Raw genomic sequence first — 57,543 nt, 5'->3', positions numbered from 1 at the left:
GTGGTTGATGCGTCGGTGATGCCAACGCTGGTGTCGGGAAACACAAACGCGCCAACAATAATGATCGCGGAAAAAGCCTCGGACATGATTAAGGCAGCCGCGCAGTAAAGAACCTACCGGTCCTTCATTAGCGCCTCCAACCCCACCCGGTAGTTCGGGTAGATCAATTCGACACCCAACTCATCCTTGATCCGGTCATTTCGGACGCGTTTGTTCTCGTTATAAAAACTGCGCGCCATCGGTGTCAGATCGGCCTCATCAAATGAAACCGCCGGGGGCAGAGGAAGCCCCTGCAGTTCGGCGGCATACCCGATGACATCTTGTGGCGGGACAGGCTCATCGTCGCAGACATTGTAAACACTGCCCGGATTCGGCCTTGTCATCGAAGCTTGCAGAACCTGCGCAATGTCATCCACGTGGATACGCGAAAACACTTGCCCCGGCTTGATGATACGCCGCAGCCCACCGCGTGTGAGCTTAGAGAACGGCCCACGGCCCGGGCCGTAAATCCCTGCCAGACGGAAGATGTGAACAGGCAGGCCCGGCACAGCCGCCCATTGCTCTTCAGCCAGCATGCGCCACTTTCCACGCTTGGCGGTCGGTGTTGGAGGGGTGTCTTCGTCAACCCAGCCGCCCTGGTGATCGCCATAAACAGCTGTTGTCGATAAATAGCCCACCCAAGTGAACTGACTTGCTCGTTTTCGGATCTCGTCGCCAAGCGCCGCCAGTACCGGATCGCCCGCCTCGCCCGGTGCCGTTGAGATCAGCAAATGCGTCACCCCATCCAGATTTGGAACCTCGCCGGGCCAGATCAGCGGGTCCGCGCCAGAGGCACGTATCGCATCTGTGCCTTCGCCGTCTCGTGTGGTGCCAAAAATCTGCCAGCCTTTCGGGGCAAGAATTCGGGAAAGGGCCTGCGCAGAATAGCCGTGGCCAAATGAGAAGAGTGTCATGGTCATGCACCGTTGATGGGCTTCAGCGCATCGGGATGCAAGCGCCGCATGGACGCACTTGAATCGAATCTTCTGATGCGCCTTTCTGTGGATATGAGCAAAAAGAAACCAGACCTGCATTCTGCCTACGCGCTGAGCTCTCCGGACGAAAACAAACGCCTTTATGCGGAATGGGCCGGGGACTATGACGACAGCTTTGCCGCGCGTGAGGATTATCAGCTTCATATCCATACCGCGCGGGCGTTTGTGGGCGCGGGCGGTCAGGGGCCGGTTCTGGATGTCGGTGCGGGAACGGGCCTGTGCGGCGCGGTGTTGTCTGGGCTTGGTGTTGGGCCGATTGATGCCACTGATATCAGTTCAGAGATGCTGGAACAGGCTATGCGCAAGGATATCTACCGGGACGCGATCGAGGCTGACCTTACCCATGGCATCCCGGTTCCGCCAGACAGCTATTCCGGCATCGTGTCATCTGGCACGTTCACACACGGTCATCTGGGTCCCGAAGTGTTGCCTGCGCTGCTTCGCGTCGCACGGTCAGGCGCTACGTTCGCCCTGTCAATAAACGCCCGCCATTTCGAAAAGATGGGCTTCAAGGGCAAGCTGCACGAACTGGAACAGGACCAGATCCGCAACCTGACCCTGCCCGAGGTTCGCATCTATGGCGATCTTGCTGCAGGGCCCAATAAGGATGACACGGCCTTCATTGCATTGTTCGAACGAGTTTAGTCCCCGGACAGAACCAGCCACTTCAGGTGTACATCTGCTTTTTGTAGGCCCTCGTGCGTGTCGTCGCTTCGGCTGAGCCATCGTGATAGGTGCCAAACCACTTGTCGAACGGAATTTCGGATGTGCCGTAGTTGCACTCGAAATACCTGTGGTGGAGCTGGTGAAAAAAGTCGCCCGCCCGCGCGGCTTCGGTCTCACCGGCCTTTAGCTTCTCGAACCCAGAATGGGACAGTATCGGGCTGACCTGCTGGAACGAGCTGTGAAACAACACATGCAGCGGATGGGAAGGCACGATCAGGTGGATGAAATACGTCGTGAAATAAAGCATGTTTTCATACCAGTGATTCGAAATCCCTGACCATGGCCCGGTATTGACATTGCGGTGATGGACCGCGTGCACATGTTTATAAAGCCTGGGATGATGTTCCAGCCGGTGCACCCAGTAAAAATGCAGACCGGACCACATGGGAATAAACAACATCCAAACCACGAACCACACCGGCGAGCTGGCCCAGGTAATCGTCGGAACCCAGCCATTTGCCATCGCCCAGAAGATGACCCACTGGTAAATGGTCGCCACCGTCATGGCGCTGCCCAGCGTCCACCAGATGTTATCCCAGACCTGATTGCGGAATGTGAATGTTCCGTTGTCCCGTGTCAGGTCCCTGCGATCAAACTTTTTGTACATCCCCTGCCCTTTGCGCATGTACAGCCACCAGTGCAGGCTTCCTGCTACCAGAGTTTGCGGCACCATGTTCAGCAACCAGATCCGAAACATCCATCCGGGCGCAAAGCTTTTCATCGTCTCTAACGCAGGGAAAAAGAACGCATAGGCGATGACGGCCAAGGTCATGCACAGGGTCAGGGCGGTGATTTGCAACCACGCTCCGCTGTACCATTTTAGCACGGCCGCCGGACGTGGTGGCCAACTGAACAGTGGGTTGAGACCCACTGGCCCGTCGGGGTGGTAATGCCAGCGGGCAGCTTCGGGGTCCTGCGTGGAATCTCGCATGTCGGTCACTCTGTCTTGCATTCAGGTTGCGTAATCCGAGCCTTCTGCATCGAGTATTGCCTTGATCTCTCGCAGATGCGCTTCGGCTTGACCGGGGTAGTCGTCCAGTTCCTGTGCTGTTTTCTCGGCAATTTCATCCGACAGCACCCGCAGGGGCAGGCCTGTTTGCAGTGCCCGGATGTATGTTTCGGCAGCGCGCTCGAAATAGTAGAGCCTGTTAAAGGTATCTGCAGGGTCGCTGCCGGTGATCAGAACCCCGTGGTTGCCCATGATCATGACTTTCTTCTTCGGATCAGCCAACATCCCGGCGCACCGCTCGCCTTCGCTTTCAAAAGCCAATCCGCCAAATTCTTCGTCAACAACGTAGCGGTTGTAGAAGGTCGCGGTGTTCTGGTCGATTGGCGGAAGTGTACTGTCGGCCAGTGACGCCAGAACAGTTGCGAAAATCGAATGCACATGCATGACGCAACGCGCGTGCGGGCAGTGGCGATGGATCGAGCCGTGCAGGCCCCAGGCCGTGGGATCAGGTGCGCCGGGCTGTGACATCACATCCGGATCGTTGGCGTTCAACAGCAACAGATCAGACGCGCGAATACGCGAGAAATGCGCCTGATTGGGGTTCATCAGGAACTGCGTCCCGTCTTCGTTCACAGCAAGGCTGAAGTGGTTGGCGACGGCTTCGTGCATGTTCAGCCGGGCCGTCCAGCGAAAGGTTGCGGCCATGTCCACACGTTCTGACCAATGATCGATATTGGGACGAAGGTTGGTGAGACTCATGTGACGCGTCCTTTGGTATCTGCGAATGACCAAAGCCTGCATTTGGTCCGGCAATTTGACCAACGAAAAAAACGGAACTATCCCATTAGCTGAACTTATGCCGGAGTTATGTAGATGCAAAACAGGCTTCCCCCGCTTGGCTGGCTGCGCACTTTCGAAGCCGCAGCCCGCCATCTGTCATTCACCGGTGCGGCGCGGGATCTGAACATGACGCAAAGTGCGGTCAGTCAGCAGATCAAATCGCTGGAAGGTCATCTGGGTCAGCCACTGTTCCTGCGACGCCCGAAGGCGCTTGAGCTGACAGAGGCCGGAATCACCTATTTGCCGGTGGTGCGCGAGGCGTTTCGGACACTGATACGGGGCACTCAGGCGGTAACTGGCGCGCAACAGAATGCGGTCCAGGTGCAGTGCAACATCAGTTTCGCCGTGAACTGGCTGGCCCCGCGTCTGCCATTATTTCAGGCTGAACACCCGGATGTTCAGCTGAACATCTTCACCGAGTTGTGGGAACCGCGCGAGATGGCTGAAGGCGCGGCAGTCGAGATCCGGTTTTCCCTTCGACCCTCAGATACAACCCGGACAGAGATGCTGCGCTCTGAATATTACTATCCCGTCTGCGCGCCGGGATATCAGGTGTGCCTGCAAGACCTTCAGGAAAAACCTCTGTTCGACTGTTCCAACCTGTTGACCAACTGGGCGACGTGGGCTGAAGATCAGGCTCTGAATTGGCAGAATCCGCCTATTACCTACGCGACAACCTATCTGGTTTGTTTGTCAGCTGCGATGGCCGGAAGTGGCCTGTGCCTGGCCCATGACACCATCGCAGGTCATTTGATCGATCAGGGACGACTAGCCGCACCATTTGAGCATCGCGCCCCGATGCCCGAAGCGTATTATCTGCTGCTCTCCCCTCAGGCCGAGGACACGCCCGGAGCGGTTACCTTTGCGAACTGGATACGACGAGAATTCGGGTCCGAAACGTAAACCCGGACGGGTTCCTGCGCGCTGTCGGCGCCTATGTCAGCTTTCGATGACCGGGTCGGGCAGATTTGCAGAATTGTGATCCGTCGGCAGTAGTAAAGAACCGGGGTTGCACCCGCGCGCGCATTCGTGAAAGTTGAGCCATGGAAAACACACCCTTCCCAACTTGGCCCGATGTCGCCCCCCGATTGATCGCAGTTGCTGCCGGACGTGAGGCAGCAGATATGGTAATAAAGGGTGGGACTTGGGTAAATGTGCACAGCCGCGAACTGCTGCCGAACCATTCAGTTGCAATCGCTGCAGGCCGTATTGCATTTGTCGGTCCCGACGCCTCGCATTGTACCGGACCAGAGACACAGGTTATCGACGCGCAAGGCCGCTTTATCCTGCCCGGCTTATGCGACGCGCATATGCACATCGAATCGGGGATGCTGACCCCTGCCGAGTTTGCCCGCGCAGTTATCCCCCATGGCACAACCAGTATGTTCACCGACCCGCACGAGATCGCCAATGTGTTGGGGCTGGACGGTGTGCGCATGATGCATGACGAAGCAATGATGCAGCCGGTCAACATCTTCACTCAGATGCCGTCCTGCGCGCCCTCTGCACCGGGGTTAGAGACGACAGGCTATGAAATCACCCCCGAAGACGTGGCCGAGGCGATGAATTGGCCCGGGATCATCGGCTTGGGGGAAATGATGAACTTCCCCGGCGTGATTCACGGAGATCCCAAAATGCTGGCCGAGATTGCGGCCACGCAGCGGGCAGGCAAGGTCGTCGGCGGACATTACGCATCCCCTGATTTAGGGCCTGATTTCGCGGCTTATGTGGCTGGTGGACCTGCCGATGACCACGAAGGCACCTGCGAAGCGGATGCCATCGCACGGGTCCGTCAGGGAATGCGGTCGATGATGCGGTTGGGTTCGGCCTGGTATGACATTGAAAGCCAGATTACCGCGGTCACCAAAAAAGGTCTGGATGCGCGCAATTTCATCCTGTGCACGGATGACTGCCACTCTGCCACACTAGTCAATGATGGGCATATGAACCGCGTCGTGCGCCACGCGATTGCCTGCGGCTGTGACCCGCTTGTGGCCGTGCAGATGGCGACGATCAACACCGCCACGCATTTCGGTTTGGAACGCGAGATCGGATCGGTCACGCCGGGACGACGGGCGGACATCATCCTCAGCTCTGACCTGACCGAATTGCCGGTCGAACTGGTCATAGCGCACGGGAAGGTTGTTGCGGAAAACGGGGTGATCAAGGTTGATTGCCCCCATCTGAACTGGCCCGACAAGGCACGTCGCACCGTTCATCTGAAGCAGGAACTGGCCGCGTCCGATTTTGAGATCGCGGCGCCGAAGGGTGCAAACAAGGTAAGGGCCAACGTCATTGGCGTGGTAGAAAACCAGGCCCCCACTAAAGCCCTGAAAGCCGAATTGCCGATAATCGGCGGGCTTGTTGAAGGTGAGGGTGACGTATGCCAGATATCACTGGTCGAACGACACCGGGCGACAGGGGGCGTCACCAACGCCTTTGTCTCGGGGTTTGGATATCAGGGAAAAATGGCCATGGCCTCGACCGTGGCGCATGACAGTCATCACATGATCGTCGTCGGCACCGACCGTGAACAGATGGCGCTGGCCGCGAATCGACTGGCCGAAGTGGGTGGCGGCATCACGATCTTCCGGGACAGCCAGGAACTGGCGATGGTCGAACTTCCCATTGCCGGTCTGATGTCCGACAGCCCGGCCGCTGAAGTTGCGGCCAAGGCGGACAGGATGGTTCAGGCTATGCAGGAATGTGGCTGCAATCTGAACAACGCGTATATGCAACATTCGCTACTGGCGTTGGTCGTCATACCGGAACTCAGGATCTCTGATCTCGGGCTGGTTGACGTGCGCACATTCGAAAAAATTGATCTTCTGGAACCCTTGGCATGACGACACTCCTGACACCTGAAGCCCTTTCGCCAGAACAGTTCACCGATCCCGCAGCCGCAGTTGCGCGACTGGAGGAGCTTTACACTCAAGCAACGGAATTTCTGTGCGACAGCTTCTCGAAGGTACTGCAAGGTGGTGCGCCAACCGCCAGATACAGAGCCTATTACCCGGAGATTCGCATAAAGACATCGACCTATGCACAAGTCGACAGCCGCCTGAGTTTTGGGCATGTGTCGGAGCCCGGCGTTCACGCTACAACCGTGACGCGCCCGGATTTGTTCCGATCCTACCTGACCCAGCAGATTGCCCTTTTGATCAAGAATCACGACCAACCGGTGACGATTGCAGCGTCGGACACACCGATTCCGGTCCATTTTGCCGTGGCAAATACGTCGGATCTGGTTGTGCCGCATCAGGGTGCGGCTGCTTTCACCCTGCGTGACGTGTTTGACGTGCCGGATCTGACCACCACGAATGACGACATCGTCAACGGTGTCCATGAAAATGAAGACGCCGTCGGGCCTTTGTCATTGTTTACTGCCCAGCGGGTCGATTATTCACTTGCGCGACTGGCACATTACACAGCGACAGATGCCCAGCATTTTCAGAATCACGTTCTGTTCACGAATTATCAGTTCTATGTCTCGGAATTCGAAAACTACGCCCGCGAACAGTTGGCTGATCCCAGCAGCGGGTACACCAGCTTTGTCTCGACCGGGAATGTCGAGATCACGGAGCCAAATGCAGAAATCGAGCAGCCGCTGAAACTGCCGCAAATGCCAACCTATCATCTGAAGCGTGAAGACGGTTCGGGTCTTACTTTGGTGAACATCGGTGTCGGCCCGTCGAATGCCAAAACAGCAACCGACCATATCGCGGTTCTGCGCCCGCACGCGTGGCTGATGGTTGGCCATTGCGCCGGGTTGCGCAACACGCAGGCATTGGGTGATTTCGTTCTGGCCCATGCATATCTACGTGATGACAAGGTTCTGGATGATGACCTGCCGGTCTGGGTGCCCATCCCGCCCCTGGCCGAGGTTCAGGTCGCGCTGGAACGCGCCGTGGCCGAAGTGACCGAGCTGGAAGGGTATGAACTGAAGCGGATCATGCGGACGGGAACAGTTGCATCGGTCGACAATCGCAACTGGGAACTGCGCGATCAATCCGGACCGGTTCAGCGCCTCAGCCAGTCGCGGGCCATCGCGTTGGATATGGAAAGCGCCACAATCGCCGCGAACGGCTATCGCTTCCGCGTTCCTTACGGCACTTTGCTGTGCGTGTCGGACAAGCCCCTGCACGGCGAACTGAAGCTACCGGGCATGGCCTCGTCCTTTTATACCACTCAGGTCGGGCGTCATTTGATGATCGGGATACGCGCTATGGAGCACCTGCGCGGCATGCCGTTGGAGCGTCTGCACAGCCGGAAATTGCGTTCCTTCGACGAAACTGCCTTCCTCTGACGCAAAAAAGCAACGTTTTCCCCATATTTTTAGGGGTTTCTGCGCTACTATTCGTTGTGTTTGGCCACAATATCCCGTTACAGTTACGCGGTGAGGCCCTATAGATCGGGCACGTTAAGGAGACCAAGAAATGGCAAAACCTATGACAAAGACTCAGCTGGTTGCTGCTCTCGCTGAGGAAATGGGAACCGATAAGAAATCCGCGAACTCTGCGCTTGAGGCCATCACCGGCTTGATCACGCGCGAAGTTTCCGCAGGTGGTGCAGTGACCCTGCCCGGTGTCGGCAAAATCTACTGCCGCGAACGCCCCGAGCGTCAGGTCCGCAACCCGGCAACCGGTGAAACCTTCACCAAAGAAGCCGACAAGGTTGTGAAAATGACCATCGCGAAAGCACTGAAAGACAGCGTGAACGGCTGATCTCAAGCGCTTGGAACCATGTAAAGGGGTGGCGGTTACGCGGCCCCTTTTTTTGTGTCTAAACTTTACATCCTACGGCCCGCGCAATTATGTGATAAGGCATCAGGCTGTAACTAAAGGCTACAATCCAACACTGGATGTTCTTGGAACGTTTTTTACGGACAACCCTTTGATTTCCTGCTTGGCCCGCTAAATCCCAGTTCTATGGAACAGGATATAACCTTCACGCGACTGCCCCTCGTCTCAGCACCTGAGATACTGGCGCATATGAGAAATCCAATTCTTGCCGAACACATGCCTCTCCTGACGCAGGATTGGGATGAGGAAACAGTCGCCGGTTTCATTCACGCGAAAGAGTCGTGTTGGGCGCGGGACGGCCTAGGTCATTGGGCAATTCTGCACCGCGGGCAATATGTGGGATGGGGTGGTTTTCAAAAAGAAGGTGAAGAGTGGGATTTCGGGTTGGTCTTGAAGCCCGGTGCATTTGGACTGGGTGCCAAAATAGCACGTCGGGCCATCACATTCGCAAAGCAGGACAATCGTATTCCGTTCGTGACATTCTTGCTGCCGCCTTCACGCACGAAACTGCGCGCAATGACCAAACTCGGCGCTTATTTTGTTGGGCAAGTAGACTACGCTGGCCACAGTTTCCTCAAATATCGTCTCGACACGAACTGAAGTGAACGACAAGGAATGAGGGCCGGATCGGGCATTGTCCAAAAACGGCTGCGGGCCCCAATGTCGAGGCCCGCTTTTGGTTTGGTAGGTTCGAAACAATCAGTGAATCGTCTCAACCTTGTGGAAGTCCAGATCGCGATCTTCCGGCATGGCGTCGATACTCATCACCTCTTTGCGCTTGGTGACCAGGATATAGACCACGCAAGCCAGGTAGAGAGCGACTACGACGGCTCCGATCCACTGGATTTGCAACCACTGACTCTGGAACAGCAGCGTCAACACAAACAGCAGCGCGACGTTGCCAGCGACATAGGTCGCCTTGCCAAACCGCTCGGCGGTCATGTTCAGGTTGTCCGTATAGAGCCTAATCAGCGAGTCCAGCGAGTTGATAACAAAGGTCACGCCCACGATTACCATCGCGATATTGGTGATGCCTGCGGTGCTGATGCCGTTCAGGTGATAGTAGTAGAGAACGGTGAACCAAATCCCCAGCGGGATCGACGGGAAGATCAACAACGCCGCCAGCAGCTGCCAGGTCTTCAAACCGCCCACAAAGCGCGAAGTAAACTGGCCAATCATGATTGACCACGCAAACCACCAGAACAAGTAGAAGGCATGATAATCGGTCAGCGGCAGGACAAATTTGTGCACATTGGCGAAATAGGCACCAATGTTACTGCCGGTTTCGATAAACCCGGTCATTCCCATGCCAGCGGCCGCCCACATACCCAGAATCAGTGCAAGGAACAGAAAGGTCGAACCGACCGACAGGATGCGCACATATTTCAAATCGGTCGACGAGTATGCCGCCGCCAGAATGACCACAAACACGATGACGTAGAAGGTGGTAACGACAGATTCTCCATCTCCGACCTCTGGCAGGTAGCCAGGCAGGTAGATCAGGAACAGGCTGGCGGTAAAGGCGCAGGTACCGATGATGACGACGTTGTTGATCAGCTTGACCAGCGGAATCTCAAAGAAGTTCACGCGGGGTTCGATCACGCAGAAATAGAAGGCTGTCAGGAAGTAAAACGCCCAGATCAGAAATCCCCAGAAACCGAACTCGATCGCCAGTGGATTGGCAAAGGCATAGGCCGGATCTTCGGCATAGCCACCAAATTCTGTCAGCGGGAACATGATCAGGCCAACATCCAGACCGGACGTAAACAGGATCGCGATGAACGTGAAAAGGTGGACAGGTGTAACGCCAACGCAGCGCAGGTTCCACCACTTCACTACGAAGAACGCGACCAGGCCCAACGCCAGCAGAACGCCAAAAGATAGAATGTACTCCAGAAGCACCGACAACCCTCCCTTGATATGTCAGATCCCGGAGCCGATAACTTTAATTGTTCAGTCAATCAATAAAAACATCCTTGTGACTTTCGTTGCATCACGGATGTGTCTTTTTTGACGCGCAGCGCTTGCGACCCATCGGAAAATCGGGGACAGTCCGCGCAAAGTGACAGGGGGTCTCCATGGATCTGCGCGCCATAGCCATGGGGCTTACTTTTGCCCTGATCTGGTCGTCTGCCTTTACCTCGGCGCGGATCATCGTGGCAGACGCCTCTCCCTTGTTTTCGCTGGCTCTGCGGTTTTTGATCTCAGGGGGTCTGGGGGTTCTGATTGCCCGGGCGATGGGGCAAAGCTGGCACCTGACCCGGAACCAATGGCGGGCGACAATTCTGTTCGGTATCTGCCAAAATGCCCTGTATTTGGGTCTGAACTTTTACGCGATGCAAACGGTCGAGGCTTCGGTTGCGGCGATTATCGCGTCCACAATGCCCTTGTTGGTGGCGCTGGCAGGGTGGCTGATTTTTGGCGAGAAACTGCGTCCTCTCGGGATTTTGGGATTGTTTGCCGGATTCACTGGCGTCGCCCTGATCATGAGCAGCCGGATCAGTTCTGGTGTCGACATGTTCGGCATCGCGTTGTGCGGCATCGGAGCTTTGGCGCTGACCTTTGCCACCCTCGCGGTCCGCGGTGCGACTTCGGGCGGTAATTTCATGATGGTCGTCGGTCTACAGATGCTTGTAGGTTCAGCCATGTTGTTCGTGGCTGCTCCGATCTTTGAGGCCATCTACATCCACCCGACGCTGCCATTGGCATTGGCGTTCACTTACACAACCCTGTTTCCTGGGCTGCTGGCCACTCTGATCTGGTTCCTTCTTCTGGATCGCATCGGCGCGATCCGCGCAGCCACGTTCCACTTTTTGAATCCGGTATTCGGTGTCACGATTGCGGCCATATTGTTGGGCGAAAAACTGGGCGCGATGGACGCAATTGGCGTTTCAATCACGACATTGGGTATTCTTGCTGTACAGCTTTCACGCCAACCTGCCAGCAAAACGACTTCGGCCTAACACAAGGACCTCAGTGTATGCGTCTGACCGACCGCACGACTGTGAGAGCGCTTTGAAATATCGCTTTGCTTTCTGTACGGCAGCCCCCAGATAATGGCACAAACGTCAAATCAGCCGGAGGATCCATGACACGCTACACCAAAGACCCCACGGTTATTGCGGCGCTTTCGCCCGAAGAATTTCACGTCACCCAACGCAACGGCACCGAACGGCCGGGGACAGGCAAGTATTTGCGGAACAAGGAACCGGGTATCTACGTGGACATCGTGTCAGGCGAACCACTGTTTGCTTCGACCCACAAATACGAATCCGGATGTGGCTGGCCCAGCTTTACCAAGCCGATCATCCATGAGCATGTGGAAGAATTTCGCGATACGACATATGGTATGATCCGGACCGAGGTTCGATCGAAACACGGCGACAGCCATCTGGGACATGTCTTCCCCGACGGCCCGCGAGAACATGGCGGCCTGCGATATTGCATCAACTCGGCCTCGCTCAGGTTCATCCATCGGGATGAGATGGAGGCTGAAGGTTACGCCGAATTCCTGATCCACGTGGAGGAAATCCAATGACTGAACACCGTGCTGTACTGGCCGGAGGCTGCTTTTGGGGTATGCAGGACCTGATCCGCAAGCTGCCAGGCGTCTTGCGAACTCGGGTGGGCTATACCGGAGGCGATGTGCCCAACGCCACCTATCGCAACCACGGCACCCACGCCGAAGGGATCGAGATCTGGTTTGACCCATCGCAGATCAGTTTCCGCGACCTGCTGGAATTCTTCTTCCAGATTCACGACCCGACCACGGTGAATCGACAAGGCAACGACCGAGGCATGAGCTATCGTTCCGCGATTTACCACGTCGATGAAGCCCAAAGAGCAACCGCCCTGGATACAATCGCAGACGTGAATGCCAGCGGCTTGTGGCCAGGAAAAGTCGTAACCGAAGTCGAACCCGTCGGCGATTTCTGGGAGGCCGAACCCGAGCATCAGGATTATCTTGAGCGTATCCCGAACGGATATACCTGCCACTTCCCGCGCCAGGATTGGGTTCTTCCCAAACGTGCCAGCGCCGCAGAATAATGCACCACCTGCCCGGCCCCTCTGAACGAGTCAGAGGGGCTAGCCCGCCGCAACCCGCGGTCGCCCGCTAGCCTCGACCGTGATCATTGCTTCGACAAACACATCATTGGCCTCGACCCGCGCGGTTTTGATGTCGCGTTCCACGATCACCCGGATATCTTCTGCGCCGGCTTCGCGCACCGCGCCTTCAGCTTCCGACCTCAGAACATTTTCCAGCAAAGCCAGCGCATCTTCTGATGCGGAAAAATCCTTGGGCCCGCCCTTGAGATGTACACGATACCGCCCTTCGGCAGGACTTGTCACCGTGCCCGTTCGCCGTAAGGTCAACCGCCCGACGACAGCGCCAATCGCATTGGCTACGCCCGCATGTTCCGGCAGTATCATCCGGCAGCGAAGCCGTTCACCAACCGCCGGGTAATAGCTGGGGGCAGATGCCCCAAGTCCCACAACATCAACGTTCAGGGCTGCGGTCAGCGACAACAAACCGCGATGCTGCGCCAATCCGCGCTGTGTCAGGATATGCCGCGCCAGCTCCTGTGGCGAAAGCCCGAAACTGTCTGGCTCCTCATCAAAAGCAGCCTCTAACAAGGTCAAACTGGTCTGTTCTGTCAACTGGTCCACGATCATCTTCGCCAGCGCTTCGGCGGAATTTGCCAACATATCTCCGGACCCGACCCGTTTGCGCGCGACCAGTTCAAGTGCCTTACGGGCGGCGTCCGCATCCCAGGCATCCACCCGCCCCAGTACATGGCTGGCATCCGACGGAGTCACGCCCGAGATCTGAATGATCCCGCGGTCCACCAACCGGGTCAATGCGCCGCTCTCCATTCGGGACCGAAGCAAGGAACCGATCGGCAGAACCTGATCACCCAACCGCTCCAACAGGGCTTCTTCTCGCACATCTATACCGTCGTCACGTATTCCCGGCACGCGACGGGCAAAGCGCGTATCGTGCTCACCCACCGTCGTGGCCCGCAATTGATCGTCCAGAACGGCATGGACGATCTCGGGCGCTTCCGAGGCGATCAGGGACACCGGAAGAACGCGGCGCGGCCCCAGAAACACACCGCCCTGCAATCCCTCGGTCACGACATGCACCTGACTGTCACCTCCAAGGCCATGGGTGCGCATCGCCACCGCTTCGACCATGGTGCGGAACCCGCCAACCTGTGCCCCTGCCGAGTCTATCGCGGGCTTACCGTCTCGGATCAACGCCACGTCGGTTGTCGTACCGCCAATATCAGACACCAACGCATTCTCTGTGCCGGTCAACCAGCGCGCGCCTACAATTGACGCGGCTGGTCCGCTCAGGATCGTTTCAATGGGGCGTTCACGCGCCTGTTCAGCACTCATCAACGCCCCATCACCGCGCACGACCATCATCGGGGCCATTATCCCCAACTCGCGCAGCTGGTCCTGCGCCCGCCCGATCAAACGGTCGATCATCCCGATCAGCCGCGCATTCAACACGGCCGTCACGGCGCGTTTCGGCCCGTTCAGCTTTGCCGACAAGTGATGCGAACATGTGACCGGAGCCCCGGTTCTTTCCGAAACGATCCGTGCGGCTTCCAACTCGTGCGCGGGATTTCGTGTGGCAAACTGAGCGGCTATGGCAAAGCCTGATATGCCCTTATGAGAGCCTAAAAATTGCTCCAGCGCGGCAATATCCAATGGCGCAGCTTCGCTGCCTGAATGGGAATGCCCACCAGACATAACCAGGGCCGGGTCCCCTTTTAACGCGTCCTTCAAACCGTGCTTTTCAAGGTCGCTGTCTTTGAATCCGATATAGATCAACGCAACGCGCCCGCCCTGCCCTTCGACCAAGGCATTAGTCGCCAATGTTGTGGACAAAGACGCCATTGAAATCTGATCCGGCGCAACTTTTGCCTGCTCCAGAACGGTAGAAATCGCCTTGCCCACACCAATTGCCAAATCCGCGCGTGTGGTCAGGGACTTGGCCGAGGCTATCACCTCTTTTTCATCCCGGACCAGTACCGCATCGGTATAGGTTCCACCCGTATCCACCCCCAAAGCCAGCGCCATCGGGTTCTCCTTACTGTTCGCTGCAGATTGGTGTAGCGATTGGGGCCGACACGTCCAGCCTGTTTGCGGCAATTATGAAAGTTGTTCCACCGCCCAGCGCGCTGCGTCTGCCACGGTTTCATCCGGGTCATCTGTCAAACTCTGGGCCGCAGCCTTCAAATTCGGGCGCCCCGAGTTTCCAATGGCATAAAGCACGTTGCGCACAAACCGGTCGCGCCCAATCCGTTTGATGGGTGAGCCAGAGAACTTCGCTCGAAACGAAGTATCATCAAGCGCCACCAGCTCTTCCAGCGCAGGCGCTGCCAGATCTTCACGCGCGGCATAGCGTATGTCACTTGCAGCAACCGCAAACTTGTTCCACGGGCATGCTGCCAGGCAATCATCACAGCCGTAGATTCGATTGCCCAGCTTTCCGCGAAGTTCAGGCTCCACAGGGCCTTTATGTTCGATAGTCAGATAGGAAATGCACCGCCGTGCATCCAATTGATACGGGCCTGGAAAGGCGTCCGTGGGGCAGCTGTCCAAACAGGCCCGACAAGACCCGCAGCGATCAATCTCAGAAGAATCAGTGGGTATGTCCAATGTTGAAAAAACAGACCCTATAAAGGCCCAATTACCCCATTCCCGACTGACAAGATTTGTGTGTTTCCCCTGCCAGCCCAACCCGGCGGCCTGCCCCAAGGCTTTCTCTGGCACGGGTGCAGTGTCAACAAACACCTTAACCTCGCCGCCCGCCTCGGCAATCAGCCACCGCGCCAGACGCTTCAGTCGCTTTTTGACCAGATCATGATAGTCTTTGTTCTGCGCATAGACAGAAATCGCCCCGTGGCCGCGTTGCTTCAAGACGTCTGTCGGGTCATGTTCCGGCGTGTAACTCTCGGCCAGCATGATCACTGATCGCGCCTCGGGCCAAAGGGCCGCAGGATCACCGCGCCAATGCGTTCGTTCGGCCATCCATCCCATCTGCCCATGATACCCGGCGCCCAGGTACGCGGCCAGACGCTCGGGAACTTCTGGAACATCCCACGGGCGGCAGACACGGCACGCAACAAACCCTTCGTCAAGGGCCTGCTGTACCAGCTTTTCCTTCAAATCAGATCCGCTCTTCATCTGGCTAAAAATATCCTCGGGGGAAATCGCGCAGATGCGCGATGGGGGGGCAGACAGCCCCCCGGGCGCACCCTATCAGAAATCCAGATCCGCGTAATGGGGCGGCGGCCGGAAACCCGGCACCTGATCCGCCAGAATAGAGCGAAACGCAGGGCGTGATTTGATTTTCGCATACCAGTCCTTGACCACCTGACTGCGGTTCCAATCCACGTCCGAGATATAGTCCAGCGAAGACAGGTGCGCCGCTGCCGCGAAGTCAGCCAGTGTCATCTGGTCACCGGCCAACCACCGGCGGTGATCCAGCAGCCATGCCATATAATCCAGGTGGTACTTGATGGCCTTGGCACCCTGTTTGACGTTCTTGCTGTCCGGATAGCCCTGACCCGTCACTTTTTTATTTACCCGTTCGTACAGCAGCTTCGACGTCACCTCATGGTGGAATTTGTCGTCAAACCAACCAACAAGGCGCCGCACTTCGTATCGGGCTTCGGGGCTTTTTGGCATCAATGGCGGTTCGGGGCGGGTTTCTTCGATGTATTCACAGATCGCTGCGCTTTCCGACATCATTTGTCCGTCCAGACGCAATACTGGTACTTTACCCGCGGGGTTACGCCGCAAAAAGTCGGGGTCCTGTTCCCAGTATCGCTCTTCGACAAGCTCAACCTCGATCTTCTTTTCCGCCAGAGACAGCCGAACCTTGCGGCAATACGGAGAGAGGGGAACATGAAACAGACGCGCCATGGGCTTCCAATCGAACCAGTGAGTACCCGACAGATTTAGCCTTTGCAGGCGACGGGTTTCAATCCTCGAAACAATCAGCGCGACCATCTGCGCGGATGGTGGCCGCCCCATCTAGAATAGATGCCGCCCGCCTGCGCGTTTGCGCCGTCGGGTCAGTGACCGATCTGTTGCGCGGTGACGGCAGAATGGCGGCAATCCGCGCCGCCTGAACCGAGTTAAGCTTTGAGGCGCTGGTGTTGAAATACCGTTGCGCGGCAGCCTCGACCCCAAAAACGCCATTCCCGGTTTCAGCAACGTTCAGATAGACCTCGAGAATTCGCTGCTTGCTCCAGAAAATCTCGACCACAGGTGTGATCGAAGTTTCCAACGCCTTGCGTATCCAACTGCGCCCTTGCCAAAGAAATACGTTCTTCACAACTTGCTGTGTAATCGTCGAGGCGCCGCGATTCCCGCCATCCTCAAGCGCATCGCGAATGGCCTGTACGTCAAATCCCCAGTGCAGGCAGAAATTTGCATCCTCTGCTGCCACGACCGAACGCGCCATGATCGGAGCCATGTCCTCGATCGGCACCCATTCGCGCTCAATCTTTCCCAAACGGCGCCACTCCGACCAGATCGTATGGGTTACGGGTGGGTTCACAACCGAATACAACAGGATTATCGCAAGCAAAGCTCCGGCAATTGCCGCAACCGCACGAGTCAGCCAACGGCGAATGTAGCGCACCGTAGGTGTTTTTCTGCTGGATGCCTTGTTTTTCTTACCGCTTGATTTGCGGGCTGCTTTCTTCGCCATGCCTCAGCTATACGACGCACCGTCCAGGTTTGAAACGGCCTAAATCGCGAAAGTGCGTGCTTCCCGTGGGTGAACAACCGGGCGCGCGGTTTCTACCGACATCGGATCATGACCTGCCAGTTCAGGGAACAAATGCAAGACCTCGCTCTGCGTCTCGCGGTCCGAGGCCGACAACGCATGCCCCGGATAATAGCTTTCACTTTTGGCGCCATTGGCGATGACGATCTCGTGCTGCTTGAACAAAAGGTGGAAATACTCCACTTCACCGCCTTCCACCCGGGCCACCGTTTTTCCATTGACCAGAGCATGTGCCGGAATCAGCGCTTCAGCGTGCCCGGACAGGTACGAGGCCCGCCAGTCTTCAACCAGCATCCGATGCTGAGGCGAAACAAGCAGCGGACGATCCAGGTCGAACACTCCGGCCTCAAACCGGATCGGGGCCAGCTTTCCTTCGGCGGCCACCACTGTACGCCCAACCCAGATCAAAGGCTGGGGGCCATGATCCACGGTCGTGACCAGATCGCCGACTTTAAGATCTTCTACTGCACGTTCGCCTTCTGGGGTCGCTATCATGGTGCCCGGCGTGAAACAGGGCGGACCCAGATTGCCGACATTCAGCGGCCCCTGTGTGTTGACGAAGGTGGCTGAAACAAATGTTCCCGGCTGCAGGACCTGACCGTCTGTCGGTGTGAAAACCCGAGATCCGTCAGCCAGATAGAACGTGGTGCCGGTATAGGTTACGTTCCCGACGCCCGCGACGTTGATCGTGACTGTGTCTCCCGGCCAGGAATTCGTGACGTCCTGACCGTTGACGGTATCGCCGCTCGGTGCATCAATTTCGTTGTCATCATCTGCATCGATCAAAGTGAAGCTGCTAACAGTGACTGCCGTTCCCGCAGGTGGCGGGTTTGCTGGATCGAAAGTATAAAACTGATCCTGATACGGTGTTGGCATCCAGTTGCCCCTGTTTGCTTATCATCTGGTGCCTAGATCGGCCCATGATTGTCGCCTGAGTGTGAAAAAAGATTGGCGATTTTCGGATAAACGGGCAAGACCTGCACTGAAACGTCGTTAACATACGAACCCCGCGTGCTGCAAATGACACGCGGGGCTTTTAGAGACAATAGATTTCGGCTTATTCCGCCGGAACTGCTTTGGCTTCAACACTCAGCGGGTGGCTGAGCTTGTTCAGCATCTCCTTCGGGCAAACCTGCAGGAAGTTGCCTTTTTCCACTTCCCAGTGCTGAAGAATGTCAGTGGCCTTGCGGCTTTGCGATTCAGCTGCGTGGCGCATGATGAGCGATTTCAACTGCTCTTCCCAGTGATCCACGGTGACCGGGCAAGTGACCAGCGTTTCCCTATTCATCAGCGCCTCAGCCTTGCCTTCGGGATCATACAGATAGGCCATGCCGCCTGTCATGCCCGCGCCAAAGTTGGCTCCGATCGTTCCAAGGATAACGGCGACACCGCCGGTCATGTATTCACACCCGTTGGAACCGCATCCCTCGACAACAACCTTGACACCAGAGTTCCGGACCGCGAAGCGTTCACCGGCGCGACCGGCCGCGAACAGATACCCGTCGGTGGCGCCATAGAGCACCGTATTGCCAATGATCGTGTTGTCATCTGCTTTCAGCGGGCTGACCTGTGGTGGGCGCACGACGATCATGCCGCCGGACAGGCCCTTACCGACATAGTCATTGGCATCGCCCGACACTTCCAGCTTCAGACCAGGGGCCGCAAAAGCTCCCAGCGATTGCCCGGCCGAGCCTTGCAGTTTCACATGCAGATGGTCGTCCTGAAAGGTGTTCCGCATCCCGAAATTCCGCACAATATGGCTGGACACTCGGGTTCCAACGGTCCGGTGTGTGTTCTGCACTGCATAAGACAGCTGCATCTTTTCACCATCCTTCAGGAACCGGGCCGCATCACGAACGATTTCGGCGTCCAGCGTATCCGGCACCGCGTTGCGCTCTTTGTCGCGGTTGTAGACGATGTTATGTGCCCCATCGACAGTGATCAGCAGCGGGTTGAGGTCCAGATCATCCAGATGAGCCGATCCCCGGCTGACCTGAGCCAACAGGTCGGCTCGGCCGATGATCTCGTCGATTGATCGCGCACCGAGGCTGGCCAGCAACTCACGCACTTCCTGCGCATAAAAGGTGATCAGGTTTACCACCTTGTCCGCATTACCGGTGAACTTGGCGCGCAGGGATTCATCCTGCGTACACACGCCCACCGGACAGGTGTTCGACTGACACTGACGCACCATGATACAGCCCATGGCGATCAGCGCGGCGGTACCGATGCCGTATTCCTCGGCCCCCATCATCGCGGCCATGACAATGTCGCGCCCCGTGCGCAGGCCACCGTCGGTCCGCAGGGTGACGCGGTCGCGCAGGTTGTTCATTGCCAGAACCTGATGCGCCTCGGTCAGGCCCATCTCCCACGGCAGACCGGCATATTTGATCGAGGTCGCAGGCGACGCGCCTGTACCGCCATTGTGACCCGAAATAAGGATAATATCCGCTTTCGCCTTGGCCACACCGGCAGCAATTGTGCCAACGCCCGACGACGCAACAAGCTTCACCGTCACCTTGCAGCGCGGGTTGATCTGCTTCAGGTCGTAGATCAGCTGCGCCAGGTCCTCGATCGAATAGATATCGTGGTGCGGCGGCGGTGAGATCAGCGTCACGCCCTTGGTCGAATGGCGCAGGCGCGCGATCAGGTCGGTAACCTTCATACCCGGCAACTGACCACCTTCGCCGGGTTTTGCACCCTGAGCGACCTTGATCTCAAGCTCCTCACACTGGTTGAGGTATTCCGCAGTCACACCAAACCGACCTGAAGCCACCTGTTTGATCTTGGCCGAAGGGTTGTCGCCATTGGGCTCAGGCACGAAATGAGCCGGATCTTCGCCACCTTCGCCGCTATCGGATTTCGCGCCGATTCGGTTCATCGCCACGTTCAGTGTCTTATGCGCTTCTGGCGACAATGCGCCCAGCGACATACCTGGTGTGACAAAGCGTTTGCGGATCGAGGTGATCGATTCCACCTCTTCGATCGGCACCGGTTTGCCCAATGGTTTGAAATCCATCAGGTCGCGTAGATGAATTGGCGGGTTCGACTGCATCTTGGCCGAATACTGCTTCCACAACTCATACGAGGCCTTGTTGCAGGCCATCTGCATCATGTGCATCGAGGTCGCTTCCCACGCGTGGGTCTCGCCCGATTTACGCGCCTTGTAGAAACCACCGATGGGCAGCACATCCAGACCGCTGCTCCAGCCCTTGGCATGGATTTCCTCGGCCTTGGCCTGAATACCTTTGATGCCTATGCCCGAGATACGGCTGGTCATACCGGGGAAATACTCGGCCACCATGGCACGGCTGAGGCCAACGGCCTCAAAGTTCAGACCACCGCGATAAGACGAAATGACCGAGATGCCCATCTTGGCCATGATCTTCAGCAAGCCCTGATCGATCGCCTCGCGATAGCGCGCGACGTTTTCGGTCAGGCTTCCGTCCAGCAAACCGCGGTCGATACGGTCAGCCAAAGAATCCTCGGCCAGATAGGCGTTCACCACAGTCGCGCCACAGCCGATCAGAACGGCAAAGTAATGCGGGTCTACACATTCAGCCGAACGGACGTTCAACGAACAGAAGGTCCGCAAACCCTGACGCGTCAAATGGGAATGCACAGCGCTGGTCGCGAGGATCATTGGTATCGCAATCCGATCCTCGCCCGACCGCATATCAGACAAGACGATATGCCCGGCACCGGATCGCACCGCCTCTTCGGATTCGGCTCTGATACGGGTCAAAGCCGCGCTTAATGCGCCTTGACCAGCCTCGAAGGTACAGTCGATTTCCGCCAGCGGCGCATCAAAGTTCTCAACCAGCTTGTCCCATTGCGCGTTACCGACAAAGGGGCTTTCCAGAACCACGATCTCGGTCTGGCTGCTGTCTTCATCCAGCACGTTCTTGAGGTTGGCAAACCGGGTTTTCAGCGACATCACGCGGTATTCACGCAAGCTGTCGATCGGCGGGTTGGTCACTTGGCTGAAGTTCTGACGGAAAAAATGGCTGAGCGGGCGGTATTGTTTTGACAAAACAGCCGAGGGCGTATCATCACCCATCGATGCCAAGGCTTCCTTGCCGTCTTCCGCCATCGGAGCAAGGATTTGTTCCAGCTCTTCCACCGAGTATCCCGCAGCAATCTGGCGCTTTCGCAACTCGCCACCCGCAAAGATCGGCGCTTCGGCCACACCCGCAAGCGTTTCGTCCAGATCGTTTATCTTGCCAACCCATTCGCCAAATGGCAGCGCGCGGGCCAGTTTGTTCTTGATTTGGGTATCGCGGTACAGCTTGCCCTTTTTCATGTCGACCGCCAGCATCTGACCCGGCCCCAACGCGCCTTTTTCGGTCACGGTAGCTTCGTTGATCGGCACCATTCCGGCCTCGGATCCTGCGATGACAAGGCCATCGCCAGTCACAACGTACCGCATGGGGCGCAGCCCATTCCGGTCCAGGCCGGCGCAAACCCAGCGCCCATCCGTCATCGCCAGCGCGGCCGGGCCATCCCATGGCTCCATCACCGAGTTGCAGTAGGAATACATGTCGCGCCACGCTTGCGGAAGTTCGACCGCCTGCTTGGACCAGCTTTCCGGAACCAGCATGGTTTTCGCCATCGGGGCCGACCGTCCTGCGCGAACCAGAACCTCGAAAACCGAGTCTAATGCGGCAGAATCTGACGAACCACCTGCGATTATTGGCTTGATATCTTCAGCATAGTCACCAAAGGTTCCGCTGGCCATCCGGATCTCATGGCTTTTCATCCAGTTGACGTTGCCCTTGAGGGTGTTGATCTCGCCGTTGTGGGCCAGCATGCGGAATGGCTGCGCCAGCCACCATTGCGGAAACGTGTTGGTCGAATAACGCTGGTGGTAAATCGCGAATGCCGATTCAAAGCGTTCGTCCATGAGATCGGGATAGAATACAGCGACCTGTTCGGCCAACATCATACCCTTGTAGATGATCGACCGGCAGGACAGCGACGCAAGATAAAGACCCGAGATACCCGACACCAAAGCCGCTTTTTCGATGCGGCGACGGATGACATAGAGCTCGCGCTCGAAAGTTTCTTCGTCCACACCCTTGGAGTTCGAGATTAGGATCTGCTCAATCTCGGGGCGGGTTGCGTTGGCCTTTTCTCCCAGGCAAGTCACATCGACCGGCACGTGTCGCCAGCCATAGATGTAGTAACCCATACGCAGAACTTCGCTTTCGACGATGGTCCGGCACCGCTCCTGCGCGCCGAAATCGGTGCGGGGCAGGAAAACCTGACCAACAGCAATCAATTCATTCAGCTTGGGTTCATGACCCGTGCGGCGGACCTGATCATAGAAGAAGGGAACCGGAATCTGCACATGGATGCCCGCGCCATCGCCGGTCTTGCCATCCGCGTCAACGGCCCCGCGATGCCAGATCGCTTTCAAGGCGTCGATTCCGGCATCAACCACCTTGCGCGACCGTTTGCCATCCACGGACACAACAAGGCCCACACCGCACGAAGAATGCTCTTCTGCTTCGGAATAGAGACCATTTTCGGCCATCCACTTGCGTTTTGCTTCTTCTGCCCGCACCCAATCGGCATCATATTTGGTCATTGGCTGTCTCCTTCGTCAGAGGGGGAATACATGGCTTCGACCTCGGCTTTGGTCATTTGCCGACGTTCACCTGCGAACGCGTATCCCTCGGGCTTTTTGTCGATATAAAGTTCAAGTTTCAGCGGGTTACCTGCTGCATTTTCAAACAGGCCAGCCGCCATTTGTGTCTGTCCGTGCATCTCACCCGGCAGCGTGATCCGATACCAGAGTGAGGATCCGCAATCGCCGCAAAAAGCACGTTCTGCCCAGTCGGACGAGGTAAATGTCTTGACAGGGCCCAACGCGGCATAGCCTTCTTTCGCCTGAAAGGTCACCAGCATCGAACTGGTCCACCGACGGCATTGATCACAGTGACACGCCCCCAGAGCATCCCGCACAGGGGTGGCGGTGACTGTGACCGCACCACACATGCATTGGCCTTGAAGTTCCGACATTTCGAACCCTCCTGAAAACTGGGGTTATTCCGCCGCCACGGCAGTTTTGGCGTTGAACCGGTCGATGATCGCGTTAGCGCAGTCGCGCCCGTCGCGGATCGCCCATACGACCAGTGAGGCACCGCGCACGATGTCCCCGATCGCGTACACACCATCCATTTCGGTTTCCCCGGTCTGGAATGCTGCCCTGACCGTTCCCCATCGGGTGACGGGCAAGTCGGGCTGCCCGAACAAGGTGGGCAGGTCTTCAGGCTCAAAACCCAATGCCTTGATCACCAGATCGGCGTCCTCGACATAATCCGCGCCTTCGATCACTTCGGGGGCCTGGCGACCAGATGCATCGGGCTGACCCAGACGCATCTTCTGCACCATCACGCCGGAAACCTTGTCGTCGCCCGTGAATCCCTTCGGTGCACTGAGCCATTCGAATACCACGCCTTCTTCCTCGGCGTTCTGTGTTTCGCGCTGCGAACCCGGCATGTTTGCCCGGTCACGACGGTACAGGCATTTGACCGATGTCGCGCCCTGACGGATCGACGTACGCACACAATCCATCGCGGTGTCACCACCACCGATCACGACAACCTTCTTGCCCTCGGCATTCAGCCGTCCGTTGTCGAAATCCTCAACAGTGTCACCAAAGCTTTTACGGTTTGATGCAGTCAGGAAATCGATTGCCTTCTCGATCCCGGCAAGACCACTGCCCGGCATGGACAGATCCCTCGACTTGTAAACGCCCGTTGCGATGATGATCGCGTCATGCTTGGCGTGAATTTCAGCGAATTTTGCGGCGTCCACGTCGCAGTTCAATACGAACTCGACACCGCCGTCCGCCAACAGGTCGTTGCGCCGCTGGACGATTTCTTTTTCCAGCTTGAAGCCCGGAATGCCATACATCAGCAGACCACCCGCACGGTCGTAGCGGTCATAGACCGTGACCTGAATACCGGCCCGACGCAGCATGTCTGCCGCGGCAAGACCACCCGGCCCGCCACCGATAATGCCGACGCTTTCACGGCGCTCTGTCGCAGGGACCACTGGCTTGACCCAGCCTTTGTCCCACGCCGTGTCGGTAATGTACTTTTCGATCGTGCCGATGGTGACCGTTCCGTGGCCGGATTGTTCGATCACGCAATTTCCTTCACACAAACGGTCCTGCGGACAGATTCGGCCACAAATCTCGGGGAAGGTGTTTGTCGCCTGGCTGGTTTCGTAAGCCTCTTCCAGCCGTCCGGTTGCAGTCAGCCGCAACCAGTCGGGAATGTTGTTATGCAGCGGGCAGTGCGATTGGCAGTAGGGCACACCGCATTGACTGCACCGGCTGGCCTGTTCTGCTGCTTTCTCGGCGGCGAATTCGGCATAGATCTCGTTAAAGTCTTCTCTGCGGTCATTGGCGGCACGCTTTTCCGGCATGACGCGGTCGATCTGCACAAATTTCAGCATCGGTTGCTTGGCCACGGGTCAGACTCCATGAATTGGCTTGGTTGGATTTCTTTATGCGATGCGCAAACGGATGAAAAGTCATATATACTGACCTTTTGTGAGAATTTTTCACCCTCCCACTCGAAATCTGCAATTCTTAAAGGAAATTTTAGGTACGATTCGGACCTATATGAAGACTTTCCTTTTCCCCACCACCCTTATAGCCATACACCACATAAAAAACGTGGCGGCAGCACGGCAGGGCAGATGAGTCTTTTCCACCTGATTCTCGTGGCAATCATTCAGGGAATAACTGAGTTTTTGCCCATTTCGTCTTCGGGTCACCTGATCCTGCTGCCGAACTTGTCGGGCCTTCAGGATCAGGGTCAGGCCATAGACATCGCGGTGCACGTGGGAACTCTTGGTGCGGTCGTTCTGTATTTCTGGGCGGATGTGAAGCAGGCTCTTGCCGGGGTGCCGCGCGCCCTGACCGGCCGGACAGATACACCGCAGGCCCGTTTGGCTCTGGGCCTCATCATTGCGACACTTCCAACCGTGATTGCAGGTCTGATTCTGCATCTGACCGGGTTAAGCGAGGCCATGCGTTCGATCGCTGTAATCGGGTGGACGATGCTGGGCTTTGGCCTGCTGCTTTATTGGATTGACCAGAAAGGCCCCCAAAAGAAAGAGGCGTCTGATTGGGGTATTCGCGATGCTTTCGTCATGGGGCTGTGGCAGGTTCTTGCGCTGATCCCCGGAACATCGCGGTCCGGGATCACCATTACAGGGGCACGTCAATTGGGCTATACCAGAGAAGACGGCGCGCGGATTGCCATGCTGATGTCAATCCCAACCATTCTGGCCTCTGGCACACTGCTTGCACTGGATGTGATACGCGACGCTGATGCGCAACTGGCTCGGGATGGGGCCATTGCCGCGGCATTTGCTTTTGTCTCAGCACTATTGGCGCTTAGCCTTATGATGCGACTGCTGCGCAGTGTCAGCTTTACGCCCTATGTGATCTACCGCGTCATTCTGGGCGCGGCATTGTTGTTCATGGCCTACAGCTGATCAGATACGCAGGTTTTTCGCCGAGTTCTGAATGTCATCATACTGCCCCGATGGGCGGAATTTCCAAAGATATTCCGGCAGCACCGATTCCAGAGTGGTCGGCGCAATGCCAAGGTCCGCAAAGGACTTGGCGCCGTCAGATACCACGTTGTCATGACGCAGATTCCTGACCTGATCGCGGGTCAGAATGTTGTTCGGGAACAGCTGGAAGCTGACGAATTTCGCGATATCCAGCACACCCGCCATAATCCGGGCAGCAAAAAACGGCAGGCCGACAATGATGCGCCGCCGGTGGATCACTTCAAGCATCTGCTGCATCAGGGCGCGGAAGGTTTTCACTTCCGGCCCGCCAAGCTCGTACACGCCCGGCTCTGCCTGCCCCAGAATACCTTTGACCGCTGCCTGGGCCACGTCGTCCACGTAAACCGGCTGGAATTTGGTCTCGGCACCAACCACTGGCAGGAACGGACCCATGCGGGTCATCCCAGCAAATCGGTTAAAGAACTGATCCTCGGTACCGAAGATCACAGATGGGCGAAGGATCACCGCATCCGGTATGTGCTTCAGCACACCTGCCTCGCCCAGCGCTTTGGTCCGGGCATAATCGCTGGCCGCGTTTGCATCCGTACCGATGGCCGAAATATGCACCATTCGACCAATGCCCTGCTGTGCGGCCAGGCGTGCAATACGCTCGGCCCCTTCGGCCTGAACGACATCAAACGCGTTCTTGCCCAGTTCATTCAGCACACCTACGCAGTTCACCACGACATCGGCGCTCTGCATCGCCAGCGCGACCGAGGCGTCATCGCGGATATTGCACAGCACAGGCTCAACCTGTCCCACGACGCCATAGGGTTTCACGAACATGGCTTCGTTCGGGCGTCGTACAGCCACCCGCACACGCCACCCCTCACTCGCCATGCGCCGCGCGATGTAGCGACCGACAAATCCCGATCCGCCATAAATCGTCACCAGTTTCGACATGAGAGGGCTCCTGCTGAGAAATTGCGCTCTAGAACTAACGCTCGCAGGCCAGCCAAACAAGGCACTAATTCGCCGCGCCGGTCATGAAATACTCAGGCCAAAATCTCAGTTCGAAAACCGAATTCAAAAAACTTTCAAAATTCATTCAGAATCCGGTTGACGCCCCCCGCCAGTCAGCTTAAACGCCGCTCCACGACACCTGCCCAGGTGGCGGAATTGGTAGACGCGCTAGCTTCAGGTGCTAGTGTCCGTATGGACGTGGAGGTTCGAGTCCTCTCCTGGGCACCACATATTTGAAGAATCAGATTGATTTTTATATAAAATCCAGATTTCTAGAGTAGTTTGTCCACCTAAATATCCACCCAATCGGCTCTTGTGTTTGCAATTCCTAATTCGGTTTCGCAGCCACTTCCTTGCTGGGCAGCCCCTCGGCGCACAACAGGATCATCCGACAGCGATCCGACAAAGACCGTGGCGTCTTGTGCCGCCGAACCTGACCTTCGAGAAAGCGGCGCTCTTCATCGCTCAGCGCCACCGTATCCGCCACCCGTCCAACCATCGCATCATCTCCTGAAGCTCGGTTCACAGAATGATTCGAATTACAGTTCCGGGTGACTAGCAACTGTATTTCTCAGGCGGTCTGAGCCGACCAGTTTTGCCGAGATTTTAGGAGTGCGTTCGCGATTGTAATGTCAATCCCGGCGCAAAAAGGGTCAGTTTCCCGGTGTAAAATTGGTCAGTTTTATTTGGAGTTAGCTGCGCCTTGGCACGTGTGCTTGTCATATAGCTGACGCGTGCCAGGGCGCGCTGGCCACAGGCCAGCACTTCTCCTTTTCCATCTGGATTTCAGCTTCGGGCTTTGCGGCTCTGGCGCAGGCGGAAGCTTTCTCCGTTCATTTCCAGGATATGCACATGGTGGGTCAGTCGGTCCAGAATGGCCCCGGTCAGGCGTTCTGATCCGAAGATCTCGGTCCATTCGTCGAATGGCAGGTTGGACGTAATGATGATGGACCCGCGCTCGTAGCGCTGAGAGATGATCTCGAAGAGCAACTCGGCACCGGATTTGCTGAGAGGAACGAAGCCGAGCTCATCAATGATCAACAGGTCCTGGCTGACCAGTTGTTTTTGCAGGCGTTGCAAGCGCCGCTCGTCAACCGCCTCGATCAGTTCATGGACCAGAGCGGCGGCGGTCGTGAAGCGGACCTTGAGGCCCTTTTGGCAGGCCGCCAGTCCCAGCCCCAGTGCGACATGAGTCTTGCCGGTTCCGCTCGGCCCAAGGGCGATGACATTCTGACGGTGATCCACGAACTCGCAACGCGCCAGTTGCATGGTCAGAACCTTGTTCAGCGACGGGATAACCTTGAAGTCGAAGCTGTCCAGGCTTTTGGTCGCCGGGAACTTTGCGGCCTTGATCCGGCGTTCGATCATCCGGCGTTCACGTTCGATCAACTCCAGTTCGCACAGCCGCAGAAGATATTGGGTGTGATCCTTGTTCTCGGTCGCACACTGCCGGGCCAGCCTGTCATACTCACTGTGGAAGGTCGGCAGGCGGAGCTTTTTGAGATGATGCTGCAACAGCACCTGCGGCGTGTCGCTCATGTCGCCGTTCCAGGCATCAGCACCTTATAGCTGGCCGGGTTGGTCGTTTCGACCAACGCCTTGGGCAGATAGGGATAGATGTCGAGGTCCAATCGCGGTGGACGCTTTTCGATCCGGCAAAGGATCAGATGCTTGACGGCATCATAGCCAATGGCGCCGAGGCTTAGGGCCTGTTTGACCGCCGCCTGGACATGGCCGATCTCGAAGGTCTCCAGCAAGCGCAGGATCTGCACATACTCTCGTTTACCGTTCTTGCCCATTCGCGCTTCCAGCAACCGATGCAGGGTGGCAAACTCGTCTGGCAAACCCCAGCCCTTGAGCGGTGCTGCCTGATCCAGGGCCCCAACCTTTTGCTCCAGCAGTGGCAGGTAGTGCATCGGATCAAACACCATATCAGCCTTCTCGTAGGATCGCCGGTGGCAAGCGATCACTTCTGCACCACAGCCAATCACGACATCATGGACATAGGCTCGGACCTGAACTTCATGATGAGCGTAAGCGACGGGCACCGAGTAATCGTTGTTGCGATAGCGGACCATGGAGATCGAGGTCGCCCGCGTGCTGACCTTCTCGCAGGCATCGTAGGGCGTGGGCGGCATCACCATCAGCGCATCCAGGTCGCGCATCAGGCGGTCGCCGATGGCCTCGACATGACCACGCACGGTGTCGTCCTGACGCTTCAGGCATTGTTCTTCGAGAGACAGGTTCAGGGCATCAAAGCTGTCGAACCGGGGCGCGGGAACAAGAAAGTTGCGTCGCCCATAGCCGATCACACCTTCAACGGCGCCCTTGTCATTCCCCTTTCCTGGTCGGCCAAACTTGTCATCAAACAGGTAATGCGACTGCAACTCGGCAAAGGTTCTGGTCCGTTCCCGCTTCCCGTCGCCACAGATCTTCGCAACGGCGATTGTGGTGTTGTCATAGAGGATCGACTGAGGCACGCCGCCGAAGAAAGCAAAAGCCGCATTGTGCCCGTCACAGAAGGCCTCGGTCGTCTCAGCCGGGTACGCCTTGATAAAGAACGCATCTGAGTGCGGCAGGGCCATCGCAAAGTAATGCAGCTTGCATTCAACACCGCCGATCACACCAAGTGTCTCACCAAAATCCACCTGGGCATGGCCAGGCGCATGTGACAGCGGCACAAACACCTCTCGGGTCCGACGCTTCTTCTCCCGCACATAATCCGTGACAATCGTGATCCCGCCCGTGAAGCCATGTTCATCCCGCAAGCGCTCATGGATACGCCTCGCCGTGTGGCGCTGCTTCTTGATCCGGCTCATATCGTCCGCGAGGATCTGGTCGATAATCGCCACGAACGGATCAAGCTTGGGGCGAACTGGCGGCCCTTCACGCCGGTAACCCGGCGGAACCGAGTGCTTCAGGATCTTCGCAACGGTCTTACGATCAATGCCAAACAGACGCGCCGCAGCGCTATTACTCATCCCGTCAACATGGCATGCCCGCCGCACCCGGCTATAAAGTTCCACTGAATACATCTCCCCACCCTCAGCTCGTTCGCCTCAGGTGTCAGACTGCGGAATTTTGCTCCGCGACGGTCAGATCATCCAACCGTTTCAGTGGCCATTTTGTCTCCGGGATTCACACTTCTGTCAGGTCTCGTCAATATGCATCCGAGAGGTAGTTTTTTTGGGTGTATGGCCACCAAGCAGACCTTCGCCGCATAAGCGAAAAAACCGCCGCATGAGCAAAGCAACCCGCCGGGAGGGCGGACAGCTGACTTTCGCTGCATATGCGAGAGCAACTCTACCAATCTGCGAAAGCGGTCATTTACAGTCAGATATGCGATACCCGCCCGATCCAGGTACGGATGAAGTCCTTTGTGGCGCGGGGTCAGAGCGGCCTGGCAAGGTCGCCAATATCCCAAAAAAGCCCGGCCATTGCGCGCAATGCGTCAAGCGAAACTGACTTTAACACGTGCTCGTTTGGCGCGTGCTGCGAACAGCCGCGATAGGAATGCGGCACCCAAACCGTTGGGAGGCCGAGCACATCGGAAAAGACCTCGTTGGGCAAGGAACCGGCGAGATTTGGCAGGATATGGGGCGGCTTCCCACACGTTTTTTCAAGCGAACGCGCGACAAAAGACACCCACGGATGGTTGGGTGAGGTTCGCGTTGCATCGAAGAAGCTGCGGTCGTGAGGCTTGATCTGAACGTTCTCAAATCCTCTCGCGTCAAGATGGCGACGAAGGGCGGGCAGGATATCGGATTGATCAGTACCCACAACAAAGCGGAGCTGGCAGGCGGCCTTGGCATACCCCGAGATCGCATTGACGGGTGCCTCGGGAGCACCACTTTTCATCGCTAGGATCGTAAAACTGTTCCAGCCGAAGACCCGTTCGGCCGGTGTCAGACCTTCTTCTCCCCAATTTTCGTCTATCTTCGGGCCGCCATCCCCGCCAACCGGCAAGTTGCACAGGGCGTCCTGGATGTCTTTGGTCAGGCTGGTCGGCCGCCACTCCGGTATCTGGATTTGACCCCGCACATCGGTGATAGTCGACAGAGCTTGCGCGAGGATCATCGCGGGGTCGGCAAGTAAGCCGCCCCAATTGCCGGAATGATGCGCGCCGTCTCTCAGATCGACGATGAGGTCGAACGAATTGCCACCCCGCGCGCCCAGAAACATCGTAGGCGTGTCTGACTGAAGACGCGGACCGTCCGATGCGATCAGGACGTCCGCAGCAAGGTCATCTTTGTGTGTGGCGCAGAACTCGGACAGCCCGGGCGATCCCATCTCCTCGCCCATTTCGATGAGGATGCGCATGTTGAAGCCGAGTGATCCGCGGGCCTCAATGACAGCGCTCAGCGCCGCCAAATTGATGAGATGCTGCGCTTTGTTGTCGGCGGTTCCGCGTCCGTAGAGGCGTTCGCCCTCATCAACCAAACGAAATGGGTGAAGCCCATCGCGCCACTGGTCCGTTTGAGCCCGGATTACGTCGCCATGCCCATAGGACAGGATCGTCGGGCATGTGCCATCCTCGATGCGCTCAGCAACAAGGATCGGGCCTGCATTCTGCACTGGATTTGGGTGGATTTCGCAAGAGAACCCGAGACTGCTCAGGCGCGGAACGAGAGCTTCTTCCAGGTAACGCGGCAGTTCTGCGGCTTTCCCTGGTGTTTGGCTTTCCGTCTCGTGGGCGACCAATTCGCTAAGCTCGATCGCAAATCGACCACTGTCAAAGTACTGTGCGGCGTTGTCGATGGCGGCGGCGCGGGTCATGGTCGCATTCTCTCAGACCGGTGGGCGCACGTCGTCGGGGATCGGACAGGTGTAAGGCGTTTCGCCCAGTTGGCCCTTATGCGTTGAGCGCGCAGCATCTATGCGTGACGGGTCCTCAACCAGTCGACAAGCCGTCGCAGCCATCGCCTTTGCCGCGTAGATCATGCCTTTGTGTGCCGCTGGCGCCTTGCCTTGTGCCACTGTTTGCCACGTGTGAAACGGCGTTCCTATGGCGCAGGTGGCGACCCGCGCCTGAACCGTTGGAACAACCCAGCTCACGTCGCCGACATCTGTAGAGCCCTCGCCGCCATCGCTGTGGCGATCAAGAGGCGCGATGAAGTCGCAGAGCGCGAGATCCTTTTTGGGCTTGGCGCCGATCCGCTTGAAGGTCGTGTTGATGTCAGCAGCGGTCAATGTCGTCTGAATTTCGCGGGCAAAGCTGAGGTCTGCCTCGTCAAAGGCAACAGGTCCGAGCTTCTCAAGCTCGTGTTGCATGGTTTCTTCCAAAGGACGGTTGCCAAGGAGGTTCGAAACGCCGGAAAAGACCTGGCTTGAGACTTGCGTTCCGGTCATCAGCGCTGCGCCGTCAGCGATCTTTCTGACGCGCGTAACCAAATCGGCAAGGTCCGGTAGCGAGCTGGCACGGACGAGCTGGCGCACCGTGGCCTTGGCCTGCACCACGTTCGGTGCAACACCGCCCGCGTCAAGATAGGCGTAGTGCACCCGGGCGCTGTCGGGCATGTGCTCGCGCAGGTAATTGACGCCGATGTTCATCAGTTCAACCGCATCAAGCGCGGACCGGCCCAATTCGGGTGCACCGGCTGCATGGGCGGCCTTGCCATGAAACGTGAAGTCGATCCGGGTGTTCGCCAGCGATCTGGCCTCATTCACACCGGTAAAGGTCGCCGGATGCCAGGAGATCGCCGCGTCGACATCATCGAACAGCCCCTCGCGCACCATGTAGGTTTTGGCCGCGCCCCCTTCTTCAGCCGGGCAGCCATAGTACCGCACGCGCCCCTTGATGCCATTTTCGGCCAGCCAGTCTTTCACCGCCGTCGCGGCCAAGAGTGCGGCGGCCCCCAACAGATTGTGACCACACCCATGCCCGTTGCCGCCCTCTTCAAGCGGCTGATGTTCAGCCACACCTGGCGCCTGGCTCAGATATGGCAGCGCATCGAACTCGCCGAGGATGGCGATCACCGGACCCTCATCTCCCGCTTCGCCAATCACGGCCGTAGGAATGCCAGCAGCATTCTCTGTTACCTTGAACCCCTGAGCGCGCAACATCTGCACATGTTCAGCGACAGACTTGTACTCGGCGTAAAGCGTCTCGGGCGTGTCAAAGACGCGGTCAGACAATGCGATAAAATCATCACGATGGCGGTCAACGTGGTCCCAGATCGGATCGGCGTTTTTCAAGGGGCTCTCCAGCTTCTCGTTCAAACGGTTTCGGCGTGTTCCAGCAGGCAGGCTGTTTCGCGCCCGCCGCTCCCGGCTTTCAGTTCAGGAACGGTGGTGCGGCACTCGGCTGTCGCCACCGGGCAACGCGGATGAAAGGTACATCCCGGCGGCGGGTTGAGCGGTGACGGAATTTCCCCGTCAATCGGGGCAAACTCACGCCGGCGCTGATCAAGGCGCGGCGCCTCTGCAAGCAGCGCTTTGGTGTAGGGATGGCGTGGGTCCGAAAAAATTTCCTCAGTCGATGCGCACTCGACAATGCGGCCCAGATACATGATCGCCACGCGGTCGGCGATGTGTTCGACGACGCTCAGGTCATGGCTGATGAACAGATAGGTCAGGCCCAGCTCTTCGCGCAGATCCATGAACAAGTTGATAACTTGCGCCTGGATGGACACGTCCAGCGCAGCGATGGCTTCGTCGCAGACAAGGAACTTCGGCTTCACGGCGAGCGCACGGGCGATCCCGATCCGTTGCCTTTGCCCGCCGGAAAACTGATGCGCATAACGCCGTTTGAGCGATGGGTCGAGGCCGACCTTACGCATCACGTCGTCCACGTAGTCCGCACTCTCTGCCTTGCTGACAATCCCATGCATACGCGGTGCCTCGCCGATGATATCTTCGACGCGCATACGCGGATTGAGGCTGGCAAAGGGGTCCTGAAAGATCATTTGAATTGCGAGGGTCGCCGCGCGTTTATCGGCGCCGCTCAATGCTTCGACGTCTTTGCCTTCATAGAACATCTGCCCGTCACTAGCGGCGTGAATGCCGGCCACAACACGTCCCAGCGTGGACTTGCCGCAGCCTGACTCGCCGACCAACCCCAAAACCTCACCCTTTTGAATCGACAGGTTCACGTTATCGACAGCATGGACGGTTTCTTCCCGGATGCTCGCGCCAAGTCGCTGCGCGATTTTCCCGGCGACGTCCAAACGCTTGGTAAAGCGCTTGGAAACGCCTCGGATTTCGACGAGCGGTTCTGTCATGATGCCTTTTCCTCCGCGCGTTGCGGGTTGAAACAGCGAAGGCGGCGACCGTCTACGTCCTCAATCGGGGGTCGCTCGGAACACGCTGCCGTTCGGGCCTGACAACGCGGTCCAAAGGCGCATCCTGCAGGCAGGGCGAGCATGTTTGGCGTCATCCCTTCGATCTGGAACAAGCGTTGCCCGCGACGGTTCGCCGTCGGAACCGATCCGAGAAGCCCTACCGTATAGGGATGCAATGGACGGTCGATCACATCGTCGATATCGCCTTGCTCAACGATCCGTCCGGCATACATGACCGAAATCCGGTCCGCGAGCCCTGCAACAACGGCAAGGTCATGCGTGATCCAGATCATCGCGGTTCCTGTGCGTTTCGTCAGCTTCTGCGCCTCATGGATGATCTGCGCCTGAATTGTCACGTCAAGTGCGGTTGTCGGCTCGTCGGCAATGATGAGGTCCGGCTGGTTCAGGAAGGCTGTCGCAATCGCCACGCGCTGCCGCATCCCACCGGAAAGCTGATGCGGATAGGCATGCAAACGTTCTTCCGGCGATGGGATGCCGACCAAGCCAAGCGCATCGCGGCTTCTTTCCCAGGCGGTTTTGCGGCTGACGTTTTCATGGGCGAGAATGGCCTCGATCATCTGTGTGTCGATGCGCAGGACCGGGTTCAGCGTCATCATCGGATCCTGAAAGATCATCGAGATCCGGTTGCCACGCAAGGTCTTTAGTCGCTCTTCCGGCGCGTTCGCGATCTCTTCACCATTGAAGCGTATTGACCCTTTGACGATGCGCCCGGGGGGATCGATCAGCCCGAGGATGGAAAACCCGGTGATCGACTTGCCTGACCCGGACTCACCTACCAGCCCCATGACCTCGCCCTTGGAAACGGTGAAATCCACACCGTCCACGGCCTTGACCGCACCCGCGTGCGTAAAGAAATGGGTCTTCAACCCGCTGACTTCGAGTACTGCCGTCATTTCTTCAACCTCGGGTTCAAAACATCGCGCAAATGGTCGCCCACAAGGTTGATGGACACGACCGTCAGTAACAGAGCGACGCCGGGAAAAACGGATATCCAGTAGCGCCCGGACAGCATGTACTCGAAGCCATTTGCGATCAGCACCCCAATCGACGGTTCAGTCTGTGGAAGGCCTACGCCAAGAAACGAAAGCGTCGCTTCCAATGAGATCGCGCTGGCGGTTTGCACCGTGCCAACGACGATCAGAGGCGCCATGCAATTCGGAAGGATATGGCGAAAGACGATCCGGGGTCGCGATATTCCAAGGCATTGCGCGGCTTCGACATATTCCTTGCCACGCTCGACAAGCGCGGTCGCGCGAACCGTGCGGGCGTAGTAGGCCCATTGCGCGATCACGAGGGCGAGGATGATCTTGTCGACACCCTTACCAAGTGCTGCAACCATCATCAGCGCAACAAGCGATGCCGGGAACGACAGTTGAAGGTCCACGATGCGCATGATGAACGCTTCGGTCCGGCCTCCGGTGTAGGCCGCGACCAGACCGATCGCCATTCCGATCAGAAGGGCAATCACTCCAGATGCAAGCCCAACGGTCAGAGAAATACGTAATCCATAGAGAATTGCCGAGTAGAGATCGCGTCCAGACCCGTCCGAGCCGAGCCACATCGTGTATCCATCGAATGCTTCGGAACCCGGCGGCAAGCGCCCATCCATGACGCTGACCTGACCAAGATCGTAGGGGTTCTGCGGCGTGATCCAGGGTGCCAGGATGGCCAGCAGAACGATGATCAGGAATATGCCAAGCGCCGCTGTCGCGATCCTGCTTTCGAAGAACTCGGCCCGAAAACGTTGGAACGGCGTCTCGATTTTAGGGGACTTGGCGGGGGTCAGCGAATGATCTGTGACGGTGTCGGTCATGCGCCCTGATCCTGCAAACGAACCCTCGGATCGAGGATCGAGTAGAGTATGTCGACGATCAGATTGATCAGCACGAAGAACAGTACGATGATCATCAGATAGGCGACGACGACAGGCCGATCCAATTGAAGTATTGCGTCGATCAACAGTTTGCCCATTCCAGGCCATGCGAAGATTGATTCAGTCACCACAGAGAACCCGATCAAACTGCCGAATTCGAGGCCCATGACGGTAACTACCGGGATCATAATGTTCTTCATTACATGCACCAGAATGATGCGTCGGGTCGAAAGTCCTTTGGCCCGGGCATATTTAACGTAATCCTGTCCCATCGCTTCCCGGACACCCGCTCGGGTGAGACGGATTGCCAGTGAAATTTTTAGAAGTGCCAGGTTGAGAGCTGGCAGAAAGATGTGACTCAACCCGTCGAGCGTGAAAAGGCTGCTGTGAATCCCGAGAAACGAGCCGATGTCACCTCGCCCTGTCGCAGGGACCCACCTGAGTTCAACGGCAAACAACATGATGAGCATCAGTCCCACCCAAAAAGTCGGCAGCGAAAACCCGAGGATTGAGCCAGCCATGATGCCCTTGGACAGCGGGCTATCGGGATAAAGCCCGGCATAAAGCCCCAATGGAATACCGAGCACGATGGCAAGAAAGAGTGCACTGAACGCCAGTTCCATCGTAGCTGGCATATGGTGCAGGATCAGTTTGAGCGCGGGCTCACCGAAGACGAAACTGTCGCCGAGGTCACCCTGTGCCGCACCTTTGAGGAACAACCAGTACTGTTCCCATATAGGCCTATCCAATCCAAGCCGTCGAATGGCAGCTTCGATGTCGGCCTGATCCGCGTCGGGACTGACCAGCATGTAGACCGGGTCACCAACGATGTTGACGCCAAAAAAGACAATCACCGACATCAGGAAGACAACAAGCATTGCTTGTAGCAATCGGCGAATGACGAAAACGGTCATGAGGACATTCCCTGGGCAAAGGCTCCGGGCCGCTGCGAAGGCGGCCCGGATGCATTGCGGTTACTCTTTCACGACGCCTGTCGCGAGAGTGTACTCGTCGGTCCGAGGGATGTAGCTCAGACCTTTTTTGGCCGCCCAGGTGTTGACCTGGAAGTGTGTCGGAATGATCGCCACATTCTCGATCGCGCGCTCTGTCGCCGCGGCGAGTAGTTCCTGTCGCTTGGCGTCATCGACTGTTCGCAGGGCTTCTTCGATCAGCGCGTCGGTTTCAGCATCCGAGTGTCGGCCACGGTTCGATGACCCAAAGCCCGCATCCTTGTCATGGGTGTGGATCAGCGATTTGAGAGGCGAGGACGCTTCGCCGGACCCTGCGCCCCATCCGACGAGGATAAAGCTGAATTCCGGCAGACCCTCCGGGCTGCCTTTGGAAGCGCGTCCAAAGTATACCGAACGCGGCATGGTTTCGACGGCTGTCTTGATGCCAACACGGGTCAACATTTGCGCAATTGCCTCGGCAATTTTGGCGTCGTTGATGTAGCGGTCATTCGGCCCATGGATTGTTAATTCAAATCCATCGGGATAACCGGCTTCAGCCAGAAGCGCTTTGGCACCGTCCGGATCATAGGCCACTACGTCCAGATTGTCGGACACGCCAAAGAACCCCTCGGGCAGAAGTTGGCCGGCGGGCAGCGCTACCCCCTCCATAACACGCTCGACGATTGCATCGCGGTTGATTGCCATGCTGATCGCCTTCCGGACTCGGACGTCCATGAGCGGGTTCTTGATATCGCCGCCACCGTTGGCCTTCACAAAGGGTGAATCCTCACGGAATTGGTCCATGTGAAGATAGATCACTCGGTTGGACACGCCCTGGCTCAGCTGGATACCATCGTTGCCCTTAAGTGTTGTGATATCGGTCGTCGGAACGCCCGATATCATGTCGACGTCACCGGCAAGAAGCGATGCAACACGGCTCGGACCGGACGTGATTGGGCGGAATTCCACCTCGGACCAGATCGGTGCATCACCCCAGTATTCGTCGTTCCGTACCAGCACGATGCTTTCACCCGGCGTGTAACTTTGGAACTTGAACGGCCCTGTGCCGATGGCGGCCGTACCCGCGTTGAAGTCTTCCGTCGTTGCTTCGCAGCCCACTTCTGAGATCACTGGGATCGTGGAAATGTCGTTGCCCATCAACGGATAAGGTGCGGCCGTTTTGAAATGCACCGTGTAGTCATCGATCTTGACGACTTCCTTACCCTTAAGATAGGTGCCGTATCCCGATGGAGAGTTCGGTACGTCCGGCGCGCGCGCCATGGTGCAGACGACGTCGTCCGCCGTAAAGTCACTTCCGTCGTGAAACTTTACGCCGTCACGCAGCTTGAACTCCCAAGTCAATTCATCAATCGGCTCCCACGACACGGCAAGACCCGGTGCCAGGCGCTGATTTTCATCCTGCGCGATCAGACGGTCAAAGATGTGTACGGACATCGCGTTGTTCGGACCGAGGTTGTGAAAATGCGGATCGAGTGACGTCGGCTCCGAAGCGAGGCCGATCGTCAATTTTTCGGCTGAAACAGCACCGACGCCGAAAGCCAAAATGCCGACAGCGACAGCTGTCGCAGATGTGAGTTTCCTCATCAAAAAGACTCCCTGTTTGTTTGGCGCTTGTGAATAGGCGAATCCTTGGCCGACCCCGCGCCCTATTGAAAAAGGCTAGCTACCGCAAAAATCATTGCCAATACTCAATGCAATGCGATTCTGCATAGACCAATCCAAGAGTTTGGATGTCAGCAGCTCATACCGGGGGAGAATTTTAGCATGACGGAACACCGACACAGACTGCGCGAGTTCGAGTCGCTAAGAGCCGTGATCACGACTGGGACAACCATCGGCGCCGCGCGGCGACTGGGGATTTCGCAGTCTGCCGTAAGCCGGTCCTTGTCGCAACTCGAGGCCCGAGTTGGACGGTCGCTGTTTCTCCGGCGGTCCGGACGCATTGACCCAACCGACGAAGCGTTGCGCCTCAACGAAAAACTGGACCCAATCTTCGAGACGCTTGCCGACATCGAGGGCGCAGAATGGGCGACTCCGGATAACGAGCCGTTGCGCCTGATCGTCCCGCCGACTCTGGCACATCACTTTGTCATCTCAAGGGTCGCCAGTTTTCTCAAGAAGAATGAAGGAAAACAGCTTCAATTGGATATTCAGGCCACCGACGTGCTGGTCGCCGGCATCCTCGACCTCCGCTATGATCTCGGTTTGACGAGTGCGATGATCCAACGAACAGGTGTTCACCTAATACCGTGGCGCCGCAGTCAAGTCGTCTGCGCCATGCCGAGCAACCATCCACTGTCGGAAAAACGAGTGGTGACGCCGCAGGATCTGGAGGGGGTCGCGCTGATTGAGTTTCTGCGAAGGCTGGGTACGCGTGCGATCACCGAAAAGATTTTTGCGCGCGCCGGAATTCGTCCAAAACAAGTCGCCGAAACGGCAACGAACATGGCCGCTCTGGAGCTTGTCCGCGAGGGTTTGGGTGTGACGCTGATCAATCCCTTCCCGTTGTTGTCGTCAGGGATGGAAGGTGTCGTCGTCAGGCCATTTGACGCCGCCATTTTTTATGACACGAGCTTTGTTCTTCCATCAGGCAGGCCACCATCTCAGCTTGCCCGCCAGTTCATGCAATTTGTCAAATTGACGACGCCGCATGACAAATATTCAGAGCTCGTCTAGCGCAGCATCTTAGCCGACCACGAGGTGTCGACGTCCATCGGAAAGTTCGGTCGTGGCAAATTCGCAAACGGCCAGCGGTCGTGAACTGGCGACGTAAGCCCACCCGTGTCGATCTCAAATACCTGGTTTGGGGCAAACCAGTTGGAGAAACCGGCCCGAAAGTGGCCTCGGGATTTCACAATAACGGTCCGGGCCGACGCGATATCCAGCCCGAACATGTGAAAGAATACCGGGTCGGCGGTCTGCGTGCGATCAGTTATCACCACCACGGTGATGCCGCCAATAAGTAGCGCGGCGGATGGCCCAAGGGCCAATCTCCGACCAGCCGTCACGCCCAGTTCACCGACGACATCGCCATTGTGGAGACCCAAGACCTTTGCATCCGCCTCAAAAGGCACATCCCATTGCGCCCAGGAAGCGTGCGGATCGCAAGACCGGTTGAATTGTGCCCTGAATTTGCCACCGACACCGATACGGTGGGCTTCGTTCGAAAGTTCCGGATCGCAAAAGGAACCGAACAGACATTCCTCGGCTTTTGCCGCGTGAAGAGCAGCTAACAGTTCTGTCGTCCTGCCGCTGCCGCCGCCGCCAGGGTTATCACCGGCATCGGAGAATATTACAGGAGCACGTGCTAGCTCGGAGGATATCGAGATCGCTTCCGAGACAGATGTCAGTTGCCGGACAAAATCCGTTCTCAAAGACCAGGCCATGTCCGCCAGTTCCGCCGCCAATGCCTTGGCCGCGTTCTTATCTATGCGCGCGGTTACAACAATGCTCAGGCCGTTATCAGGCGTGTCGGAGAAAAGGAAATTGCCGAAGATTGATACGTTGAGGATCTCTCCTCGACTCTCGGCTTGCCTGCGCTGACCGTGGTCGATCAGCGTGCCATACGGGTGCTCGGCGCTTAGTAGAGTTACGGATGCCGGAACAAGAGGCAGTTTGACATGCGCGGTTTGGGGTCGGACGCCCGATGCCAATACCCGGCGCAGCGAAAAGGCGGCTTCCTCGCCGCGCTCTATCTGATCGACGTGAGGATTGGTACGGTAACCGACGATCAGGTCACAGGCATCGACCATCCGTTGTGAGATATTTGCATGCAGATCGAGTGTCGCAACGACCGGTACGTCCGGCCCGACAACTCCCCGAATGCGTGACATCAGCAAACCGTCGGGGTCGTGATCGTGCTCGGCAACCATCGCGCCGTGATTGCAAATGTAGACCGCGTCAACTGGGCCAGCCGAGCGTAGCATATTCTCCGACGTCGTTATGACCTCTTCGATCACGGCTTTTCGTACTGGACCCGCCGGGTGGCTGGCTGCCAGGATACAGGGTACCGGCGTCCAGTCGCCCGTAGCATCCATCGCCCTGACAAAGGCTGCAAATTCTGTTGCCAGCGTTGGTGTCGCGGATCTGGCTTCGGACATCAAAGCATCGCCTGAAAGCCATGTCAGTGACTTAAAGTCTGACAAATCAGCCGGGGGTGCAAAACGATTTGACTCGAGAATTGCGCCAAGAAGGGCGATCTTTGGAGCCGTCATGCGAGAGGCCTTTGGAAATGCAACACAGTGCGAGGAAACATGAGCATGTGATTTCAATCAAGATATCAAGCGTCTTCTCATTACTAGGAAAATGCCTGTCGCCTTCCGTCTCACCCATTGCGCGACGCGCGAACGATCAGTGCCACCCATTATGCTGACAGAAGTTTCCGGGGAATTCGTAAAGATTGTTTGGGCCGATGACCCTGACGTTCACCTCATGCGCGGCGCACCAGATCGCCCGCCCGCTCGGTTCAATCGCCGCGGGCAGGACGCTTTGTATCTGAGCCCTGATGTCGAAAGCGCAAGGGTCGCCATAGGGCAAGACGTTAGGGAGGATGATCGCTCGCGGGTTGTGCTGACCTTCGAGGTGGAACGATGTGCGTTGTTCGATCTGCGCAGCCCCGAAGCCGAAGATATCTATACACTCGCCAGTCAACCCTGGCGCAAACTCGTAGCGGCCGGTGGGGATCCGTCCTCATGGCTCGCAGCTGATCGGATCAGAGCAGACGGGCATATCGGATTGATTGACCCTTCGCGAAGGCGCCCGGGCCTTTGGCACATCACACTTTTTCGATGGAACGAGCCGGGCGCACCTGGCGTGTTTCGGCGTAGTGAAGTGAAGCCGGTTTCCGTCCTGCCGGACTATCGGTGACGTTTAAGGTGCGACCCAACAATCATTTCGCAATTATGGCCATCGCGAGAAATGGTTGTGTGGAGGACTTTGTCATGAGTTCGCTTCTGGCACACCAATGACATATTTTTGCATGTTGTTTAAGCGCTCGTGACAGTCTGCTTTCAGTGCCTCAATGTAGCTTCGCTTGGGGTAACGAAAGGCAAGTATGGGCCGGAACCTTCGTGACGCCGGTCAGGGGTCCGGTGCCCTCTGTTGCATCGCCGCATGACGGCTTCGAGCCCAATGCGGACATCCGCGCCGTGCCAAATATCGTTTGACCCATCACGCCCCTTAAGTGGCGCTCTTGTGTTATAGTCGCTTCGATCAGTTCGCAGTTTGGAGGGCGATAAGTTGGAACGCAGACTAGCGGCAATTATGGCTGTAGACGTGGTGGGTTTCGCAGGACTCACATCGCGCGATGAGGATGGAACCTTGGCCAAAGTCGCCAAACTTAAAGACGAAGTCATTGGCATGCAAGTCGAGGCAAACAGGGGACGATTGTTCAAGTCTCTGGGTGATGGTTTCTTGGCTGAGTTTTCCAGCACTATTGAAGCCGTGAACTGTGCTGTCGGTATTCAACGTTTGGCGATGCTTCAGGCGAAGCGCTCATCAGATGATGACCCGCTCATGCTGCGCATCGGAGTTTCATTGGGCGACGTGGTGGTACAAGACGGTGATCTGCTGGGAAACGGTGTCAACACGGCTGCACGACTTGAGGCCCTTTCTGAACCAGGCGGGATTGCAGTGTCCGCGGAAGTCATGTCCCAAATACGTGGCAAGATAGATGTGCCCCTGGAAGACTGCGGGCACAAGCGGGTCAAAGATACAGACGTGCCCCTGCATGTTTACATGACCAAAAGTCGAGCAGGACTGACGGGCGGGTTCATGGATTTGGACGAAGACGCTTTGCAAGACTCGCTGATAACAGGCGGGTGTTTATGTGGATCGATACGCTTCGAAATCAGTGCTCCGCCAATCAGCACTGGGTATTGTCATTGCAGTATCTGCCAGAAATTTACTGGGTCTTCCATGAGCACCTGGACCGCGTTTCCGGCATCAACTGTGCAGTTTTTGGAGAAAGAGCCAACTTACTTTGCGTCTTCACCAATCGCAGAACGGGGGTTTTGCCCAACGTGTGGTTCAAGCATGACGTACAGGCTGATCCAGCCAAAACGAGCGGCCTATCTGGTTATATTCACTGCAAATCTTGATGAACCAAAAAGGCATGCACCAGCGGCCCACTCTGGTATGGAAAGCAAGATGCCTTGGATTGAAATCCTCGATGATCTGCCGCGAACGCGCACGGCGGAATCCCGGGTGCTTCAGGAAGCATGGTCCAGCGTGGGTCTGCCCGATCCTATGAGTTGGGGACCTTTGGCGAAACCCCCGGAGGTGTTCTGAGAGCTAGTAACTCTTTGTCCGAAGAACCTGCTGCGGCCGCGGATTGCACAGCGTGAACGGCCTCGATCATCGTGCTGGCCCGCCAGCTTCGTTCGCAATTCCCACAAATTTCGAGTAAGTTGGTGATTTTATATAAATGGACAATCCGATGAATAGGCAAAGCAGGGGGGAAACGGAATGAAGTACTACGTCCTGTCAGTCGCGGCTGTTGCGGCCTCAATTGTATCAAATGCAGCCGAAGCCGCCGATCCAATTGAACTCACGATCGTTTCCTGGGGCGGCGCCTATCAGGAGAGTCAACAAAACGCATACACGGAACCCTACGCGGCGGCGAACCCAGGTGTAAGCTTTAACTGGGACGAAAGTTCAGCCTCAGCCGTTGCTAAGGTTCGAGCTATGGCCGAAGCGGGCAATACAACCTGGGATCTGGTGGATGTAGTTGCATCTGACGCGATAAGGCTTTGCGATGAGGGCCTTGCGATGGAGATCGACCATGATGCAATGCTAGCCCCTGCGCCCGACGGAACGCCAGCCTCGGACGATTTCGGTGACCTTCTCGTATCTGACTGTTTCATCCCCCAAGTGGTCTATTCTACCGCGTTTGGCTACCGCTCCGATGTCGCCGCATGGAATGGTTCGCAGCCAGACGACGTTTGCGACCTGTTCGATCTGGAGGCTTTTCCGGGAAAGCGTACCCTTGAGAGGCGCCCTATCAACAATCTCGAATGGGCGCTGATTTGTTCAGGCGTTCCGAAGGACGAAGTCTATGATGTTCTTGAAACAAAAGAAGGGCAGGACAGGGCATTCGCTAAGCTTGGGGAGATTAAGGATCAAGTCATTTGGTGGACAGCAGGGGCTGAGCCACCGCAGCTTCTGGCCGATGCCGAGGTTGTCTTTGGCTCTGGCTACAATGGGCGGCTCTTCTCAGTCATCGAAGAGCAAGGCCAACCGATTTCGATGCTTTGGGATGCGCAAGTGTTCGATCTGGACGGATGGATAATCCCGGCTGATTTGCCAGAAGAGCGAAAGGAAGCCGTTCTAGCGTTCGTGCGCTTTGCCACAGATACCCAGCGGCTTGCCGATCAGGCAAAATACATTCCCTACGGACCAGCAAGGAGCTCATCGGCACCCTTGGTCGGAAAACATGCCGATTTGGGGATAGACATGGCGCGGCACATGCCAACCGATCCGGGAAATGCAGAAAATACCTTCATCTACAATTACGAATGGTGGGCGGACTACCGCGATGACCTTGATGCAAGGTTCCAATCGTGGCTGGCCCAATAGCACAGATCAAAGTCTGCTCAGTCCGCATTCCGTGAGTTCGACCAAGCCGATAGCTCGCGCTCGCGGCGAAGGTCAGCAATGCGGGCTGCGACCGCAGCATTCAGGACCAAGGTCGAGTGACCGCAATGGGCCGACCTTCTTGCCGCGACTGCAAGCGTGTGAAGCCGCAGCAATGGCGGCAAAGGGCTCTTTTGACCAGTCGGTGCGAGCCGCAGAGAATGGCGGCAGCGAGCCCAAACTGTAAATTCGGGTTTCTAGCTGCGAGCGCACGCAGCGAGGAACATGCCGCGGGTGCGCAAACTTTGCTGATGCATCGTAGCAGGAAAACCGGTCGTTAGTCTTCGCCCGCACTAAAGCTTGGCCCGTTTGGGCCCGAAACAAACGCACGGGTGCCATCGGAGACTGCAATGCACAAGCCACTGGTATGATGCCGGCGTCAGCGCGGTGCTGATGCCTGGGGTTGGGGGGAGGACTGGTGGGCATACCCATGCCAAGAGTTCAACTTCCCGCTGTCACCCCGAAACACCGAGCTTGGAACAAGGGCAAGATTGTTGGTCAGAAGCGGCCTCTCTTGCCCAAACAGGTCTGGGGTATCCGTGCGCAGCTGGAGCTTGCAGGCAACCTTCGCGACCTCGCATTGTTCAATGTTGCCGTCGACAGTAAATTGCATGGCTGGGACCTAGTCACACTAACGATTGCCGATCTGGTTCGAGACGAGAGTGTTCGCGAAAGGGTCTCATTGATCCAGAGAAAGACAAACAAGCCGGTTCAGTTCGAGCTAACCGAGAACACACGGGATACGGTGGCCGAATGGATCAAATCGCCCGAACTGATGGGCTGCCGGTTCATGTTTCCTAGCCGCTTCCATGATCGTCCTCACATTTCGACGCGCCAATATGGCAGGCTTGTTCGCAATTGGGTTGCCGCAATTGGTCTTGAACCGAGTGGGTACGGCACACATTCACTTCGTCGGACCAAGGCCGCCGAGATCTATCTTAAGACTGGAAATCTCATAGCGGTTCAACTTTTGCTCGGCCACACTAAGGTCGACAGCACAGTGCGTTACCTTGGCGTCGAGTTGGAGGACGCACTGACAATCGCGGAACAGATCGACATCTAAACCAATTTGGCGGGCGGCGATGCTGCTCGCCACCTAGGAGTGGAGATCGTCTACCTATTTCTGGCTGACCGAGCGCCCTTATCGCCAAGAGCATTCCGGGGATGTTTGGCGCACGAAAGAAGCTTCAGCCTGCAGGATCACGCTGGGCTGTTCCAAGATCAAGCTCAACCGCGCCCGGATATACTGTCTTGATACCTGTCAAGTTCTCGGATCAGCGCTCGGCCATTTGGTACATTTTCGCGCGCAGAGAACTCGTTCCAAACCATACCGAACGGCATGTCTTTGAATTCTTCTGTGACTGCCATGCGTTGCGAATAGTCGAGTTCGCTTTCTGTTGTTTTCAACTGCTCTAGCGGCATCAACAAGGCGCGAAGCAGGGCTTTCTGCATGTTGCGCGTGCCGATGACCCAGGCGGCGGTCCGACTGATCGTTGCATCAAAAAAGTCGAGCCCGATATGAGTGCGACCAAGGAGATCTGCACTGACCAGTTCCTGTGCCATTTGCAGGATGTCGTCGTTAAGAAGGATCACGTGATCGCTGTCCCACCGCATGGGGCGCGAGACGTGCAGCAGAATTTCGTCCAGTGACAGGGCCACTGCGCTAAGCTTGTCCGCGATGTTCTCGGTCGGGTGGAAGTGCCCCATATCCAAACACAGAAGAGTGCCCTTGCGGATCGCGTACCCCATGTAGAACTCGTGACTGCCTACGGTGCAGGCCTCGACCCCGATCCCGAAAAGCTTGCTTTCGACGGCATCCAGCATCTGTGCTTTGTCCTGAGGCGGTGCGAGCATGGCGTCGAGCGAGGCTTCGAGGCGCGCGCGTGCCGACATCCTGTCAACGGGCGTGTCTTTGTACCCATCGGGAACCCAGATGTTGTTGACACAGGGCGACCCCAAGGCCGCACCCATCTGGGCCGCAATATCGCGGGAGCGTTTTCCGTGCTCGATCCAGAAATCGCGGATGCTCTGGTCGGGATGGCTGAGCGTCAAATTGTCGTCCGCCTTGGCGTGCGCAAAGAAGGTCGGGTTGAAGTCCAGCCCGATGCCTTGGTCCTTGGCCCAATCGACCCAGGGCGCGAAGTGCTGAAACTCAATCTCGTCGCGGTCAGGGTTTGCGTCCGTGTCCAGATACATCGCGTGCAGGTTCATGCGGTGTTTGCCCGGGATCATCGAATAGGCGAACTCAAGATCGGCGCGGAGTTCATCTGGCGTGCGGGCGCGACCGGGGTGGCTACCAGTCGCTTGAATGCCGCCGCCGGATGAGCCGGACTTTTGTTCAAACCCGACCACATCGTCGCCCTGCCAGCAGTGCATCGAGATCGGGATGGTATTCAGGCGTTCCAGCGCTGCTTCGGTATCGACGCCCCATTCGGCAAAGGCGGCTTTTGCGGTCTCGTAGCTCATTTCCGCCCCCTATCGCGTGAACGCCTGGACGTTGCCAGCGTCCACGTTGATGATGTTCCCGGTGGACTTGGCGGAGGTATCGCCGGCAAAGAAATAGCAGGCTTCCGCGATGTCTTCCGGCAGGACCGACCGCTTCAGCATGGACCGCTGCCGGTACATTTCTTCCAGCCCGTCCTTGTCGGTGCCGTAGGTGCCGGCACGCTGTTCCAGCCAATCGCCTTCCCAGATTTTTGATCCGCGCAGGACCGCGTCCGGGTTTACGACATTGACGCGAATACCGGCTTCGGCCCCTTCCAGTGCAAGGCAGCGGGCAAGATGGATCTCGGACGCCTTTGCTGTGCAATAGGCGGCGGCGTTCGGGGATGCGGCGAGCCCGTTTTTCGAGGCGACGAAGACGACAGAGCCGCCCATGTCCTGTACCCGCATGATCTTGAACGCCTCGCGGCTGACAAGGAAATAGCCCGTCGACAAGATGTCCATGTTCTTGTTCCAGAGGTCGAGCGACGTCTCTTCAATCGGCGCTGAAGAAGCGATGCCTGCATTCGACACGAGAATATCGATCCCGCCGAACTCGACAGAAGTTTCTGCGAAGGCCGATGCGACCGCGTCCTCGCTTGTGACATTCATGGTGACGCTGTGCACGACGTCCGCGCCAAAGCGGCCGGCCAGACCCTTTCGCGCGCTTTCCAGACTGTCTTCATTGATGTCCGCCAGTACGACGCACGCACCTTCCTGAAGATATCTCTCGGCAGTGGCCGCGCCGATTCCGCCCGCACCACCGGTCACAAGGGCGACGCGGCCTGCAAGGGATTTCGGCTTGGGCATCCGCTGCAACTTGGCCTCTTCAAGCAGCCAGTATTCAATGTCGAAGGCTTCCTGTTCAGGCAGGCCCTGATATTCGCTGACCGCCGAAGCGCCCCGCATGACATTGATGGCGTTGACATAGAATTCGCCGGAGATCCGGGCTGTTGCCTTGTCCTTGGCAAAGGTGATCATGCCGACGCCGGGGACAAGGTAGACAACCGCATTAGGGTCGCGGATTGCCGGGCTGTCGTTACGCTTGCAGCGTTCATAGTAGGCTGCGTAGTCCTTGCGGTAGGCCTCGATCAGCGCCGGCAGTTCTTCAAGCACGCTGTCGATATTGCTCTTCGCCGGATCGAAAGGCACCACAAGCGGGCGGATCTTGGTCCGCAGGAAGTGGTCGGGGCAAGATGTGCCGAGCGCGGCAAGCGGCGCCATGTCCTTCGCATTCACGAATTCCAGCACCGCGTCGCTATCGTTGAAATGGCCGACCATGTGCTGGTTTCCTGAAACGAAGCCGCGAATGGCGGGCATCAGCCTTGCGGCAATGGCGTTGCGTTCTTCGGATGGCAGGCTGTTGTGCACCGCACCACCGAAGGGAGCGACATCCTTGCTGCGCTCACCCAGCCATTTCGTTGCGACATTGATTACGTCGATTGTCTGGTCGTAGCATTCCCTCGCGGTATCGCCCCATGTGAACAAACCGTGGCTCTCCAGGACCACACCATCGGCATCCGGGTTGTCCAGACAGAATTTCTCCAGCCACAGGCCCAATTCGTAACCGGGCTTCTTCCAGGGCAGCCATCCGATCCGATCCCCGAAGATTTGCTGTGTCAGCTCTTTTGAGTTTTTCGACGCGGCGATCCCGATGATCGCGTCTGCGTGGACGTGATCGACGTGCTTGCGCGGGACATAAGCGTGGAGCGGCGTGTCGATTGAGGCTGCGCGGGGGTTAAGCTTGAAGGTGCAATGCGGCAGGTACGCCACCATCTCATCTTCATTGTCGACCCCGCGATAAAGCGATTTCAACGCTTGAAGTTTGTCCATGTAGAGCGTGGCAAATCCGTCCATGCCCATCGAGCCGATGTCGCCACCAGAACCCTTGACCCAAAGCACCTCGACCTCTTTCCCGGTGAGGGGATCAGTTTCGATGACCTTCGCCGACGTATTGCCGCCGCCGTAATTGGTCACACGCTTGTCTGATCCCAGGAGGTTTGACCGGTAGTGCAAAAGCTCCGATTCGCTCTTCCCGGCCGCGGCCCGGTCGTCCCACCGACTATCCAGAAGCTTTTTATCTAATGATTGCAACATGTTTCCTCCCAACGGGCGTGCGATGAATTTGGTTGTGACTTGAATACAGGGTGAGGCCAGAGCGCCAATTTGTCAATCAGTTTCGATCATATTCAATCATGCTGCGTCGCAGAATGACCGATAATGATTGTTTTTGATTGACAGATGATCCGAATCTGCGCATCGTAAATGACCAAGGGAGGCCCAAATGCACGAAAAAGAGCGCCATACGATTATTCTGTCTGCAGTCGAAGAACGTCCGGTGGCAACAGTTGCAGAGCTTTGCAATCTGACCGGTGCTTCAGAGGCGACCATAAGGCGTGACATCGGGACATTGGATCAGGAAGGCCAGCTACGCAGAGTGCGCGGCGGGGCCGAAGCGCTGAGCCCGCCGCAGTTCGTAGGCCTTGCCGGGCGCCCCTTCTCAGTCAATGAAACCATGCGGATAGCAGAAAAGCAGGCCATCGCGGCGGCGGCCGTCGATCTTTGCGAGGATGGCGATGCGATCATCATCAACGGTGGCACAACGACATTCCAAATGGTGCATCCACTGGCCAGTCGCCGGATGCAGGTGTTCACCAACTCTTTCCCCATTGCCGAACATCTACTGAAGCATTCGAAGAACACGATCATGCTGTCAGGCGGCACGATATACCGCGAACAGAACATCATCCTGTCGCCCTTCGACAATGATGTGACCCGCAACTTCTGCGCCCGACGCATGTTCATGGGCGCTCAGGGAATTGGGGCACTCGGCCTGATGGAGGCTGATCCGCTGTTGATCCAGGCCGAACACAAGCTGATCGGTCAAGCAGACGAACTTGTCGTTCTGGCGGACAGCACAAAGTTCGAACGGCGCTCCAGCCTGGTTCTCTGCCCGTTGAACCGGATCACGACCGTCATCACCGATGACCAGATTTCTGACAAAGCGGCCGCCATGCTGGAGGCCGCAGAAGTGACGCTGATCGTCGCCCAATCGGGGGGCGCTCAGAGAAACGTGGCCTCATAGGGGGCTTCAACAGCGAACGTACTTTAGGGAGGATTCCAAATGCAACGTCGCACTTTCACCACTCTCACCACCAGCCTCACATTGGCTGCCAGCCTATTTGGCACAACTGCCATGGCGCAGGACAACATGCGCATCGCGCTTGTCGTGAAGGCACTTGGCATCGGTTTCTTTGAAGCCGCAGCCGAAGGTGCCGAAGAGGCCGCCGCCGAACTTGGTGGTGTCGAAATCATCTACACCGGCCCGACGGACACAACCGCTGAAGGTCAGATCGAAGTGATCAATTCGCTGATCGCGCAGGGCGTTGATGCGATTGCTGTATCGGCAAACGACACTGATGCGCTTGTGCCTACTTTGAAGAAAGCAATGCAGCGCGGGATCACGGTCATAAGCTGGGACTCCGGTGTGGCCGAAGAAGGCCGCATGGTGCACCTGAACCCGTCGTCAAATGCGCTTATCGGCAACATGATCATCAAACTTGCTGCCGACCACCTGCCTGACGGCGGGGATGTGGCCGTGCTGTCGGCAACCACGACCTCGACGAATCAGAACATCTGGATCGAAGAAATGAACAAGGTGATGGGCAACTATCCCGGCATCAACGTAGTGACCACGGTTTACGGCGACGACCTGGCGGACAAATCCTATCGTGAAGCCACCGGCCTCATGCAGTCTTACCCTGAACTTGATGCAATCATCGCGCCGACGTCGGTTGGTATCGTTGCTGCGGCACAGGCCGTGGTCGATGCCGGCAAAGTCGGTGAGGTCAATGTGACCGGCCTTGGTCTGCCCTCAGAGATGGCCGGTGCCATCGAAAGCGGTGCATCACAGTCCTTTGCGATCTGGAACCCAATCGATCTGGGATATTCCGCGGCCTACATCGCGCATGCACTTGCCTCTGGCAACGCGACGGCAGAGCCGGGCGCCGAGATCTCGATCGGCCGTGTAGGCAGCATCACGCTGGACGAGACGAACGCGGCCGCAATGGCAGACCCGTTCGTCTATGACGCCTCGAACATCGATCAGTTCAAGTCGATTTTCTAAGCGAACACACTCCTGCGCGGCGCTCCCAATCGCGCAGGAGAACCCAACCTAATCCTGAGAGTTCCGATGCTGAAACAAGCGGACAATTCGACAGTGGCTGAAACCGCATCTGACGATGTAGCGGTCCTGGCCCTTGACCGGATCACCAAGACATTTCCCGGCGTCAAAGCACTCTCAGAGGTTTCGCTACGGCTCTATCCTGGAAAAGTGACTGCGCTTATCGGTGAAAATGGAGCTGGCAAGTCCACTGTCGTAAAAACCCTGACCGGAATCTACCAGCCCGATGGCGGCTCGATCCTTGTCGACGGGGAAGTCACCAAGTTTCCGGTTCCGCAAGCCGCGTCAGATCATGGCGTTACGGCGATCCATCAGGAAACCGTCCTTTTTGACGAATTGTCGGTTGCCGAAAATATCTACCTGGGCCACGCGCCGCGCGGTGCATTCGGGTTGATCGACAGGAAAACGATGGCCGAGAAGGCGCGCGAAATCCTGGATGGGATTGGCGCAGCTATTGATCCCGAACACAAACTCAAAGACCTGGGCATCGCCAACAAGCATCTCGTGGCCGTCGCCCGCGCGCTGTCGATCGATGCCCGCGTGGTCATCATGGATGAGCCGACGGCTGCCTTGTCTCACAAGGAAATCGAAGAACTATATGAGCTGGTCGAGACCCTGAAGGCGCAGGGCAAGGCGATCCTGTTCATCAGCCACAAGTTTGACGAGATTTTCCGCATTGCGGACAACTACACCGTTTTTCGGGACGGCCAACTGATCGGCGACGGAGCCATCGCGGATGTCAGCGAACCTGATCTGGTCAAGATGATGGTTGGCCGCGATGTCAGCCAGATTTTTCCCAAGCGAGAGCCCAGCCCCGGTGAAACGGTCCTCGCGGTCGCAAACTATTCCCATCCGACAGAATTCGAAGACATCGGTTTCACGCTCCGCCAAGGCGAAATCTTGGGCTTTTATGGCCTCGTTGGCGCAGGCCGGTCGGAGTTCATGCAAGCCCTTTTCGGCATCACGCGCCCGTCTTCAGGCATGGTCGAGATTGACGGCGCACCAGTGGAAATCAGATCACCAGCCGATGCCGTGGAAAACGGCATCGTCTATGTGCCCGAGGATCGGGGCAAACAGGGCGCCATCCTTGACCTGCCGATCTTTCAAAACGTCACGCTGCCCTCACTTGGGCGCATCTCGAAAAAGGGCTTTCTGAAACTCGCCAAAGAATTCAGGCTGGCTCGGGACTACACCGAGCGGCTGGACCTGCGTGCGGCTTCGCTTGACACCCATGTCGGCAACCTTTCGGGTGGCAACCAACAGAAGGTCGTGATTGCCAAGTGGCTTGCGACCCAGCCCAAGGTCATCATCCTTGATGAGCCAACCAAGGGCGTGGACATCGGATCTAAGGCCGCTGTGCATGAGTTCATGGCGGAGTTGGCCGCCCAAGGTCTTGCCGTCATCATGGTCAGTTCGGAAATCCCCGAAATCCTTGGCATGTCCGATCGGGTCATCGTCATGCGCGAAGGCCGTATGGTCGCCGAATTGGAAAACTGGGATCTGCAACCCGAAACGCTCGTCCGCCACGCGGCCGGCATCTGAGGAAAGCTCATGCTGAAACGGATCGTCACATCACGCGAAGCCCTTCTGGTCGGTGCCATCATCCTTTTGCTGGCGCTGATTTCATCTCGGTTTCCGGGGTTCGTCACACCCGGCAACCTCGCCAATGTGTTCAACGACACTTCGCCACTGATCCTTCTGGCCATCGGGCAGATGATCGTCATCCTGACAAAGTGTATCGACCTGAGCGTCGCCGCAAATCTGGCGCTGACGGGTATGGTGGTTTCGATGGTGAATGTCATGGCGCCTGGATTGCCGATCGTCGTGATCCTTTTGATCGCCATAGGTCTTGGCACCATTCTGGGCATGATCAACGGCGTTCTCGTCTGGAAGCTGGCAATCCCGCCCATCGTCGTCACCCTTGGCACGATGACCATTTTCCGAGGCATCATCTTCGTGATCTCAGACGGCAAATGGGTCAACAGCCACGAGATGAGCGCCGCCTTCAAGGCCTTCCCACGCGTGGAAATCCTTGGGCTGCCAGTGCTCGGCTGGATCGCAATCATTGCCGTCATCGCCTTCACGATTGTCATGACCCGCACAACGTTGGGACGCGCATTTTATGCGGCGGGCGGTAATCCTCACGCCGCCACCTATGCCGGGATCAATGTGGGCAAGACTCAGTTCTGGGCCTTCACCATCTCGGGTGCACTGGCAGGACTGACGGGCTATCTCTGGGTTTCGCGGTTCGCGGTGTCCTATGTCGATATCGCTGGCGGCTTTGAGTTGGACGTCGTCGCGGCCTGCGTGATCGGCGGCGTATCCATCATGGGCGGCATCGGCACCGTGGGGGGCGCACTGCTTGGGGCGCTTTTCCTCGGCATTATCAAGAACGCCCTGCCGGTCGTCGATATCTCGCCTTTCTGGCAGTTGGCCATCTCAGGCGGCGCGATCATCATCGCGGTCGCACTGAACGCCCAGGCCAATCGTGAAAAGGGTCGCATCATCCTCAAACGCGCGGAGCATGCAACATGAGTACTACTGACCGTTTCGTCCCAGATCGCCTGCAATCGCCGCTCGAGCAAAGGCTGAAAAGCTGGGAAACACTGCTGCTTCTGGTGGCCATCGGGATTTTCGTCGCCAACAGCTTTGCATCGCCCTACTTCCTGAACGCCTGGAACCTGAGCGATGCGACCTTCAACTTCACCGAGAAGGCGATGATCGCTTTCGCGATGGCGCTTCTGATCATTTCCGGCGAGATTGATCTGTCGGTTGCTTCGATCATCGCCCTTGCCTCGACCGCAATGGGTGCCGCGGTTCAAATGGGGGTCGGCACGCCCGGGCTTGTGCTGATCGGGCTTGGCGTGGGCCTTATTTGCGGGGCGTTCAACGGAGTGCTTGTGACGCGTCTGGGCCTGCCTTCTATCGTTGTCACAATCGGTACCATGAGCCTGTTTCGGGGCATCAGCTTCATCGTGCTCGGAGATCAGGCCTTTCGCGGCTATCCCGAAAGCTTTTCGTGGTTCGGGCAGGGATACGTCTGGTGGGTGATCTCGTTCGAATTCGTGCTTTTCGCGTTCATTGCGCTGATCTACGCGATCCTGCTTCACAAAACCAACTTCGGCCGCGCAGTCTATGCAATTGGTAACAACGCGACAGGCGCGATGTTCTCGGGCATCCGCGTCCAGCGCGTCAAGTTCATCTTGTTCCTTCTGACTGGATTGATGTCGGGGGTCGCCGCGATCTGTCTGACCGCGCGGCTTGGCTCCACGCGTCCCTCTATTGCGACGGGTTGGGAACTTGAGATCGTCACGATGGTGGTCTTGGGTGGCGTCAGCATTCTGGGTGGTTCGGGCACGATTATCGGTGTTGTCATCGCGGCTTTCGTGATGGGGCTGGTAACCTTTGGCCTCGGACTTCTGAACGTGCCGGGCATTGTGATGTCGATCGTCATCGGCGCGCTTCTGATCGGGGTCATCGCGCTGCCGCGTCTGTGGTCAATGTGGCGGGCGCGGTGATGGAGAAATTCGCATTCAAGATGCAGCTCAATCCCGGTTGTCGCGCCGAATACATTAAGCGCCATGACGAGATCTGGTCCGAACTCTCGGACCTCTTGAAGACCGCCGGCGTCAGCGACTATTCGATCCATCTGGATGGTGAAACGAACATCCTTTTCGGTGTTCTCTGGCGCGAAGATGGTCACAGCATGGACGATCTGCCGAACCATCCCGTGATGCAGAAGTGGTGGGCGCATATGGCCGACATCATGGAGACGCGCCCAGACAACGAGCCGGTCGCCACGCCGCTTGAATGCGTCTTTCACATGCCATGACAGCCCATGTAGCGGTCATAGACATCGGAAAGACCAATGCGAAACTCGTGCTGGTTGACCGCGACACCCTGAACGAAATTGCAGTGATCACGCGCCCGAACACGGTTCTACCCGGTCCGCCCTGGCCTCACTTTGATGTCGAAGGGCATTGGGAATTTCTGATCGAAGGATTGCGAGGTTTTCACGCCGCGCACGGGGTCGATGCCATATCGGTGACAACACACGGTGCCTGTGCGGCTCTTCTTGACAGTGAAGGTAACCTGGCTGCTCCGATCCTGGATTACGAGTTTGCCGGGCCCAATGATCTGGCGGACGACTACAACGCGATCCGGCCGCCCTTCTCCGAGACCGGATCGCCGCGGTTGGCTGGTGGTCTGAACATCGGCGCGCAGTTGTTCTGGCAATTCAAGATGGATCCGGATCTGAAGGACAGGACGGCCCAGATTGTCACATACCCGCAATTTTGGGGCGCGCGGCTGACTGGTGTCACGGCGACGGATGTCACCTCGCTTGGATGTCACACCGATCTTTGGAACCCGGCGGCTGGTGCGTACTCCTCGTTGATTGATAGGCTCGATATCGCCGATATCTTGGCTCCGGTGCGCAAACCGTCGGATGTCCTCGGCCCGATCCTGCCAAAAATCGCTGCTGAGACCGGCCTGCCGGCCGATACCCCCGTCTATTGCGGCATCCATGATTCCAACGCATCACTGTTGCCTTATGTCCTGGCCGAAACGCCCCCATTCAGCGTCGTTTCGACCGGAACCTGGGTGATTGCGATGTCCATTGGCGGCAAGCACGTGGCGCTGGACCCCGACCTCGACACCCTGATCAACGTCACGGCCCATGGACAGCCCGCACCGTCCGCACGGTTCATGGGGGGGCGGGAACATGACCTGGCAACTGGGGGGGACTACCCGGATCCAACGGTTGATGACCTAGAGCACATCCTTTCGAACCAGATTATGCTCATGCCCGGTGTCGTTCCCGAAACGGGTCCATTCAAGGGTCTGACTTCCCGGTGGATTGGGCGTGAGCCGGAGGTCGGGTCCGGAGTGCGCGGCGCAGCGGTTGCCCTTTATTTGGCGCTTGTCACGGCTGAATGCCTCTCCAACATCGGGCAAGAAGGGGCCATAATTGTTGAGGGGCCTTTCGCAGGGAACCAAGTCTTTTTGGATATGCTGAGCATTGCGACGAATTCGGACGTGCGGCGTTCTCTCGGCTCGACAGGAACAAGTGCTGGTGCCGCATTACTCCTAGATGGAGCGGCTGCACCTCCGCCAGTCGAAAATAGTCGCATGTCTATCAGTGAAAAGACTGCCACGGAACTCCAGGGTTACGCCACCAAATGGGTGCGGGCACTGAAAGCGTGAGTGCACCTCCTTTGGTCCTGAATGTCTGGTAATTCGACAGTTGCTAGTCCAACACCGTGGTCTTGCTGCAATTGCGCACTGATGCTGCAACAGCATTAGCTGCGCTTGCATAAGTCCGCTCTGTCCGCACTGCCGTCCTTGGTTTAGCCCACGGCGAATGTCCGCTCACGTTTCGGCGACGAAAAGATGCGCTTCTTGTGGAACGTGCAATACGCCGGATTTGTCGTACTGGGCCAGCTCAGCGGCTACTTCTGCCACAACCGCTTCAGTAATACTGTCACCCGCCTTTCTGAGATCCACCTCAATCGGGAGAGCCATGATTTGTGCCCGTAGGTCTTCAAAACGGCGTTCAAGCACCAAGGCGTCATGATGGTTGATTTGGAAGCCTGCGTCCGTCAGAAGGTTCGAAATTAAGTCTCCATCGCGGAACGAAAACGGCGCCTTCGCCTTCGTCGCCGCGTCGGAACCAACATGTCTTTCGAGAGCATCTGCAAGCGCCCCATTGAATGGGGACACAGCGCGCCAACACGTCAGAAAGAGCTGCCCTTGATCACGCAGTACACGGTTAACTTCTGTTAAGGCTGCCGGCTTGTCGGGGAAGAACTGCAGGCCCTGTTGAATGAAAGCATAGTCAAACGTGCCGTCTTGATAGGGTATGTTGCATACATCCGCGGCGTGCCATTCAAAAGTATGATCAGATTCTGGTTGATTGGCCCGTGCAACTTCTATCATCGTTTCGTTTAGATCCACGCCGACAACGTGTCCTTTGCCAGATAAGGTCTTGGCGATCTCACGTGTCAAAGCGCCTGTTCCGCAGGCAATATCTATGACGTGCGCGCCATTCCGGAGGTTGATCTTCTCCATTGTCGCTTGCGCCAGTGGTCCAAACATAGCGGGTACACTATGGCTGTCGTATTTGAGAGCAGCTTCTTTGGTCAGCCGGAAATTGTCTGCGGCCATCAGCCTACCTTTCTGGCATTCGCCGTTTGTATCGACTGATTAAGGTTACACACAGTTGTCCGAAATGTCAGCTTCGTCCCGCAAAGCAGACTTCGGGCCGTGCTTTAGGTGCTGCACATGCGGCGAAGGTCCGCAAAGAGCCCAATGCAGTCGTCTTCTTCCGCTGTGGTGCTGCATAAAATAAAGAAATTTAGTGCTGGACCAACTTGTATG

The 57,543-nt window shown here is 57.2% G+C and carries 49 protein-coding genes, 1 tRNA gene and 1 pseudogene (1 of these 51 only partly in view); 24 read left to right on the top strand and 27 right to left on the bottom strand.

Translation table 11 applies throughout. From position 1 onward, the window contains the following. Positions 1-108 carry the end of a GMC family oxidoreductase gene (locus AC2FLO_RS13290; RefSeq protein WP_496753140.1) on the top strand. Its footprint begins 1,512 nt before the window's first position, so 108 of the gene's 1,620 nt are visible here — the last part of the coding sequence; its start codon lies beyond the left edge, outside the window; the stop codon is at positions 106-108. A 5-nt stretch (positions 109-113) separates the two neighbouring features. On the opposite strand, the gene AC2FLO_RS13285 is transcribed toward AC2FLO_RS13290, so the two are convergent. Then, positions 114-959: an SDR family oxidoreductase gene (locus tag AC2FLO_RS13285; RefSeq protein WP_496753141.1), complete on the bottom strand. Its 846-nt coding sequence runs from the start codon at positions 957-959 to the stop codon at positions 114-116. 87 nt (positions 960-1,046) lie between these two features. Between AC2FLO_RS13285 and AC2FLO_RS13280 the strand changes: the two genes are divergently transcribed. Then, on the top strand, positions 1,047-1,679 hold the full coding sequence (locus AC2FLO_RS13280; RefSeq protein ID WP_209598901.1) for a class I SAM-dependent DNA methyltransferase: 633 nt from the start codon (positions 1,047-1,049) through the stop codon (positions 1,677-1,679). 22 nt (positions 1,680-1,701) lie between these two features. Here the strand turns inward: AC2FLO_RS13280 and AC2FLO_RS13275 are convergent, their stop codons facing one another. Together AC2FLO_RS13275 and AC2FLO_RS13270 are read right to left on the bottom strand one after the other, a co-directional pair. Beyond that, a complete protein-coding gene (locus AC2FLO_RS13275; RefSeq protein ID WP_480547266.1) occupies positions 1,702-2,691 on the bottom strand; it encodes a sterol desaturase family protein in 990 nt (329 codons plus the stop codon). 21 nt (positions 2,692-2,712) lie between these two features. Next, positions 2,713-3,468, bottom strand: coding sequence for a class II aldolase and adducin N-terminal domain-containing protein (locus AC2FLO_RS13270; protein ID WP_480484602.1), 756 nt, complete (start codon positions 3,466-3,468; stop codon positions 2,713-2,715). A 114-nt stretch (positions 3,469-3,582) separates the two neighbouring features. Here AC2FLO_RS13270 and AC2FLO_RS13265 point away from each other — a divergent pair, with 114 nt between their 5' ends. From AC2FLO_RS13265 to AC2FLO_RS13245, 5 genes are all read left to right on the top strand, one after another. Further along, entirely contained in the window at positions 3,583-4,452 is an 870-nt protein-coding gene (locus AC2FLO_RS13265) for a LysR family transcriptional regulator (protein ID WP_496753142.1), read from the top strand. A gap of 140 nt (positions 4,453-4,592) precedes the next feature. Further along, positions 4,593-6,395 (top strand): adenine deaminase, encoded by a 1,803-nt coding sequence (gene ade / locus AC2FLO_RS13260; protein WP_496753143.1) that lies wholly within the window; start codon positions 4,593-4,595, stop codon positions 6,393-6,395. Continuing rightward, on the top strand, positions 6,392-7,855 hold the full coding sequence (locus tag AC2FLO_RS13255) for an AMP nucleosidase (RefSeq protein WP_496753144.1): 1,464 nt from the start codon (positions 6,392-6,394) through the stop codon (positions 7,853-7,855). The genes ade and AC2FLO_RS13255 overlap by 4 nt, the downstream gene beginning before the upstream one ends. 130 nt (positions 7,856-7,985) lie before the next feature. Beyond that, the gene (locus tag AC2FLO_RS13250; RefSeq protein WP_117871130.1) at positions 7,986-8,273 is read left to right on the top strand and encodes an HU family DNA-binding protein; all 288 of its coding nucleotides are present in this window, start codon (positions 7,986-7,988) and stop codon (positions 8,271-8,273) included. 204 nt (positions 8,274-8,477) lie between these two features. Then, positions 8,478-8,951 carry a GNAT family N-acetyltransferase gene (locus tag AC2FLO_RS13245; protein WP_480586752.1) on the top strand — a complete coding sequence of 158 codons (474 nt, stop codon included), beginning with the start codon at positions 8,478-8,480 and terminating at the stop codon, positions 8,949-8,951. A 99-nt stretch (positions 8,952-9,050) separates the two neighbouring features. On the opposite strand, the gene AC2FLO_RS13240 is transcribed toward AC2FLO_RS13245, so the two are convergent. Further along, entirely contained in the window at positions 9,051-10,247 is a 1,197-nt protein-coding gene (locus AC2FLO_RS13240; RefSeq protein WP_480587078.1) for a BCCT family transporter, read from the bottom strand. Positions 10,248-10,429: 182 nt separating this feature from the next. Here AC2FLO_RS13240 and AC2FLO_RS13235 point away from each other — a divergent pair, with 182 nt between their 5' ends. The 3 genes from AC2FLO_RS13235 to msrA all read left to right on the top strand — a co-directional run bounded on the left by AC2FLO_RS13235 (position 10,430) and on the right by msrA (position 12,398). Continuing rightward, positions 10,430-11,314 carry a DMT family transporter gene (locus AC2FLO_RS13235; protein ID WP_496753145.1) on the top strand — a complete coding sequence of 295 codons (885 nt, stop codon included), beginning with the start codon at positions 10,430-10,432 and terminating at the stop codon, positions 11,312-11,314. 125 nt (positions 11,315-11,439) lie between these two features. Next, positions 11,440-11,889, top strand: coding sequence for a peptide-methionine (R)-S-oxide reductase MsrB (msrB, locus tag AC2FLO_RS13230; protein WP_480586758.1), 450 nt, complete (start codon positions 11,440-11,442; stop codon positions 11,887-11,889). Further along, entirely contained in the window at positions 11,886-12,398 is a 513-nt protein-coding gene (gene msrA, locus AC2FLO_RS13225) for a peptide-methionine (S)-S-oxide reductase MsrA (RefSeq protein ID WP_496753146.1), read from the top strand. The genes msrB and msrA overlap by 4 nt, the downstream gene beginning before the upstream one ends. A 39-nt stretch (positions 12,399-12,437) precedes the next feature. On the opposite strand, the gene AC2FLO_RS13220 is transcribed toward msrA, so the two are convergent. The 8 genes from AC2FLO_RS13220 to AC2FLO_RS13185 form a co-directional block, all read right to left on the bottom strand. Further along, positions 12,438-14,441 carry a hydantoinase/oxoprolinase family protein gene (locus AC2FLO_RS13220; protein ID WP_496753147.1) on the bottom strand — a complete coding sequence of 668 codons (2,004 nt, stop codon included), beginning with the start codon at positions 14,439-14,441 and terminating at the stop codon, positions 12,438-12,440. Between the two features lie 72 nt (positions 14,442-14,513). After that, the gene (gene queG / locus AC2FLO_RS13215) at positions 14,514-15,551 is read right to left on the bottom strand and encodes a tRNA epoxyqueuosine(34) reductase QueG (RefSeq protein ID WP_496753148.1); all 1,038 of its coding nucleotides are present in this window, start codon (positions 15,549-15,551) and stop codon (positions 14,514-14,516) included. 75 nt (positions 15,552-15,626) lie between these two features. Next, positions 15,627-16,292 carry an FtsZ-binding protein FzlA gene (fzlA, locus tag AC2FLO_RS13210; protein ID WP_267363152.1) on the bottom strand — a complete coding sequence of 222 codons (666 nt, stop codon included), beginning with the start codon at positions 16,290-16,292 and terminating at the stop codon, positions 15,627-15,629. 58 nt (positions 16,293-16,350) lie between these two features. Next, the gene (mtgA, locus tag AC2FLO_RS13205; protein WP_496753149.1) at positions 16,351-17,085 is read right to left on the bottom strand and encodes a monofunctional biosynthetic peptidoglycan transglycosylase; all 735 of its coding nucleotides are present in this window, start codon (positions 17,083-17,085) and stop codon (positions 16,351-16,353) included. A 39-nt stretch (positions 17,086-17,124) separates the two neighbouring features. Beyond that, a complete protein-coding gene (locus AC2FLO_RS13200) occupies positions 17,125-18,039 on the bottom strand; it encodes a Hint domain-containing protein (protein WP_480586771.1) in 915 nt (304 codons plus the stop codon). A 181-nt stretch (positions 18,040-18,220) separates the two neighbouring features. Then, positions 18,221-22,753: a glutamate synthase large subunit gene (gene gltB, locus AC2FLO_RS13195; protein WP_496753150.1), complete on the bottom strand. Its 4,533-nt coding sequence runs from the start codon at positions 22,751-22,753 to the stop codon at positions 18,221-18,223. Continuing rightward, positions 22,750-23,187 carry a GFA family protein gene (locus AC2FLO_RS13190; protein ID WP_480870897.1) on the bottom strand — a complete coding sequence of 146 codons (438 nt, stop codon included), beginning with the start codon at positions 23,185-23,187 and terminating at the stop codon, positions 22,750-22,752. The genes gltB and AC2FLO_RS13190 overlap by 4 nt, the downstream gene beginning before the upstream one ends. 24 nt (positions 23,188-23,211) lie before the next feature. Beyond that, the gene (locus AC2FLO_RS13185; RefSeq protein WP_496753151.1) at positions 23,212-24,645 is read right to left on the bottom strand and encodes an NAD(P)-dependent oxidoreductase; all 1,434 of its coding nucleotides are present in this window, start codon (positions 24,643-24,645) and stop codon (positions 23,212-23,214) included. Positions 24,646-24,876: 231 nt separating this feature from the next. Here AC2FLO_RS13185 and AC2FLO_RS13180 point away from each other — a divergent pair, with 231 nt between their 5' ends. Continuing rightward, positions 24,877-25,680, top strand: coding sequence for an undecaprenyl-diphosphate phosphatase (locus AC2FLO_RS13180; protein ID WP_480538274.1), 804 nt, complete (start codon positions 24,877-24,879; stop codon positions 25,678-25,680). Here AC2FLO_RS13180 and AC2FLO_RS13175 read toward each other — a convergent pair whose 3' ends face one another. Next, positions 25,681-26,664, bottom strand: a complete 984-nt coding sequence (locus AC2FLO_RS13175) for a complex I NDUFA9 subunit family protein (protein ID WP_496753152.1) — start codon at positions 26,662-26,664, stop codon at positions 25,681-25,683. A 201-nt stretch (positions 26,665-26,865) separates the two neighbouring features. Between AC2FLO_RS13175 and AC2FLO_RS13170 the strand changes: the two genes are divergently transcribed. Continuing rightward, positions 26,866-26,952: transfer RNA gene (locus AC2FLO_RS13170), tRNA-Leu, on the top strand. Positions 26,953-27,061: 109 nt separating this feature from the next. Here AC2FLO_RS13170 and AC2FLO_RS13165 read toward each other — a convergent pair. The 10 genes and pseudogenes from AC2FLO_RS13165 to AC2FLO_RS13120 form a co-directional block, all read right to left on the bottom strand. Beyond that, positions 27,062-27,223: pseudogene (locus AC2FLO_RS13165) on the bottom strand (IS630 family transposase); the annotation flags it as partial. A 287-nt stretch (positions 27,224-27,510) separates the two neighbouring features. Next, the gene (istB, locus tag AC2FLO_RS13160; RefSeq protein ID WP_496811705.1) at positions 27,511-28,263 is read right to left on the bottom strand and encodes an IS21-like element helper ATPase IstB; all 753 of its coding nucleotides are present in this window, start codon (positions 28,261-28,263) and stop codon (positions 27,511-27,513) included. Then, complete coding sequence (istA, locus tag AC2FLO_RS13155) at positions 28,260-29,759, bottom strand: IS21 family transposase (protein WP_496811704.1); 1,500 nt, start codon at positions 29,757-29,759, stop codon at positions 28,260-28,262. The genes istB and istA overlap by 4 nt, the downstream gene beginning before the upstream one ends. A gap of 355 nt (positions 29,760-30,114) precedes the next feature. Next, positions 30,115-31,500: a M20 family metallopeptidase gene (locus AC2FLO_RS13150; protein ID WP_496752042.1), complete on the bottom strand. Its 1,386-nt coding sequence runs from the start codon at positions 31,498-31,500 to the stop codon at positions 30,115-30,117. 12 nt (positions 31,501-31,512) lie between these two features. Continuing rightward, a complete protein-coding gene (locus AC2FLO_RS13145) occupies positions 31,513-32,919 on the bottom strand; it encodes an amidohydrolase (RefSeq protein ID WP_496752043.1) in 1,407 nt (468 codons plus the stop codon). Between the two features lie 20 nt (positions 32,920-32,939). Then, positions 32,940-33,944: an ABC transporter ATP-binding protein gene (locus tag AC2FLO_RS13140; RefSeq protein WP_496752045.1), complete on the bottom strand. Its 1,005-nt coding sequence runs from the start codon at positions 33,942-33,944 to the stop codon at positions 32,940-32,942. Continuing rightward, on the bottom strand, positions 33,941-34,918 hold the full coding sequence (locus AC2FLO_RS13135; protein ID WP_496752047.1) for an ABC transporter ATP-binding protein: 978 nt from the start codon (positions 34,916-34,918) through the stop codon (positions 33,941-33,943). Before AC2FLO_RS13135 ends, AC2FLO_RS13140 begins: the two co-directional genes overlap by 4 nt. Continuing rightward, positions 34,915-35,838 carry an ABC transporter permease gene (locus AC2FLO_RS13130; RefSeq protein ID WP_496752049.1) on the bottom strand — a complete coding sequence of 308 codons (924 nt, stop codon included), beginning with the start codon at positions 35,836-35,838 and terminating at the stop codon, positions 34,915-34,917. The genes AC2FLO_RS13135 and AC2FLO_RS13130 overlap by 4 nt, the downstream gene beginning before the upstream one ends. Beyond that, entirely contained in the window at positions 35,835-36,812 is a 978-nt protein-coding gene (locus AC2FLO_RS13125) for an ABC transporter permease (protein ID WP_496752051.1), read from the bottom strand. The genes AC2FLO_RS13130 and AC2FLO_RS13125 overlap by 4 nt, the downstream gene beginning before the upstream one ends. Before the next feature lie 60 nt (positions 36,813-36,872). Then, positions 36,873-38,453: an ABC transporter substrate-binding protein gene (locus AC2FLO_RS13120; RefSeq protein ID WP_496752052.1), complete on the bottom strand. Its 1,581-nt coding sequence runs from the start codon at positions 38,451-38,453 to the stop codon at positions 36,873-36,875. Positions 38,454-38,633: 180 nt separating this feature from the next. Between AC2FLO_RS13120 and AC2FLO_RS13115 the strand changes: the two genes are divergently transcribed. Next, positions 38,634-39,545 (top strand): LysR family transcriptional regulator, encoded by a 912-nt coding sequence (locus tag AC2FLO_RS13115; protein WP_496752053.1) that lies wholly within the window; start codon positions 38,634-38,636, stop codon positions 39,543-39,545. Here the strand turns inward: AC2FLO_RS13115 and AC2FLO_RS13110 are convergent. Beyond that, a complete protein-coding gene (locus AC2FLO_RS13110; protein WP_496752054.1) occupies positions 39,542-41,083 on the bottom strand; it encodes a M81 family metallopeptidase in 1,542 nt (513 codons plus the stop codon). The two genes, AC2FLO_RS13115 and AC2FLO_RS13110, sit on opposite strands and share 4 nt — an antisense overlap. 151 nt (positions 41,084-41,234) lie before the next feature. Between AC2FLO_RS13110 and AC2FLO_RS13105 the strand changes: the two genes are divergently transcribed. The 4 genes from AC2FLO_RS13105 (at position 41,235) to AC2FLO_RS13090 (ending at position 45,564) form a co-directional block, all read left to right on the top strand. Then, positions 41,235-41,735, top strand: coding sequence for an RES family NAD+ phosphorylase (locus tag AC2FLO_RS13105; RefSeq protein WP_496752055.1), 501 nt, complete (start codon positions 41,235-41,237; stop codon positions 41,733-41,735). Between the two features lie 372 nt (positions 41,736-42,107). Further along, positions 42,108-43,157 carry a GFA family protein gene (locus AC2FLO_RS13100; protein ID WP_496806795.1) on the top strand — a complete coding sequence of 350 codons (1,050 nt, stop codon included), beginning with the start codon at positions 42,108-42,110 and terminating at the stop codon, positions 43,155-43,157. 177 nt (positions 43,158-43,334) lie between these two features. Continuing rightward, positions 43,335-44,444: an extracellular solute-binding protein gene (locus AC2FLO_RS13095; protein ID WP_496752060.1), complete on the top strand. Its 1,110-nt coding sequence runs from the start codon at positions 43,335-43,337 to the stop codon at positions 44,442-44,444. 487 nt (positions 44,445-44,931) lie between these two features. Continuing rightward, on the top strand, positions 44,932-45,564 hold the full coding sequence (locus AC2FLO_RS13090; RefSeq protein ID WP_496811703.1) for a tyrosine-type recombinase/integrase: 633 nt from the start codon (positions 44,932-44,934) through the stop codon (positions 45,562-45,564). Between the two features lie 164 nt (positions 45,565-45,728). On the opposite strand, the gene AC2FLO_RS13085 is transcribed toward AC2FLO_RS13090, so the two are convergent. After that, positions 45,729-46,967: an L-rhamnose isomerase gene (locus tag AC2FLO_RS13085; RefSeq protein ID WP_496811702.1), complete on the bottom strand. Its 1,239-nt coding sequence runs from the start codon at positions 46,965-46,967 to the stop codon at positions 45,729-45,731. A 9-nt stretch (positions 46,968-46,976) separates the two neighbouring features. Then, positions 46,977-49,079 (bottom strand): bifunctional rhamnulose-1-phosphate aldolase/short-chain dehydrogenase, encoded by a 2,103-nt coding sequence (locus tag AC2FLO_RS13080; RefSeq protein WP_496811701.1) that lies wholly within the window; start codon positions 49,077-49,079, stop codon positions 46,977-46,979. 187 nt (positions 49,080-49,266) lie between these two features. On the opposite strand from AC2FLO_RS13080, the gene AC2FLO_RS13075 reads away from it, so the two are divergent. From AC2FLO_RS13075 to AC2FLO_RS13045, 7 genes are all read left to right on the top strand, one after another. Next, positions 49,267-50,067: a DeoR/GlpR family DNA-binding transcription regulator gene (locus AC2FLO_RS13075; protein WP_496811700.1), complete on the top strand. Its 801-nt coding sequence runs from the start codon at positions 49,267-49,269 to the stop codon at positions 50,065-50,067. Between the two features lie 39 nt (positions 50,068-50,106). Beyond that, on the top strand, positions 50,107-51,108 hold the full coding sequence (gene rhaS, locus AC2FLO_RS13070; RefSeq protein ID WP_496811699.1) for a rhamnose ABC transporter substrate-binding protein: 1,002 nt from the start codon (positions 50,107-50,109) through the stop codon (positions 51,106-51,108). A gap of 66 nt (positions 51,109-51,174) precedes the next feature. Beyond that, a complete protein-coding gene (locus tag AC2FLO_RS13065; RefSeq protein WP_496811698.1) occupies positions 51,175-52,707 on the top strand; it encodes a sugar ABC transporter ATP-binding protein in 1,533 nt (510 codons plus the stop codon). Between the two features lie 9 nt (positions 52,708-52,716). Beyond that, entirely contained in the window at positions 52,717-53,700 is a 984-nt protein-coding gene (locus AC2FLO_RS13060; protein ID WP_496811697.1) for an ABC transporter permease, read from the top strand. After that, positions 53,697-54,683 carry an ABC transporter permease gene (locus tag AC2FLO_RS13055; RefSeq protein WP_496811696.1) on the top strand — a complete coding sequence of 329 codons (987 nt, stop codon included), beginning with the start codon at positions 53,697-53,699 and terminating at the stop codon, positions 54,681-54,683. The genes AC2FLO_RS13060 and AC2FLO_RS13055 overlap by 4 nt, the downstream gene beginning before the upstream one ends. Continuing rightward, complete coding sequence (rhaM, locus tag AC2FLO_RS13050) at positions 54,683-54,997, top strand: L-rhamnose mutarotase (RefSeq protein WP_496811695.1); 315 nt, start codon at positions 54,683-54,685, stop codon at positions 54,995-54,997. Before AC2FLO_RS13055 ends, rhaM begins: the two co-directional genes overlap by 1 nt. Then, positions 54,976-56,370: an FGGY-family carbohydrate kinase gene (locus AC2FLO_RS13045; protein ID WP_496811694.1), complete on the top strand. Its 1,395-nt coding sequence runs from the start codon at positions 54,976-54,978 to the stop codon at positions 56,368-56,370. The genes rhaM and AC2FLO_RS13045 overlap by 22 nt, the downstream gene beginning before the upstream one ends. Before the next feature lie 165 nt (positions 56,371-56,535). On the opposite strand, the gene AC2FLO_RS13040 is transcribed toward AC2FLO_RS13045, so the two are convergent. After that, positions 56,536-57,330, bottom strand: coding sequence for a class I SAM-dependent methyltransferase (locus AC2FLO_RS13040; RefSeq protein ID WP_496811693.1), 795 nt, complete (start codon positions 57,328-57,330; stop codon positions 56,536-56,538). Positions 57,331-57,543 lie beyond the last annotated feature (213 nt).

The organism is Ruegeria sp. TASC047 (assembly GCF_059612445.1).
The sequence above is the reverse complement of the archived record's forward strand: the minus strand, read 5'-3'. Positions and strand labels throughout refer to the sequence as shown.

What these genes read in the sequence shown, in the direction of transcription:
- AC2FLO_RS13130 (WP_496752049.1), bottom strand. Translation starts at nt 35,838, where the DNA reads ATGACCGACACCGTCACAGATCATTCGCTGACCCCCGCCAAGTCCCCT.
- msrB (WP_480586758.1), top strand. Translation starts at nt 11,440, where the DNA reads ATGACACGCTACACCAAAGACCCCACGGTTATTGCGGCGCTTTCGCCC.
- istB (WP_496811705.1), bottom strand. Translation starts at nt 28,263, where the DNA reads ATGAGCGACACGCCGCAGGTGCTGTTGCAGCATCATCTCAAAAAGCTC.
- AC2FLO_RS13255 (WP_496753144.1), top strand. Translation starts at nt 6,392, where the DNA reads ATGACGACACTCCTGACACCTGAAGCCCTTTCGCCAGAACAGTTCACC.
- AC2FLO_RS13275 (WP_480547266.1), bottom strand. Translation starts at nt 2,691, where the DNA reads ATGCGAGATTCCACGCAGGACCCCGAAGCTGCCCGCTGGCATTACCAC.
- AC2FLO_RS13250 (WP_117871130.1), top strand. Translation starts at nt 7,986, where the DNA reads ATGGCAAAACCTATGACAAAGACTCAGCTGGTTGCTGCTCTCGCTGAG.
- AC2FLO_RS13090 (WP_496811703.1), top strand. Translation starts at nt 44,932, where the DNA reads ATGCCAAGAGTTCAACTTCCCGCTGTCACCCCGAAACACCGAGCTTGG.
- AC2FLO_RS13125 (WP_496752051.1), bottom strand. Translation starts at nt 36,812, where the DNA reads ATGACCGTTTTCGTCATTCGCCGATTGCTACAAGCAATGCTTGTTGTC.
- AC2FLO_RS13245 (WP_480586752.1), top strand. Translation starts at nt 8,478, where the DNA reads ATGGAACAGGATATAACCTTCACGCGACTGCCCCTCGTCTCAGCACCT.
- AC2FLO_RS13235 (WP_496753145.1), top strand. Translation starts at nt 10,430, where the DNA reads ATGGATCTGCGCGCCATAGCCATGGGGCTTACTTTTGCCCTGATCTGG.
- fzlA (WP_267363152.1), bottom strand. Translation starts at nt 16,292, where the DNA reads ATGGCGCGTCTGTTTCATGTTCCCCTCTCTCCGTATTGCCGCAAGGTT.
- AC2FLO_RS13115 (WP_496752053.1), top strand. Translation starts at nt 38,634, where the DNA reads ATGACGGAACACCGACACAGACTGCGCGAGTTCGAGTCGCTAAGAGCC.
- AC2FLO_RS13180 (WP_480538274.1), top strand. Translation starts at nt 24,877, where the DNA reads ATGAGTCTTTTCCACCTGATTCTCGTGGCAATCATTCAGGGAATAACT.
- AC2FLO_RS13220 (WP_496753147.1), bottom strand. Translation starts at nt 14,441, where the DNA reads ATGGCGCTGGCTTTGGGGGTGGATACGGGTGGAACCTATACCGATGCG.
- AC2FLO_RS13040 (WP_496811693.1), bottom strand. Translation starts at nt 57,330, where the DNA reads ATGGCCGCAGACAATTTCCGGCTGACCAAAGAAGCTGCTCTCAAATAC.
- AC2FLO_RS13270 (WP_480484602.1), bottom strand. Translation starts at nt 3,468, where the DNA reads ATGAGTCTCACCAACCTTCGTCCCAATATCGATCATTGGTCAGAACGT.
- AC2FLO_RS13200 (WP_480586771.1), bottom strand. Translation starts at nt 18,039, where the DNA reads ATGCCAACACCGTATCAGGATCAGTTTTATACTTTCGATCCAGCAAAC.
- AC2FLO_RS13075 (WP_496811700.1), top strand. Translation starts at nt 49,267, where the DNA reads ATGCACGAAAAAGAGCGCCATACGATTATTCTGTCTGCAGTCGAAGAA.
- mtgA (WP_496753149.1), bottom strand. Translation starts at nt 17,085, where the DNA reads ATGGCGAAGAAAGCAGCCCGCAAATCAAGCGGTAAGAAAAACAAGGCA.
- AC2FLO_RS13065 (WP_496811698.1), top strand. Translation starts at nt 51,175, where the DNA reads ATGCTGAAACAAGCGGACAATTCGACAGTGGCTGAAACCGCATCTGAC.
- AC2FLO_RS13280 (WP_209598901.1), top strand. Translation starts at nt 1,047, where the DNA reads ATGAGCAAAAAGAAACCAGACCTGCATTCTGCCTACGCGCTGAGCTCT.
- msrA (WP_496753146.1), top strand. Translation starts at nt 11,886, where the DNA reads ATGACTGAACACCGTGCTGTACTGGCCGGAGGCTGCTTTTGGGGTATG.
- AC2FLO_RS13120 (WP_496752052.1), bottom strand. Translation starts at nt 38,453, where the DNA reads ATGAGGAAACTCACATCTGCGACAGCTGTCGCTGTCGGCATTTTGGCT.
- AC2FLO_RS13175 (WP_496753152.1), bottom strand. Translation starts at nt 26,664, where the DNA reads ATGTCGAAACTGGTGACGATTTATGGCGGATCGGGATTTGTCGGTCGC.
- istA (WP_496811704.1), bottom strand. Translation starts at nt 29,759, where the DNA reads ATGTATTCAGTGGAACTTTATAGCCGGGTGCGGCGGGCATGCCATGTT.
- AC2FLO_RS13150 (WP_496752042.1), bottom strand. Translation starts at nt 31,500, where the DNA reads ATGACCCGCGCCGCCGCCATCGACAACGCCGCACAGTACTTTGACAGT.
- gltB (WP_496753150.1), bottom strand. Translation starts at nt 22,753, where the DNA reads ATGACCAAATATGATGCCGATTGGGTGCGGGCAGAAGAAGCAAAACGC.
- AC2FLO_RS13085 (WP_496811702.1), bottom strand. Translation starts at nt 46,967, where the DNA reads ATGAGCTACGAGACCGCAAAAGCCGCCTTTGCCGAATGGGGCGTCGAT.
- AC2FLO_RS13265 (WP_496753142.1), top strand. Translation starts at nt 3,583, where the DNA reads ATGCAAAACAGGCTTCCCCCGCTTGGCTGGCTGCGCACTTTCGAAGCC.
- AC2FLO_RS13080 (WP_496811701.1), bottom strand. Translation starts at nt 49,079, where the DNA reads ATGTTGCAATCATTAGATAAAAAGCTTCTGGATAGTCGGTGGGACGAC.
- AC2FLO_RS13055 (WP_496811696.1), top strand. Translation starts at nt 53,697, where the DNA reads ATGAGTACTACTGACCGTTTCGTCCCAGATCGCCTGCAATCGCCGCTC.
- AC2FLO_RS13135 (WP_496752047.1), bottom strand. Translation starts at nt 34,918, where the DNA reads ATGACGGCAGTACTCGAAGTCAGCGGGTTGAAGACCCATTTCTTTACG.
- rhaS (WP_496811699.1), top strand. Translation starts at nt 50,107, where the DNA reads ATGCAACGTCGCACTTTCACCACTCTCACCACCAGCCTCACATTGGCT.
- queG (WP_496753148.1), bottom strand. Translation starts at nt 15,551, where the DNA reads ATGAAGAGCGGATCTGATTTGAAGGAAAAGCTGGTACAGCAGGCCCTT.
- AC2FLO_RS13105 (WP_496752055.1), top strand. Translation starts at nt 41,235, where the DNA reads ATGCTGACAGAAGTTTCCGGGGAATTCGTAAAGATTGTTTGGGCCGAT.
- AC2FLO_RS13045 (WP_496811694.1), top strand. Translation starts at nt 54,976, where the DNA reads ATGCGTCTTTCACATGCCATGACAGCCCATGTAGCGGTCATAGACATC.
- rhaM (WP_496811695.1), top strand. Translation starts at nt 54,683, where the DNA reads ATGGAGAAATTCGCATTCAAGATGCAGCTCAATCCCGGTTGTCGCGCC.
- AC2FLO_RS13190 (WP_480870897.1), bottom strand. Translation starts at nt 23,187, where the DNA reads ATGTCGGAACTTCAAGGCCAATGCATGTGTGGTGCGGTCACAGTCACC.
- AC2FLO_RS13095 (WP_496752060.1), top strand. Translation starts at nt 43,335, where the DNA reads ATGAAGTACTACGTCCTGTCAGTCGCGGCTGTTGCGGCCTCAATTGTA.
- ade (WP_496753143.1), top strand. Translation starts at nt 4,593, where the DNA reads ATGGAAAACACACCCTTCCCAACTTGGCCCGATGTCGCCCCCCGATTG.
- AC2FLO_RS13110 (WP_496752054.1), bottom strand. Translation starts at nt 41,083, where the DNA reads ATGACGGCTCCAAAGATCGCCCTTCTTGGCGCAATTCTCGAGTCAAAT.
- AC2FLO_RS13140 (WP_496752045.1), bottom strand. Translation starts at nt 33,944, where the DNA reads ATGACAGAACCGCTCGTCGAAATCCGAGGCGTTTCCAAGCGCTTTACC.
- AC2FLO_RS13285 (WP_496753141.1), bottom strand. Translation starts at nt 959, where the DNA reads ATGACCATGACACTCTTCTCATTTGGCCACGGCTATTCTGCGCAGGCC.
- AC2FLO_RS13060 (WP_496811697.1), top strand. Translation starts at nt 52,717, where the DNA reads ATGCTGAAACGGATCGTCACATCACGCGAAGCCCTTCTGGTCGGTGCC.